Genomic DNA, 54838 nt, shown 5'->3' with positions numbered 1-54838 from the left:
CCGTGTGCGAGGCCCGCATGGGCGAGGTCCGCACACCTGCCCTGGTGCTCATGGGCACCAAGGACCCCGACTTCCCCGACCCCGCCGCCGAGGCCACCCTGGTCGCCTCCCGCATCGGCGCCACCGCCACGATGATCGACGGCGCCGGCCACTACCCGCACTCGGAGTTCCCCGCCGAGACCGCCTCGGCCGTCCTCGCGTTCCTCAACCAGCCCGCCACCCATGCCTAGGCCGCCCTTGAGCCAGACGCGGCTTATGCCTAGGTCGGGCCTGAGTCTGGGCCTGGACCTGCCCGGGGCCGGTCTGGGCTGGGACGTGCCTCGGGCTGATCTGGGCTGGGACGCCTCCAGGGCTGGTCTGAGCCGGGATGCGCTCCATGTCTGGGCGAGACTGAGGCGGCATGCGGTCGACGCCGGCCGGGACGCGGCCCCTAGGTCGGGCCTGAGCCGGGACGCCGCCGCGGCGCTGGCCCTTCTGGACGCGGCCCATGCCTAGGGCGGGCCTGAGCCGGGATGCAGTCGTCGACGCCGCGCTGGCCCTCGTGGACGCCGAAGGCCCGGCGGCGCTGACCCTCGCGGCGGTCGCGGCCCGGACGGGGGTGGCCACGCCGTCGCTGTACAAGCACGTCGGCAGCCTCACCGACCTGCGCAACCTCCTCGCGGTGCGCCTCCTCGACGAGTTCACCGCCATCGCCACCGCTGCCGTGCTCGGCCTCGGCGGCGACACCGCCCTCGAAGCCCTCATGCGCGCCTACCACCGCTACGCGATGACCCACCCGCACCGCTACGCGCTGCTCCCGCAGGCCCCGGACCCCGACCCGGCGGTCACGGCCGCCGCGGACAGGTTCGTCGAGGTGTGCTTCGCCGTGCTGCGCGGCTGCTGCCTCGCCGACGACGAACTCGTCCACGCCACCCGGATCGCCCGCGCCGCCATGCACGGCTTCGCGGTCCTGCACACCTCCGGCGGCTTCGGCCTACCCCAGTCCGTCGACGCCACCCTCGACCGCCTGATCACCACCGTCGTCCACGGCGTCACCGCCGCAGCCCCACGCTGAGCCTCACGTCACGCCCAGACAGCCAGCTCCGCGCCGCGGCCTGACGGTGGACCGGCGGCCTGACGGCGGACCGGCGGTGGACCCGCGTCACGTCCGATGCTGGGCACCGCGCTACGGCCCAGCGGTGGGCCCGGTGCCACGGCCGACGGTGGACCCGCGTCACGCCCGGCGGTGGACCCCGCGCCGCGCCCGACGCTTGGCTCCGCGCGCTACAGCCGGACGGTGAGCTTCGCGCCACGGCCGACGGCGGACCCCCGTGTCATGGCCCGACGGTGCCCCGCCTGTGGCCCGTCCTGCCCGCTGCGCCCGTGCCGACGGTCCCCGTCCGCTGTGCTCGCGTCAGCGGCCTGTCTTGCCCGCTGTGCCCCGCGCCCGCTGTGCCCCGCGCGCCCGCTGTGCCAGGCGCGTGGCCTTCGCGGGCGGGGGTCTGAGTGCGGGCGGGTGGCGGACCGGCCGTTCGTCGCCCTTGGGTGGCGAACGGGCAGGGCGACGACCCGCGACCCCATCACGCGACTTCGGCGGGTGCGGCGCCTGCTTACCTAAGCACCGTACCAACAGCAACCTAATTGATCTTCGATGGCGTCACCACCACCCTACGCTGTGTTTCAGTGCCGCTCAAACCGGCTGCTGGTGCTCACTCGTGGGGGAGTAGGAAGCGGTGGTTGACCTGGAAGCGGGTGCCGTCCGGGGTGGTGAGGACCGGCCAGCTGGACGGGTCGGGGTGGGGCAGGGCGCGCAGGAGGGCGCGGGCCTGGCGGCCGCGGAGGTCGAGCTGGGCGACGAACTCGTCCTTGCCCAGGCGGGGCAGCGGCACGTCCGCGGGCCACTGGGTCACGGGGGAGGGGCGGGTCGACGGCGGTGGGGTCGACGGCTGCTGGGCCGGGTCGAGCTTGACGGCGATGAGCCGCACCGCGTCAGGGTGGTAGGACGAACCCGTCCGCAGGGTGCGGTCGCGCAGCTGGGTCAGGTGGTCCAGCAGGGAGTACGACGCCTGCGGGTACGCCCTGTCCGACCGGGTCTCCTCGAGGCCCTCGTACTGGGCGCGGAAGCGCCGGCCGTTGCCGCGGACGGTGAAGACCGTCGACGGCACGTCGGCGATCATCGGGGCGCCCGGGCGGCGGCGGGAGTTCGCGGGGTCGCGCAGGACCAGCATGGCGTGGTTGCGCAGCGAGCGCAGCGTGCCCTGGTTGACCTTCAGCCGGCGGGTGGCGTCGGCGATGAGTGTGCCGTCCTCGTAGGCGGCGAGGCGCGCGGGGCGCAGTGCGGTCCAGCCGGCGGGGACGAACCCGCCGGTCAGCTCCCAGGTGAGCAGCGGCTGGGGCCGCCGGCCCGCCTCGGTGTCCTCCGGTGCGGCCACCGCGATCGCGGCGCCGCCGACGGCGGCCGTGAGGCCGACCGCGCCCGCGCCCAGCAGCAGACTCCTGCGGTTCATGCTTTCGTCGCTCCCGTCCGGCCGGGCGTCGTGCCCGGCCACTGGTGACCTTAACGACAAAACGGACTAAAAGACTCAAAGATGAGCGTAATGAACATATCGAAGGTGTTTGGTAGGGTTTGAGGGGGCGAAGGAGGGGCGGCATGGAGGATCGCTGGCACGCGCCGCTGCGGCACATCAAGGGCAGGGAGCTCAGCGGCGACACCCGGCAGACCACCGGCATGACCCGCCTGGAGGCGGTCTCCGGCAAGACGGTCGGCTCGGAGAAGGTCTGGATGGGCCAGACCCACGTCGCCCCCGCCACCAGCTCCGGCGACCACCACCACGGCGAGGCCGAGACCGCCATCTACGTCGTGTCCGGCCATCCGGTCTTCGTGTTCGCCGAGGGCGGCCGGGAGGTCAGGATCGAGACCGAGCCGGGCGACTACATCTTCGTGCCGCCGTTCGTGCCGCACCGCGAGGAGAACCCGGGCGCGGAAGAAGTGGTCGTCGTCATCGCCCGCAGCAGCCAGGAAGGCATCGTCGTCAACCTCCCCAGCCTGTTCGCCGACGAGCCGGGCTGACCGCCGACGATACGGCCTGACCAGCGGCGAAGCGGGCTGGCCGCCGGTCGCTGCCTCTGGCGGCGCGCGCCCTTCGCGTCCCTGGAGCCTCCGTGACGTCACGGTCCTCGATGGTCAAATCGCCTGCCGTCGCTGTCGTCGGTACCGCTCCGACGCGCCGGAATGCGGGGTGACATCGCGTGTGAGATCGATGATGAGCGGTCGATGATCTCGTTTCGACGCCATAGGTTCCGAACTACACCGCGGTTCATTCCGGGTGTTGACAACAGTTCGGTCTCGTCCAGGTTCCTGGAATGCCCTTGCCTCAGTCGCAGGGCGGGTCGCGCTGGCGCGGCCACAGGATGCACAGCTGAGTCCTGGACCTATCGTTGGAGCACGTTCTGTCCTCAGTTCTCCGCCTCGTCGCGGTTTCCATAGTCCTGTCCGCCGTCGTACTGCCCGCACCCACCTCGGCCGCCGCCAGTCGTCAACCGGCCGCCGCCGAGATCCCGCAACAGCTCGCCGCACGCGCACCGGTGCTGCGCGCGGACCGGTTCTTCGAGCGGCGCAACCCGCCGGTCCGGCCGGTCGTCAAGACCGCACAGACGGTCCAAGCCGTGGTGAAGGCCCCGAAGGTCAAGGCCACCAGCCAGGCGCAACCCAAGCCGAAGCCCAAGAAGCCCGCGGTGCCGCAGGTGCAGACGCCGGTCGTCGCCGGGTCTGTGAGCGCTGTTCTGGCGTACGCCCGAGCGCAGCTCGGCAAGCCGTACGTGTGGGCCGCGGCCGGGCCGAACTCGTTCGACTGCTCGGGGCTGGTCGTTGCCAGCTATGCCCGGGCCGGCATCAAACTTCCGCACCAGACCGGCGGCCTGATCGGCCGCGGACGGTCGGTGTCCCGGGCCCAACTGCAGCCCGGAGACCTGGTGTTCCCCAGCTCGGGCCACGTCGGCATCTATCTGGGTGACGGCATGATGATCCATGCACCGCACCCCGGCGACCACGTACGGATCGCCAAGGTCTACGCGTTCTACGCCGGGCGCCGCATCATCGGCTGAACCCTGCGAGGGCCGCCGTCACACGGCAGCGAAGCCTGCCGCGCCTGAGCGAGGATGCCGCGCCGCAGTGCAGCTGCCGCGCCGCACCGAACCACGAACGCCGGCGCGCCCGATGAAACTCCGCCCCGCCGCCCGCCGCATTGCCCAACACCCGGAACTGCCCGGCATCGGGTTCACCGGTTGTATCGGCGGGCGGCGGTGGTGGCGGACTTCGAGAGATCTCCCCCTGTCAGGGCCTCACGCCGAGTGCCCGGGTTGAAAGTCCACAGTGGAGCGACGAGGACGGCGAGGGTGAAGCCGTCGACCAGGCAGCCGAGCGCCTGACAGCGAGTTGCGTGGATGAGTTGCTTGCGATGGACACGTGACACGGATAGTCTTCTCACATGACTATACAACTGCGATCGCCGAGCTACTTCGTGCTCGCCGCGTTGTTGGACGGTTCGCTGCACGGATACGTCATCATCAAGCGGGTCGAGGCACTGTCGGACGGGTCGGTTCGGCTCGCTGCCGGGTCGCTGTATGCGGTGCTGGACCGGCTTGCCGAAGCGGGCCTGGTCGAGGTGGTCAGCGAGGAGATCGTCAACGGACGGGCCCGGCGCTACTACGCGCTCACCGCCGACGGCGGCGCCGCCCTGCGGGAGGAGGCGGCCCGGCTCGCGGCCGCCGCGAAGGTCGTCACCAACGCGACGGCCCGCCGCCGCGCCATCAACACGGCGGTGAGCCCCGCATGAGCACCCCGCACCACAACGACGAGCCCGGCGCAGGCGAGACCGGCACGAGCGCACGCCGCCACGGGGGCGGCGAGCCCGGCATGCCCACACCCGCCCACGACGAGGCGGACACGCCCACACCCGCCGGCGAGCCCGGCATGCCCACACCCGCCCACGACGAGGCGGACACGCCCACACCCGCCGGCGAGTCCGGCACGCCCACACCCGACGGCGAGGCCGACATGAGCGCACGCCGCCACGGAGGCGACGAGCCCGGCACGAGCGCGGACAGCCAGGCCGGCATGTGCGAAGGCACGAGCGAAGGCCCCGAGGCCGTCCTCGCCCGCCGCTACGAGGCGCTGCTGCGGGCGTACCCCAAGGCGTGGCGGACCGGGCGTGGCGAGGAGATGCTCGGCACCCTGCTCGACGCCGCCGAGCCCGGCCGCCGGACGCCGAGCCCGCGTGAGGCGGCGAGCATCCTGGTGCAGGGCACGAAGGAGCGGTTCGGCCTGCGGCGCCACCGCACCGCCGGCGCGGTCTGGTCCGAGGGGCTGCGCATCGGCGCCCTGGTCCTGCAGGCGCAGTCGCTCCTCGCGCTGCTCTACTTCCTGTACGACATCCGCCTCGACGTCTACCTGTCGACCATGGTCGTCTGGGGGGTCCTCACGGCAGCGCTGGGCGCCGGCGCCATCCTCGCGCTGCTCGCGGGCCGGACGGTCACCGCGACCGTGCTCACGGGCCTGTGGACCGCCGTGCCGTTCGCGTCCGACGGCGTCTCGCACCTGCTGCTCACCGCGTTCGTCGTCCTCGTCGGCCTCAGCATCGCCGACCGGAGCCCCGAGCGGCGCAGGATCTCCGCGGTCTGGCTGGTCGCCGCGCCGGTGGGCCTGCTGATGTGGCTGGGGTACACGCTGGTCACCGGCTTCTACTACTCCCCGGCGTACGGCCTCTTCTACCCACTCGCCCTGCTGGCCGCGATCACCGTCGGCGTCGTGGCGGACCCGCGCCTGCCGATCGCCGTCGCGGTCCTGACGGTCGTCGTGATCCTCGACAACTCGGTACACCTCCCGGCGCCGCTGGACACCTACTGGGCGGCGGACACGTTGACGTGGCGGCTCGGGCCCACGATCGGAGTCCTCGCGGCGATCACCGTGGCGCTGCTGGCGATCGGCCATGTGCGGGCCCGTCGGCTGGCCCGGATCTGACGAGCCGGATCTGATCCACCGGGTCCTATGCTTGCCGGATGAGCGCGGAGCACCGCCTGGCGAGGGCCCGGGAGCTGTACGAGCGGAGCGTCCTCGGCGACGACCACGACGCGCTGCCCGCCGCCGACCGCGAGCTCGACGCGGTCGAGGCGGACCTCGCCCTGGCCCGCGGAAGGGTCGTGCACGCCCGGTTCCTGCAGGACAGGGTCGAGGACCCGGCGGAGCTGCCGCTGTTCTCCCGCGCGGCGCAGCTCTACCAGCAGCTCGGCGACGCGCGCGGCGAGGGTGAGGCGCTGTTCTGGATCGGGTGTTTCCATCAGGTGGTCCGCCAGGACGACGACGCGGCGGTTCCCGCGCTGCAACGGGCGAGAGTCCTCGCGAAGGCCGAGGACGACACGCTCACCCTGTCGTCGGTACTGCATCACCTCGGCATCGCCGCGCACCTGGCGGGGCGGCTCGACGAGGCACGCGAGCACCTGCTCGACGCGGCGCGGCTGCGGGAGCGGGCCGGTCACCACGCGGGCGTCGCGGCGAGCCTGCTGACCCTGGCGCAGGTGGAGGCGGCGGCGCGGGGGCACGACGAGGTGCCGCCGCTGCTGGAGCGGGCGGAGCGGCTCGCCGCCGAGCACGGCGCCGCCGCCGTCGCACGCCAGGTCGGCGAGGCCCGCCGCGCGCTCGGCTACGATCGCGCCTCATGAGCATGATCACGCAGTACGCGCGGCTGCGCGACGGCGACCTGGCCGACCTGCGCGTCCTGCTGCGCACCGATCACTTCGCCGCGAACGACCAGATCACCGACCAGCCGCACGTCGACGTCGACAAGGCGTGGGGCGGGCTGGAGTTCCTGCTCGCCCAGGTCGACGCGCCCGTCGACGTGATCAGCGGCGGCGTGCCGATCACCGACGAGCAGTGGGGCTACGACTCGCCGCGGGTGCTCACCCCCGAGGAGGTCGCGACCGCCGCCGCGTTCCTCGACGTCACCCCGTTCGCCGACCTCGCCGCGCACTACGAGCCGGCGGCGCTGACCGCCGACGACGTGTACCCGATGATCTGGCACGAGCCGGGGTCCCTGGACTACCTGCGGTCGTCCTACGAGACCCTGGTCGCGTTCTTCCACGCCGCCGCGGCCGACGGCGACAGCGTCGTCATCTGGATGAGCTGACGCCCCGGAGCCCCGGACGAGACTCCGGATGAGCTGACGCCCGGAGTCAGGCGCGGGCGCCGCCGAACCACTTCAGCCGCAGCGCCCGCAGCAGCAGCCCCGGGCTGGCGAGCGCGTTCGGGTGGTCCAGCATCGTGGTCACCCGGTTGAGCTTCTGGCTCGTGACGGAGTCCGTCATGGACGCCTTGAGGATGACCTCGCTGGCCCACTTGATGACCTTGTAGCCGCGCGGCTGGCCGCTGGTGATGTGCGGCAGCCCGAGATCGGCGAACGTCGACACCTGCCAGGCCGCGTCGACCACCACTCGGACCCGCTCGAAGTAGCCGCGGGCCGGTTCGGTGGCGAGGTCGGGCCCGGTGCGCAGCCACTCCGAGAGGCACGACGCGTGCAGCGTCGCGGACGTCATACCCTGGCCGTACACGGGGTTGAACGACGCGACCGCGTCACCCGCCGCGACGATCCCCGTCGGCAGGCGGTCGACCTGGTCGAAGTCGCGCCGGCGGCTGTCGGCCTGGTGATACGTGATGACGTTGCCGATCATCCTCCCGTGCTCGGCGATGTCGCCGAACATCGTCGGGAAGTACTGCCGGCAGCGCTTCGCGAACTCCTCGACGTCGCGGCTGGGCCGGTCGGCGTCGTAGCCGGCGACCAGCATGATCCAGCGGTTGCCCTCGACGGAGTTGATGCCGCCGATGCGGGCGACCCGGTCCTTCGCCGGCGTGGTCTGCGAGATCGCGATCCACGTGTCGCTGACCGCTGGGTCGCGCTCGAACAGGGCCGACGCATAGTTGAGCTTGATCGGCATGCGTTGCATCGGCGCACGGGGCCAGCCGTGTGCCTCGAGCCAGTCGTTGAGCGAGCTCGCCCGCCCCATCGCGTCGACGACGAGGTCGGCGGCGAGCTCGACGGCCGCGTCCTGTCCTCCGTCAGCGTTTGCGGCGTCGGTACGGGCGGTGCCCCCGCTGCCGCCGTCGTCGGCTCCGGTGGCCGGGCTGCCCGTCGCCGCCGGGACGTAGCGGGCCCCGACCACGCCGCCACCCTCACCGGGGGCGAACAGCAGGCCGTCGGCCCGCCCGTACACCATCCGGACCTTCGGGTTCTCCAGGACCCGGCGGCGGACCTGGGCCTCCAGGAACGGGCGGGTGGTGATGAGGATCGGCTTCTCCGGCGGCGGCTCGGTGGTCACGCGCAGCTCGTCGTTGATGAAGATCTTCGCGTCGGTGCGGCCCTCGTCGGGGGCGCCGGCCGCGATCGCGCGCTCGGTGAAGTCCGGCCACCAGCGGTCGAGCTGCACCTGCCCGGCGGGCAGCAGCGCGTGGACCTGGCTGCCCTGCGGCACGCCCGGGCGCGGGCCGGCGTTGACGTCGGTTTCGTCGCGCTCGACGATGACGACCTCGTCGGCGTGGTCGGCGAGGACCCGGGCGGCCATCAGGCCGGCCATGCTGCCGCCGAGGACGACCGCCCGCCGCATGAGGATCTTCGTCTCGGCCGGCGGGTGCGGCGTGTTGATCTCCGCGAAGCGCTGCGCTGCTGTGGCTGCCACATCGAAGATCTTACCCAACAGGCGAAGAACCTTCTCAATGCGTCTCTGAGCTGCACATTTACGATCGTGTCAAGAGACCCCCTTGGATCACCTCATGATCGTCGAAATCTTGCGGGGATTGCATCGAAGTATTGCGTGACGCTGCGGGTTGCTGGCAGGATTCCAGCCCAGAAGCCGACATCGGCAGCACCGCCAACCGCGCCGTGACACCGCGTGGGCTGCTCAGTGCCGGTCCGCGGGTCCGCCTGCCCGCTGCACCGCCGATCCAAGCCCCCGCCCGCCCGCCCCGTCGCCAGTCAGCCGTCCCGCCGCACCGTCGTCAGCACCAGCCGCAACGCGAGCCCGGAGCACCAGTCGCAGCACCATTCGCGGCACGGGCCGCGGTGCCGTTCGCCGGCCCGACCGCCATCGGGCCGGTGCCGCCGACCGTGCCCACGCGGGACCCCGGACGCCCCGACGGGCACACCCGAGGAGTCCACATGGGAGTTTCCCGCCGCTCCGTCATCACCACCGCGCTCGCCGGGACGGCCGCCACCGCCCTGCCGATCGCGGCCGCCACCCAACCGGCCGAGGCCGCGAGCCCGCCCGGCGACGTCGTCGGCAAGGTCACCGTCGGCTACCAGGGCTGGTTCGCCGCCCCGGGCGACGGCGCCCCGATCAACGGCTGGTGGCACTACAGCCCCAACTGGTCGCAGCCGCCCGCCCCCGGCGCCTGCTCGATCACCTGCTGGCCCGACATGCGCGACTTCACCCGCGGGTACCGCACCAACTTCGCCAACCTGGGCAACGGCCAGCCGGCCAACCTCTTCTCCTCCTACGACCAGCAGACCGTGGACACCCACTTCCGCTGGATGCAGCAGAACGGCTGCGACGTCGCGGCGTTGCAGCGCTTCAACCCGTTCGGTGGCGAAGGACCGACCCGTGACGCGATGGCGGCCAAGGTCCGCTCCGCCGCGGAGGCGACCGGCCGCAAGTTCTACATCATGTACGACGTCACCTGGTGGCTGACCATGCAGTCGGAGATCAAGACCGACTGGACGACGAAGATGTCGGCGTACACCGCCTCCTCCGCCTACGCCCGCCAGAACGGCAAGCCCGTCGTGTGCATCTGGGGCTTCGGCTTCAACGACGACGGCCGCCCGTTCACGCCCGCGCAGTGCCTCGACGTCATCAACTGGTTCAAGGGCCAGGGCTGCTACGTGATCGGCGGCGTCCCGACCCACTGGCGCCTCGGCACCGACGACTCCCGCGCCGGGTTCATCGACGTGTACCACGCGTTCGACATGATCTCGCCGTGGATGGTCGGCCGGATCAGCGACAACAACGGCGCCGACTGGTTCTACACCAACCGCGTCCTGCCCGACCTCGCCGACCTCAACGCCCGCGGCATCGACTACCAGCCGTGCGTCATCCCCGGCGACCTCGCCGCCGGCCACCGCCGCCACGGCGAGCTGATGTGGCGCCAGTTCTACAACCACACCCGCGCCGGCGTACAGAGCGTCTACATCTCCATGTTCGACGAGTTCAACGAGGGCAACCAGATCGCGAAGACCGCCGAGAGCGCCGCGTGGCAGCCGACGAACTCCGGGATGCGCGCCCTCGACGAGGACGGCACCCCCTGCTCGTCGGACTACTACCTGCGCCTCACCAACGACGGCGGCCGGATGCTGAAGGGCCAGGTCGCCCTGACCGCGACCCGCTTCACGGTGCCGTTCCCGACCGGCCCGGACCAGACCGCGCCGAGCGTCCCCGGCAACCTGCGCGTCACCGGCAGCACCGACACCACCGTCGCGCTCGCCTGGAACGCCTCCACCGACAACGTCGGCGTCGCCGGCTACCGCGTGTCCCGCGTCAACGGCTCCGGCTCGACCGCGATCGGCACCACCGGCACGCTCGCCTTCACCGCCACCGGCCTGACCGCGTCGACCTCGTACACCTTCACCGTCGCCGCCTACGACGCGGCCGGCAACACGTCCGGCGCCTCCAACGCCGTCACCGTCACCACCGCACCGCCGCCGAACACGAACACCAACCTGGCCCAGGGCCGCCCCACGTCGGAGAGCAGCCACACCCAGGTGTACGGCAGCGGCAACGCCGTCGACGGCAACACCGGCACCTACTGGGAGAGCGCCAACAACGCCTGGCCGCAGTGGCTCCAGGTCGACCTCGGCGCCGCCACCGCCGCCCGCCGCGTCGTGCTCACGCTCCCGTCGCACTGGGGCACCCGCAACCAGACGCTGTCCGTCACCGACGGCGCCACCGGCACGACGATCGTCGGCTCCACCACCTACACGTTCAACCAGTCGACCGGCAACACCGTCACCATCACCCTGCCCAACACCACCAGCGTCCGCTACCTGCGCCTGAACTTCACCGCCAACACCGGCTGGCCCGCCGGCCAGATCTCGGAGTTCCGCGTCTACACAGGCTGACCCCGAAACCCCCCTGACCGACGCCGACGGTCAGGGCCCAGGGCGGGTGGCGACCAGGCGTCCGGCCGCCACCCGCCCCCTGTGCTGTGTCTCCGCCTTCCCCATGATCCGGAAGAGTTTGTGTCGCCATAGCAGCACAAAGTCTTCCGGATCATGAGAATCTCCGCGGCGCCCGTGCTGCCCACCGGTGGTCGTTTCATGATTCCGTGCGGTTCCGGTAGCCCTGGCTACCAAAACCACACGGGATCACTGGCAGTGTGCCCGGGCTGAGCTCATGCCTCGGCCGCTCGCAGGTTTGGACAACCCTTGTCCGCCTTGCCGACATGGTTCGTCGGCGCCGCTGGCCGTCGTGGGGCCGACTGCCGCCAGCCGTTGCTGAACGGCACCCGGGTCGCCGCGCTGCTGATGTGGATCGTCGACGCCGCCGGTCCTCGTGGCCCCGCCCGGGCGCGCCGTCAGCCGCTACCGGTGGCAGTGCCCGCCGGCCGCGCTGCCGATGTGGACCATCGCCGCCGCCGGTCCTACGAGGTCGCCCGCCGCCAGTGGTCAGCCGCCACACCAGCCGCTGCTCGAAGTATCGCCCGCTGGTCGCACTGCAGGACGGGGCCGTTTTCGCCGCCGGTCCCTCCTGAGGCGCCCGTCGTCAGCAGCCAGCCGCTACCGGTGACAGCACCGCCGGCGCCCCGCTGTTGTAAGCCGTTGTCGCCGCCGGTCGTCCTGAGGTTGCCGGCGCCAGCGGCTGCTTGAGGTAGTGCTCGCTGGTCGCGTTGCGGATGTGGGTCTGTTGGCGTCGGTCGGTCGTCGTGGGGTCGCTTGCCGCCGGCCGTTGCGGGAGGTGGCGGCCGCTGGTCGCGTTGCGGATGTGGGTCTGTTGGTGTCGGCTGGTCGTCGTGGGGTCGCTTGCCGGCTGCCGTTGCTGGAGGTAGCGGCCGCTGGTTGCGCTGCGAACGTGGGCCCGTTGGCGTCGGCTGGTCGTCCTGGGGGCGTGTGCCGCTGGTGGAGGTGGCGCCGGCTGGCAGCAGTGCCGACGCCATCCGTCGGGGCTGGGTGGCGCCGCCGGGCCGGGTGGCGCCGCTGGGGGGCATCCTGGCGTCGCTGGACTGTTGCAGCACGTGGTTGCGTATCGTCGCTGGGCGCTACGGGGCAGTGCCTGCAACGGCGTTGTCCGGCAGACGACGATGGGCGCACATAGGTGGACCACGGGGCGGGGCGTGGGTGGAGCGTGCTGGTTCGGCGGGTCTGGTAGCAGGGTGCGGAGGGTGTCACATGGGCGGCTCGGTGGTGCAGCGGTCCAGCCACTCGTCCATCAGGGCCTCGAACAGGGTGGGCTGGTCGATCTGGAGGTTGTGGCCGGCGACGTCGAGGACGGCGAACGTGGCGCGCGGGTAGTGGGGGAGCAGTGCGTACTGGTCGGCGTAGCCGACGGACGAGTCCTGGCGGCCGCACAGGAACAGCGTCGGGCGTTCGAATAATTCCGGGCCCTCCGGGCCTTCGGTCAGGTGCCAGCGCTGCTCGAAGCGGGCGATCGCCGCGTGGTCGGTGAGCTGGAGGGCGGGCGCGATCTCTTCGTGGAAGCGGTGCAGCGTCTGCGGGGTCTGGACGACGGCCCCGTCGGTGTAGGCGGCCCGGGTGGTGGGGTCGAGGTCGTCGAGGAGGCCTGGGGTGGAGCGCAGCACCTGGTGCGGCGGGCGGACCCGGAGGTCGCGGTCCAGGGTCTGGCCGACAGGGCAGATGAGGGCCAGGCCGAGGACCTGGTCGGGCAGGGCGCGGGCGACGGCGCGGGCCAGGTAGCCGCCGAAGGACTCGCCGACGAGGAGGAACGGCGTGCCGCCCAGGACGGTGCCGATGAGGGTCAGGACGGCGGCGAGGATGTCGTCGGTGGTGGTGGCGGTGCCGGCGGGGGTGCGGCCCATGCCGGGCAGGTCGGGGTAGAGGCGCCGGTAGCCGGGGCGGCGGGTGAAGAGGGGCTCCAGGCAGCCGGACATGATGCGGTGGTCGACGGTCCAGCCGTGCAGGGCGAGCACCGGGGTGCCGGCGCCGCGGGTGACGAGGTGCATACCCGGATCCTGCCCGAGGGGTACGACAAAAAGAGGTCAGGACTGGTGCAGCAGCGCGTCGCCGACGGCGCCGTACGGGCGGGTGGCGTTGCCGCAGGTGCCCTTCGTGCGCAGCGCGGACAGGGTCAGCGTGCGGGCGGCGGTGACGTCGACGTCGAGCGGCGCGGAGGTCGTCCGGCTCACGGACACCGTCGCCGCGTCCTTGCCGTCGACCTCGACGACCAGCTTGACGACGACGTCCTTCGGTGTGATGGCGTCGAGTCCGGCGGTACCGGTGAAGCGCTTGAACTTGCCGTCCAGCGCGAACGTCACCGCCGACGGCTTGCCCTCGCAGCCGACCCAGAAGCCGGTCGAGTCGGGGAAGTGGACGCCGTTGAGGGTGCTGTCGTAGGCGCGGCCCGAGGAGCCCTGGTCGGAGGCGGTCCGGCCGGCGTCGTGCAGCGGCATGTCGCCCTTCGCCGCCGTCGCCAGCTCGTCGCGGAACCCGTTCACCCACGGCGCGACCGTGCCGGCGCAGATGGCGAGCAGGCCGGCCACGAACGCCAGGGTGCTCAGCACCCGGATGGCCGGCGACGGCGTGCTCCGACCCGCCGGCAGCGGCATCCCGACCCGGTGCTGCTGCGCGACCCGCTGCCACGTCGCCGGGTCGGCGACACCGGCCCGGTTGGCGAAGTCCAGACGGTTGAGCTGGAACGGCGCGGAGAGGTCCAGGAAGCTGTTGTACGTGGCGCGCCGGTCCCACGTGCGGGTGGGGATCTCGATGTGGTCATGCCGGTGGCTCTTGTCCTGACTGGTGATCTTCAGGATGGTGTACGAGCGGCCGTCGCCCGCCAGCACGAGCGCGGGACGGCGCTTCTCGCCCTCGCCGTCGCGGTACGGGACGGTGGCCCACCAGATCTCGCCCGGCTGCGGGACGGCGCCCCGGGAACCGCCCCGGTTGAGGATCCCCGCGACGATCCAGCCGACGACACCCGCCACGACCAGGACCACACCGACCGTGAACACCGCATTCGCGAGCATCGTTGCGCAACCCCCCGAGGACCGAAGGTCCGATCTTGTCAGAGTCCTTGTGTGAAAGGAATCCAGGCGGGCAAAGGGGACGACATGGTGGATCTTCAGTGGCTCGGTGTCGTCCGGCACGGCCAGTCGACCGGCAACGTGCTTGCGGAGCAGGCCGAGGCCGGTGGACTCGAGGAGATCGCCATCCCGGAACGTGACGCCGACGTCCCACTGTCCGAGCTCGGCCGCGAGCAGGCGCAGGCCGTCGGGCGGTGGCTCGCCGGGCTGCCCGTGCACGAGCGTCCCAAGGTGGCGGTCGTCTCGCCGTACCTGCGGACGAGGCAGACCGCCGAGCTGGCGCTGGCCGGGATGGACGTCCCGGCCGTGCTCGACGAGCGGCTCCGCGACCGCGAGCTCGGCGTCCTCGACCTGCTCACCACCCGCGGCGTCGAGGCGCGGCAGCCGGTGGAGGCCGCCCGGCGCCGCCGGCTCGGCAAGTTCTACTACCGCCCGCCGGGCGGCGAGTCCTGGGCCGACGTGCTGCTGCGGCTGCGGTCCCTGCTCGGCGACGTGCGGACCGCGCACCCGGGCGGCCGGGTCGTCCTGTTCGGCCACGAGGCGATCGTCATGCTCGTGCGGTACCTCGTCGAAGGCCTCGACGAGCCGGCCCTGATGCGGCTCGCCAAGGACAGCGCGCTCGGCAACTGCTCGATCAGCAGTTGGCGCTCCGACGGCGAGCGGCTGCGGCCCGAACGGTTCAACGCCGTGGAGCACCTGCACCGCGACGAAAACCCGGCGACGCGGCGGGAGAACGCCGACCGCTGAGCCGCACCGTCTCATCCGGACGGCCGGGTGCGGGTGGTTGACGCGGGAAGTCGCGTGCGCTTGGCTGTGCGGCGTGGTGAGCCGATTCGTGGACGAGCGGGAGATCACCGACGCCGGTGAGCTGAGCCCGGTCGAGCGTGAGCAGCTGCGTGCGGCCGGCCGGCTGTACGACGGCGAGGACCTCGACGCGGAGGCCCGGCTGTCCGAAGACGACCAGGACGAGTCCGGCTTCCGCGGGTTCTGCTGGCTGTGGCGGGTGGTCGACGGCGACGAGCCCAGGTTCGACGCGTGGCTGTACCAGGTGGACAGCGGCACCATCTTCCGCGCCGGCACGACCGAGGTCGTCGCCGAGGTCATCCAGTTCGGCCTGGAGTGCGACGACCCGGACGTGCGCCGGGAACTCGGTCCCGCGATGGTCGCCGCCGGCATCCTCCCCAAGTCGGACTCGTCATACCCGGAGTTCACCGACCTGCTCCGCGCGCAGGAGCAGTAGCGGACCGCGCGCAGGAGCAGTAGCGGACCGCGCGCAGGAGCAGTAGCGGACCGGGCACGGGAGCAACAGCGGATCGCAGGCAGGAGCAGTAGCGGACCGCGCACAGGGCGCATTGGCGGATCCTGAGCAACCCTGGACGCCGCCGTCGGTGTCAGGTGGTTGTGGCAACGGATGTCGAGGGTTATCGCGCGTACGTGACGGGACGGCTGCCGGCGCTGCGCCGGGTCGCGTACCTGCTGTGCGGCGACTGGCACACCGCCGACGACGTGCTGTCCGCGGCGCTGGTCCGGCTGCTGCTGCACTGGCCGAAGGTGGCGGCGGCGGAGAACGTCGACGGGTACGTCCGGCGGGTGCTGGTGCGCACCATGCTGAACGAGCGCCGCCGCCCCTGGCGCCGCGAGCGGCCGCTGGACGTCATGCCCGAGCCGCCGCCGGCCGTGGGCGGCGGGACCGGCAGCGACGCCGTCGACGAGCGGGTGTCGCTGCTGGCGCTGTTCGACGAGCTGCCGCCCCGCCGCCGTGCCGTGGTCGTGCTGCGGTACTGCTGCGACCTCTCCGTCGAGGAGACCGCGCGGGAGCTCGGATGCAGCACCGGCACCGTGAAGAGCCAGGCGGCGCGGGCCCTCGACACGTTGCGGGAGCGCATGACCGTCCAGGAGGAGTCGCCATGGACCAGCTGACCGACGAACTGCGCCGCCTCGACCCGCCGCACCCGCCGTCGCGCGTCGACCTCGACGCCGTCGTGCGCCGGGCGCGCCGCCACCGGACCAGGACCCGGCTGCTCGTGGCCGTCGCGGCGGTGGTGGTCGTCGCGGTGGCGGTCGTGCCGCTGGTCGTGGACCGGGACCGTGACGGCGGCGCCGCCGCGCAGCCGCCGGCGACGTGCGAGCCCACCGGCGCGGCCACCCGGCCGCCGGCGAGCACCGAGGCGGAGGACGCGGCCCGGCGGCTCGAGGCCGTGACCGAGGGCATGCTGACGCCGGCGCTCGCCGAGCCGCTCCGCCAGGCGCTGCTGGGCGCGACGCTGCAGGACGCGATCAGCTGCGAGCGGGGGATGGCGTTCCACGCGGACGGCGGCCGGTTCGTGGCGGCGGTCGTCGTCGCCGACGCCGCCGGCGTGTCCCGCGTCGACGCCGAGGTGTCGAAGGAGGCCGAGCCCGCCGGGGCCGGGTGCGCCGCCGGCAGCACCTGCGAGCGGAGCGTGGAGGCGGACGGCACGGTCGTGCTCCGGGTCACGGCCGACCTCGGCGGCGGCGCCGTGCGGCGCACCGTCGACGCGTACCGGCGCGATGGCGTCCACGTCCGCGTCTCGGCCGCGAACTACGAGACGGGCGCGGACGGCGCCGTCACCACGACCCGGCCCGAGCCGCCGCTGGACATGACGCAGCTGGTCGGCCTCAGCCGTGCCGCGCACCTGACGCTGTGACCGCGACCCGCTCCAGGTGGTGCAGCAGCGCCGCCGTGTCGGCGGGGGAGATGTGCGCCGTGTCGGTGTGCGCGGTGCAGCGCAGGCCGCCCGGGGTGTCCTCGACGTCGAGGATCATCGGCTCGAAGCCCGGCGCGTCCCGGCGGACCGTCCAGTCGAACACCGTCCCCGGCAGCGCCGCCGCGATCTCCCCCGCCGTCGGGGCCGGGCGGCCCGCACCGGCCGAAGGGTCGCGGCGGTCGTTGAGGAAGCAGCCGATCTCCAGCCGCTCGCCCCGCTCGGCGCCGACCCGGTCGACGAGCGCGAACAGGTCCCGCTGGTCGAAGTACGCGTGCTTGTAGGCACTCATCGTCGCCCGCTTCGCATGCGCCAGCACCCCCTCGAAACCCCCGCCGCCGACAGCGGAGCCGGCAGCCGAAGCAGAGCCCGAAGCAGAGCCCGAAGCAGAGCCCGAAGCAGAGCCCGAAACAGAGCCCGAAGCAGAGCCCGAAGTAGAGCCCGAAGCAGAGCCGGCAGCCGAAGCAACGCCGGCGGCGACCGGCACCTGGCAGAGGCCGGCCTGCACGGCGGTGCAGACCACGTCGGCGAGGCCGGGGCGGAAACGGTTGCTGACCAGGGGACGGACGACGACCGGGTCGACGCCGCACGTCGCGTGCACGGCGAGGGCGAACACGGCCAGCAGCACCGCCGACGGGTCCGCGCCGGTCCGCGCGGTCAGCGCCCGCAACGCCAGCGGCAGCGCCGCCGAGTCGAGGACGCCGCGCCAGTACCGCGGCCGCCGCGCCGCAACAGGCTTGCGGAAGCGCGCCGGCGGCATCGTCCGCAGGATGGACTCGAAGTGCCGCTGGGCGGCCTCGTTCTGGCGGCGACCGGCCGGGGACAGCTGCCACAGCGCCTGGTCGAGGGGCTGCCGGCCCTCGACGGGGGCGGCGGGTCGCGCGGCGACGTCGCGGAGCATGGCCTGCGCGCCGGCGCCGTCGGCCGCGAAGTGCGAGATGAGCGCGACGACGTGACTCGGCACGCCGCCGTGCAGCACCGCCGCCATCCGGATCGGGTACTCGGCCGTGAAGTCGAGCGGCGTGTCCCGGAACCGTGCGGCCACCAGGTCGGCCAGGGCGGACGGGTCGGCGCCGCGCGTGTCGTACACCTGCAGCGTCGCCGAACCGGAGGCGTGGACCTCCTGCGTCGGGGTGCCGCCGCCGGGCGGGATCCGCAGCAGCGTCCGCAGCGACGGGTGCCGGCTCAGGTGGTGCCGCAGCTCGCCGGCGAGGTCCTCGACGGTCGTGCCGGGCCGCACCGGCAGCGCCCCGCCGATCGGCATCCAGTGGCCGAGGGTCGTGACCGCGTTCCAGCTCTCGATCTGCCCCCAGGACAGCGGCCCGCTCCCGGCCCCCGGCCCTTCGAAGACCACCGGGACGAGACCGGCGGCGGTGAGGACAGGGGCATCAACAGGCGCGTGGTTCATGGCGGCGGAGCCTAACGATGCAGGCGCGCACCTTTCAGTATCCTGTCGACGGCGTTGCGCGGCCCGTGGACGGCGATCCCGGCGAGCCGGAGATCTGCCTGGTGCACGGCCCGGACGGCGGCCCGGTTGTCCTCGTCGTTGCCGGTCTTGAACAGCTCCTCCGTGAACGTTGCACACGCGACCGACCGTTCCGCGTGCTCCAGCGCCCTGCGGTGGGCCACGGCGAGGGTGGTCGCGTCGCCCTCGAAGACCATGACGGGCTGGCCGAACATCGGCAGGTACCGGTTGCCGTCGGCGTCGGCGTAGTCCTCGCCGAGCAGCTGCGGCGCGGTGCCGGCGATGCCGCTGACGACGAACGCGGTCACGTTGAGGCGCTGCCAGACCGCCAGGTCGTCCCGCAGCAGCACGGCGATCTTCGTGGGAGACGTCATGAGGTCAGCGTGCCCGGGCCGGCCGGGGCGGTCTTGTACGTTGTGCACATGGAGCTCGTCACCGCGTGGCGGCCCAGCGTGCCCGGGATCGCCGAGGTGTTCCACGCGCACTTCGTGGACCACGCGTACCCGCCGCACGTGCACGACGCGTGGACGCTGCTCATCGTCGACGAGGGCGCGATCCGCTTCGACCTGGACCGCCACCACCGCGGCGCGGCCGGCGCGTCGGTGACGCTGCTGCCGCCGGACGTGCCGCACGACGGGCGGGCCGCGACCGGCGACGGGTTCCGCAAGCAGGTGCTGTACCTCGACACGACCGTCCTCGACGCGGGCCTCGCCGGCGCCGCCGTGGACCGTCCCGGCGTCGACGACCCGCTGCTGCGGCAGCGCATCCACCAGCTCCACCTGGCCCTGGACGCGCCGGGTGAGGAGCTGGAGGCGGAGAGCCGGCTGACCCTGGTCCGCGACCGCCTGCAAGGACATTTCGGCCGGCCCGCCAGGCCGGGCCCGCCCGCACGGGGAGTCGCGGGCGGGCTGCGGGAGCTGCTCGACGCGCGGACCCGGGAGGGGATCACCCTCGTCGAGGCGGCCGCGCTGCTGGGGTGCCACCCGGGGCACCTGGTCCGGTCGTTCACCGCGACCTTCGGCCTGCCGCCGCACCGGTACCTGGTGGGCCGCCGGGTCGAGCAGGCCCGCCGGCTGCTGCTCAGCGGCCGCCGCCCCGCGGACGTGGCCGCGGAGGTCGGGTTTCACGACCAGTCACACCTGCACCGGCACTTCGTCCGGCACGTCGGGATCACCCCGGCCCGCTACGCGGCCCACGGTGGGGTGCCGAACACGCTGCCGTCGACACGGTAGGCGGTGAACCCCGCGGCGACCGAGACGTACACCTCGGCGGGCTCGCTGCCCGGGTTGTGGGCGGCGATCGGCGAGCCGGCCGGCACGACGACCGAGTCGCCGGCGCCGAGCACCTCACCGCCGGGCGTGACCCGCAGCTGCCCCGACAGCACCATGAACACCTCGTCGCGGTCGATGCTGTGCGGCATCGACTCGTGGCCCGCGGCGACGGTCAGCCGCCACGCGCACACCTGGTGGGACCCGTTGCTGGGCCCCGAGAACACCGTGAACCTGGATCCGTCGAGCTCGAATCGCGGCGCGTCGGCCGCACGGACGATACTCATAGTTGTCCCCCTTGAAGGTCGCCTGCAAAGCCTCCTTGAAGGCCGCCCCCAAAAGCTAAACCAGGTTTCGTACTTTGTAAACGGGGTTTCGTATGTCTGATCTCACGTCCGAGGAACTGCGCGCGCTGCCGCTCGGCCGGCTGCTGCTGCACGCGCACCGGCGGGCCCAGGCGGCGTCCCTGGCCAAGCTGCAGGCGGGCGGGCACGGCGAGATCCGCCTCGGGCACGTGCCGGTGATCACGAACCTGGATCCGGCCGGCACCAGGATCACGGACCTGGCGGCGAAGGCGGGCATGACCCGGCAGATGGCGGGCCGCCTGGTGAAGGAGCTCGAGGCGAGCGGCTACGTGTCGAGCCGTTCGGACCCAAATGACCAGCGGGCGGTGATCGTGGCGCTGACCGACCGTGGCACGGCGTTCCTCGCCGACGCGCCGGCGGCGATGGCGGCGGTCGACGGTGACTTCGCGGCCCTGCTGGGCGCGGACGAGCTGGCCCGACTCCGCGAGTCGCTCCTGCGGATCAGTGCCACCTGAGCGGCCCGCCCTTGATCAGGTAGCGGATCCGGTCGTCATGGCGACCAGATCTGCGATTCGATCACCACAAAGCGGAGCGGGGGTGGAGGTCAGGCCGCGTCGGTGGCCAGGCGGAGCTGGCGGAGGCGCCGGTCGGCGGCGGCGGCGTTGCGGTGCAGCCGGTCGGTCTCGGCGCTGAGCAGGTCTCGGCCGGGGACGGTGAGCCGGTAGTAGCGGCGCAGCCGGGACGCGACGACCTCCTCCCGGTCGACCTCGATGAGGCCGTCCACCCGGAGCCGGTCGAGGATGCCGTAGAGCGTGCCGGCCTGGAGGCGGACGCGGTCGTCGGAGATGCGCCGCACGTCCTCCAGGACGCTGTAGCCGTGCTGCGGCTCCGCCGCGAGCGCGGTCAGCACGAGGAACGTCGGTTCACGTAATGGTACGCCAGTCATGCCCATCACTATATTCAGCTCATCGATATATGCCATCGACCGATCGGTCATCCGCTCGTGACGGAGATGTTCGTCAATCCTCCGGTGGCGTTGGTGACGCTGTTGGAGGAGTAGACCACGTTGAGGTTTCCGGCGCACTTCGAGGTCGACGTCACGTTGATCGCGTAACGGCCCGCGCCGCCGAGGTCGGACCTGTTGTCCCGCCACACGTTGCCACAGCCGGATCCGGCGACCGGGTTGTGGGTCTCGTACCCGTTGGCGAACGTGCCGGGCGCCGCGAACGTGCCGGTGTTGCCCTGGATCAGGTAGCCGGTGCCCTTCACGTCGACCCACGAGTCGGCGGAGTTCTGCCCCGCGATGCCCCGCCCGTCGAACGTGTTGCCCCGGATCACCCCGTCGACGGTGCCTTCCTTGACGTCGATGTGCTCCGCGGCCACGTACGGGCCGATGTGGTTGTCGAGCACCTGCACCCGGTCGGAGCGGTCCACGCCGCCGGTGTTGCCGTGGCAGGCCCAGTTCGAGTTCGCGGAGCCGAGGTAGACGCCCTCGCCGTACGCGGGCTGCGCCGTGCCGGTGTACTCGATCGTCGAGCCGCGGATCACTCCGTCCGAAGAGGACCGTCTGAAGTGGACGCCCTCGTCGCCGATGTGGTGCACGTACAGGCCGTCGAGCGTGACGTGCGGGGAGTCGTCGACGACGACGCCCTTCTTCGCGTTCGCGACGGTGAACCCGCTCAGCCGCCAGTACGGCGCGCCGGCGAGCCAGAAGCCGTAGCCGGGGTCCCAGCCGGGCGTCGGCACGGGGCACGACGGGCCGCTGCCGGCGCTCGCCGGGTTGGTCAGGACGGCGGTCCGCGGGCCGGTGACGGTGATCGGCGCGGCGGCGGTGCCGGGCGTCGTGCCGATGAACGACCCGTCGTACACCCCGGGCGCGAGCCGGATCGTCTGACCGGGCCGGGCACCCGCCAGGGCCGCCTCGAGCTGGGCGGCCGTGGAGACGTCCACAATGGACCCGGAAGGAGGCGGGGATGAAGGCGGGGAAGAGGGCGGAGAAGAAGGCGGAGTGGACGGAGGCGAGGAAGGCGCCGGACCGCCCGCACACGGCAGGCCGTTCACGGTGCAGTTGACCGGCACCCCGGTGCCGCTGACGTTGAACCCGAACCGGACCGTCCCGCCGGCGGCCACGGCACCGTTCCACGAGGCGTTCGCGAAGCGGTGGTGCTGCCCGGTGCTGGTGCGGGTCGAGTCCCACGAGCTGCTGACCGCCGACCCGGCCGGCAGGTCGAACTCGACCACCCAGCCGCTCGCCGCCGCGTCGCCGCGGTTGGTGACGGCGAACTCGGCGCCGTACCCGCTGCCCCACACCGACGTCTGCGCGAACGTCGCCGTCAGTGACGCCGCCGCGGCGGCCGCGGTCAGGGGCGCGAGCAGCAGGACCGCGGCGCCGGCAGCGGTGAGGGCCGGCAGCACCGTGCGAGAGATCCGCATTGACCAGCCTCGTTCCGCATAGCAGCGTCCGTCTGGCTGATTAGTTAACAGTCTTTACAACTCTTGGTCAATGCCTCGCCGGTACGGGAGCGCTATCAACACGAAATGTAGCGCCATGAGCGCGAACGGTCAGAACGCCAGGGCGAGGTTGACGAGGGTGGCCGAGCACGCGTGGACCTGCTCGATCGACACCTTCTCGTCGGGGCAGTGCCCGTAGCCGACGCCCGGCCCGTACTGCACCGCCGGGATGCCCCCGATGTTCGTCAGCAGCCGCAGGTCGGAGCCGTACGGCGCGCCCACGACCGCCGGCTCGGCGGCGAACGGGGAGCCGGCGTGGGTGGAGGTGTGCGCGTCGAGCACCCGCCGGACCAGGTCTGTGCCGGAGGGGCAGCGGCCGGACGCGAACTGCCCGCCCCACCACTCGACCGTCACCGGGTGCTCCTTCAGCCACGGGTCGGCGGCGCACGCCTCCGCGACGGTCCGCTCGAACGCGGCGCGCGCCTCGTCGACCGGCTCGTCGAGCGCGACCCCGAAGCGCCCCTCGGCGACCAGCAGGTCCGGCACCGTCGACGCCCAGTCGCCGGCCCGCACGGTGCCGATCTCCAGGGGGTACGCGATGTCCCACCGGCGCATCATCGGGTCGACCGACCGGTTCCGGGACGCCTCCAGGGCCCGCAGCACGGGGAAGACGAGCTGGAACTTCTCGACCGCGCTCACGCCGCTGGTGCGGGCGCAGGCGTGTGCGGCGAGGCCCGGCACCCGCAGCCGGAAGGTGAGCGCGCCGCCGTTGGCGGCCAGGACGTCCAGCGCGGTCGGCTCGGTGATGACGCACGCGTCGGCGCGCCAGCCGCGGTCGAGGGTCGCGTAGGTGCCCAGGCCCCCGTCCTCCTCGCCGACGACCGCCGCGAGCAGGACGTCGCCGGGCAGCCGGGTGCCGCTGCGGTGCAGGGCGAGCAGGGCGGCGAGGGCCGCGGCGAAGCCGCCTTTCATGTCGCAGGCGCCGCGGCCGTACACGTGACCGTCGGCGACCCGCCCGGAGAACGGGTCGTCGGACCAGGTCGACAGGTCACCGGGCGGGACCACGTCGAGGTGCCCGTTGAACATGAGCGTGCGGCCGCCGCCGGTGCCGGGCAGCCGGGCGACGAGCCCCCACGCCTCGGACCGCTCGACCTCCATGCCGGGGAAGTCGGGGCGGGCGGCGAGCTCGGCGACGGGGATCTGCCACAGGTCGGTCTCGACCCCCTCCGCCGCGAGCAGGCCGGCGACGTGGCGCACGATCTCCCCCTCCGCTTGGGTGCCCCCCACACTGGGTACGCGGACCAGGTCGACGAGCGTGCGGATGGTCTCGTCGCGGGAGCTGAGGAGAGCGTTGTGGACGTCCATCCGGGCAATGTATGTCGTTGACGCTGCTGTCGTACAACATCCTGACCGGCGCGAGCGGCGGTCGGCTGGACGCCGTGTGCGAGGTCATCGATGCCGCGGCGCCCGACGTCGCCGCGGTGCAGGAGCTGCGCGGCGACCCGCCCCTGGCGGCGCGCACCGGGATGCGCCTGCACGTGGCGCCGCCGCGGACCGGGCAGCCGGTCGGGCTGCTGGTCGCGCCGCGCCTGCGGGTCCTGCGCCACGGCGCGGTGCCGGGAAGCTTCCATCACGGGGCGGCCTGGGTGGAGCTCGACACGGCGGCGGGTCCGCTGACCGTGGTCAGCGCGCACCTGTTCCCCTATTGGGGCAGGATCCGCCTGTACGAGGCCCGGCTGCTCGCGGCCTTCGCCGGGCGGCGGGAGCGGGTCGTGCTGATGGGCGACTTCAACTCGCTGTCCCCGTCGTCCGGCCCGCCGGGCGACGTCCGGCCGCGGCACCGCACCTGGTTCGGGCGGGGCGGGGTGGACACGCGGGCGATGGCGCTGCTGGCCCGCCGCGGCCTGGTCGACGTGTTCCAGGCGGTCGGCGAGGGGCCGGGCTGGACGGTGCCGACGGCGCTCGGCGGCGAGGAGTTCACGCGGGCGCGGCTGGACTACATCCTGGCGTCGCCGGCGGCCGCCGGGGACTTCACGACGTGCCGTGTGGTGACCGGCGGCGGGACTGCGACCGCGTCGGACCATTTTCCGGTGCTGGCGACGTGCGCGACGGACCCCGCGGGTCGATCTGCTCCTTGACCGGCGCCGGTCTGCGGTGCCCGCCGAGCGGCGGGTTCGCGACCCAGCGGATCACGGGCCCCTGACCGGGCGCGGGCAGCCAGCCCAGGAAGCGCGTCCACAGCTGGTCGGCGCCCAGCTGGCGCAGGTCCTCGGCGGCGTCGGCGACCCGAAGCGCCATCATCGTGCGCAGCGCGGCGGGGCTGTCGCCGTGCTCCGCGACGAGCTGGTCGCGCTTTGCCTGGCACGGCCACGGCTCGCGACATCCCGTGCACAGCCAGGTCGGCCGGGCCGGGATGTGCGCGATTGTCACCCCAGACTCCCGGGCCGGGCGAGCTCGAGGCGTCGCAGGGCGTAGACGAGGACCGAGTTGCGGGCGGCGACGTACTGGTCGCACGGCCAGGGCTGGTGGCAGTCGCGGCACTGCTCCGCACGGTGGAGTTTGGCGGCCAGCCAGCTCTTCGGACGGGGCTGGTGGCGGCGGCGCTGGCGGACGAGCTCTTTGAGGTCCATCGCGGGGGGTCCTTGTCAGGTCGCCGATGTGGGGTGGGTGGGCAGCTCACAACGGAGCGAGGTGTGCAGGACGTGCTGGTGCGTCACCAGGGGGGTCCGGCGGCGCTGGGTGTGGCGTTTGGCGCGGTACATGGCGGCGTCGGCCCGGTGCACGGCATCGGCGAGGTGCGCGCTGGGCTCGACCGGGACCAGCCCGACCGACGTGCTGACCGACACGACCTGACCGCCGAGCCGCATCGGGGCGGCGAGTATGTCGGCGAGCCGGGCGGCCTGCTCGTCGGGCTCCCCGTCGCGTTCGGGGATGAGGCCGGCGAACTCGTCGCCGCCGAGCCGGGCCACGATGCCGCGCCGCGGGCCCTCGCCCGCGCACGAGGCGAAGCGGTGCCCGATGGTGACCAGGACCTCGTCGCCGGCTGAGTGCCCGTAGACGTCGTTGATCTGCTTGAACCCGTCGACGTCGAGCACGACCGCGACCAGGGGGTGCGCGTGCAGGTCGCCGACGAGCTCGGCGCCCCGCGAGTAGAAGGCCCGGCGGTTGGGCAGGCCGGTCAGCGGGTCATGGCAGGCGGCGTGGCGCTCCGCGGTCAGCTGCCGTCGCAGGCGGGTCACCCGGCGCTGGGACACCCACACCGCGCACGCTCCGGCCGCCACGGCCGCACCGGCCAGGAAGGCGAGAGGGTCCATGCGCGCGTCCTCCAAGATCGTAGCTGGGGAAGCCACCCGATCATTTGGGCGCGAACGTCCGGTTCTGGTCACAAATTGTGAGCGTCCCCGCACATTCGCACATGCGCTAGCATGCGCGTTATCGGCTGCATACGCAAGAGCCGATGCACGTGCAGACGCCGATTCTCGGCAAACTTTCAACTACATGTTGCAGAGAGATGTCCATGGAACAGACGTACAACGGGATGCCGGCCGGCGACCTGCCGGGCGTCACCTGGCAGAAGAGCCGCCGTAGCAACCCCAGTGGCAACTGCGTCGAGCTGGCCCCGCTGCCCGGCGGGACTGGCTTCGCGATGCGAAACTCGCGCGACCCGCACGGGCCCGCGCTCATCTACACCTACGACGAGATCGCCGCCTTCATCGCCGGCGCCCGCGACGGCGACTTCGACAACCTGCTGGACGGCTGAGGATGTGACGGCAGGGGCGGGCTCGCTGGAGATACCGCCGATCGATGCGAGCCCACTCCCGCTTACTGTCGGGTCATGGCATGCTTACTCCGGCTCGCCCACGGGACGGCTCCACCATGGGACGGTTCGCCAGGACGGACCGCTCAGGAACGGATCGCCGCGGGGACAGTGGGTGACAGGGCAGCGTCCAGGACTCGGAGGCAGTAGGTGACGACCGGAACACCGGAAGGCGGCGCGGCCGGAGGCCCCACGGTCCTCCGGATGCTGCTGGGCGCCCATCTGCGCCGGCTCCGTGAGGCGCAGGGCGTGACCCGCGAGGACGCCGGCTGGGAGATCCGCTCGTCGGAGTCGAAGATCAGCCGGATGGAGCTCGGCCGTGTCGGCTTCAAGGAGCGCGACGTCGCCGACCTGCTCACCCTGTACGGGCTCGACGACGACGAGGAGCGCACCCGGCTGCTCGCCCTCGCCCGCGACGCCAACAACCCCGGCTGGTGGCACCGCTTCGGCGACGTGCTGCCCAACTGGTTCCAGTCCTACCTCGGGCTCGAGGCCGCCGCGGCCCTCATCCGCACGTACGAGGTCCAGTTCGTGCCGGGCCTGCTGCAGACCAAGGAGTACGCGCGGGCCGTCGTCCTGCTCGGCCACGGCCGCGCCAAGGCCGACGAGATCGACCGCCGGGTCGAGCTGCGGATGGCCCGCCAGCAGGTCCTCACCCGTGCCGACGCGCCCAAGCTGTGGGTCGTCGTCGACGAGGCCGCGCTGCGCCGTCCGATCGGCGGCATCCACGTCATGCGCGGCCAGGTCGACGCGCTCCTGGAGGCCAACACGCTGCCCAACGTGCGGCTGCAGGTCATCCCGTTCAACGCGGGCGGCCACGCCGCGGCCGGCGGCGCGTTCACCATCCTGCGCTTCCCCGACCAGGACCTGCCCGACGTCGTCTACATCGAGCAGCTCACCAGCGCCCTCTACCTCGACAAGCGCGACGACGTCGACCTGTACGCCGAGGCGATGGAGCGGCTGTGCGTCGAGGCCCGCCCGCCGACGGAGACGCAGAAGGTCCTCGAGGAGATCCGGCGCGATCTGGAGGCGTAGCAGGGGGTAATTTCCCCTGTATGGGATCTTTGTCAGGAACTGTTGCGCTGGTCACCGGCGCCTCCAGCGGGATCGGTGAGGCGGCCGCCCTCTCGCTGGCCTCCCGCGGCGCGGCCGTCGCGCTCGCCGCCCGCCGGGCCGACCGGCTCGCCACCCTCGCGGAGCGCATCCGCGCCGACGGTGGCACCGCCCTGGTCGTCGAGGCGGACGTCACCGAGCAGTCGGCCGCCGTCGCCGCGGTACACCAGACGGTGAGCGAGCTCGGTCGCCTGGACACGCTCGTGAACAACGCCGGTGTGATGCTGCTCGGGCCCGTGGTCGACGCGCCCGTCGAGGAGTGGCAGCGCATGGTCTCCGTCAACGTCATGGGGCTCATGTACTGCGCCCACGCCGCGCTCCCGCACCTGCTCGCCGCGGCGGCCGACGGTCCGCGCCGGGTCGCCGACATGGTCAACGTCAGCTCGGTCGCGGGGCGGGTCGCCCGTAACGGCAGCGGCGTCTACAACGCCACCAAGCACGCCGTGGGCGCCTTCAGCGAGGCGCTCCGCCAGGAGGTCACCGGCCGCTACGTCCGCGTGTCGCTGGTCGAGCCGGGGGCCGTCGCCACCGAGCTCGCCGGCCACAACCGCCCCGAGATCCTGGAGGGCCTCAACCAGCGCTTCGCCGACATGCAGCGCCTCGAGGCCGAGGACATCGCCGACACGATCACCTACATCGTCACCCGGCCCCGGCACGTCGCGGTCAACGAGCTGCTGGTGCGACCCACGCAACAACAGGCCTGAATCCCGTTTGCGCTCCTCAGGGGCGGGCACGAGATGGGCGAACGCGACAATCACGAGTTCTTCGGAGGAACGAATGAGTGGCGTGACCGAAACCATCGACGTCCACGTGCCGGTGCGCACCGCGTACAACCAGTGGACGCAGTTCGAGTCCTTCCCGCAGTTCATGAGCGGCGTCGAGTCGATCAGGCAGGTCGACGACCGCCGTACCCACTGGGTGACGAAGGTCGGCGGCGTCCGGCGCGAGTTCGACGCCGAGATCACCGAGCAGCACCCCGACGAGCGGATCGCCTGGAGGAGCGTCGGCGGCGACACCGAGCACGCCGGTGTCGTCACCTTCCACCGCCTCGGCGACCGGGACACCCGCGTGACCGTCCAGCTCGACTGGCAGCCCGAGGGTGTCGTGGAGAAGGCCGGCGCCGCGGTCGGCGTCGACGACCTGCAGGTGAAGGCCGACGCGAAGCGCTTCAAGAAGTACGTCGAGGAGCACGGTGCCGAGACCGGCCAGTGGCGGGGCGACCTCCCGCGCCCGGGCCTGTAAGCCCGTCTCGTCACAGGTCTCCGGGGGCGCCGCTTCTCGCGGCGCCCCCTTCCCGTGCCCGCTCAGCGCAGCGCGCGCTCGATCCGGTCCAGGGCGTCGTTGCGGGGGCTCGCGCGGTCCAGGAGGTTGGCCTGGCCGGAGGCGAGGATGCCGGCGACGACCGGGGTCTCGGCCTTCTCGATCTCGCGGTCGGCGGCCTCGGCGGCGGCGCGGGCGATCTGCGCCGCCTCGCGCCCGGGGAGCGCCTGCCACGTCGGCAGGAGGGTGTGGTTGAGCGCGTCGTCGTACCACGGCGGCACGCTCGGCGGCGGGAGCTCGCCGGAGCGCCAGCGCCGCACCAGGGTCTGCGCCCAGCGGTCCCAGAACGCGAGCTGGGCGAGCACGGTGGCGACGCTCCAGCTGGGGGTCACCGGCCGGGCGAGGTCGTCGTCGCCGAGGGAGTCGATGAGGGCGGTCAGGCGTTGCCGCGTGGCGGCGTTCTCGTCGAGGGGTACGCGTTCCACTCCTGCAACGGTAAGGGCGCCGGTGCGGGTCCGCACGGCGAGCGCGACGGCCGATTCCCGCCAGCCCCGGACCCCTTGTGTGGGACAGGATCGGGGCATGTTCACAGTGCACGCGATCGACCCCGCGATCCTGGAATCGGTGCGGGGCAAGGGAATCGACGTCTCCGGCAATCCCGTCGTGGAGCAGGACGCGAGCGGGGGCGAGCCGCTGCGGTGCTGCCTGCGCGACGCGGTGGCGGGGGAGCGGCTGATGCTGTTCGGGTTCGAACCGGTGCTGCCGGCGAGCCCGTACCGCGAGATCGGCGCCGTCTTCGCCCACGCGCGGCGGTGCGACGGGCCCGCCGGGACCGGCTACCCGGAGGGCTGGCGCGACCGGTCGCAGGTGCTGCGGGCCTATGACGCGCGCGGATGGATCCATCCCGCGACCCGGGTCCACGACGGCAAGGACCCGGAGGGCGTCATCGCCGACGTGTTGTCGGATGCGGCGGTGGTACGGGTGGACTCCCGCAACGTCGCCTACGGCTGCTTCATGTTCACGGTCACGCGGTCAACCTGACTTACCCGACTGGTTTTATCGGGAAATCGCGCGGAAACATTGACGAGCATGCGCACGTCGTGATCTGATCCCGACCCAGAGGATTTCTCACATTCGATGGGATCGAGGAAACCGCCGTGTCCGTGTTCCGTCGTACCGCGCTCGTCGTGGCGGGCGTGCTGGTCTCCGCCGGCGCGGCGGTCGTGCCGGCGCTGCCCGCCGCGGCCGCCCTGCCGACCGCCGCCGTCGCCCTCGGCGACAGCTTCATCAGCGGGGAGGGCGCCGGCAGCTACCAGCCGGTCGTCGACGTCAACGGCGTCGCGCAGCCGTTCCCCGGCTGGTCGGCGCCCAACACCAACGCCTTCTTCTGCCACCGCTCCGCCAACGCGTCGCTCAACCAGGCGGCGCTGCCCGGCATCCAGGCCCGCTTCAACCTGGCGTGCTCCGGCGGCCGCCCGCACGACATCGCCAACCCGTCCGGCGCCCGCGACAAGGGCCGCTCCGTCGCCGCGCAGCTCGACCAGCTCCGGGCCGTCGCGCAGACCCACGACATCGACCTGGTGCTGATCGGGCTCGGCTCCAACAACAGCTCGTTCACGTTCGGCGACGTGGCCGAGAAGTGCGCGAACCGGTTCATCGCCGACGCGTGGACCGGCTGGTGGGAGTTCTGGGCCTACCTGAACGGCCCGGTCGAGCAGGAGCCGTGCACGGCCGCCGACCTGGCGACCGCGGCGCAGGTCCAGGCGGCGACCGCCGAGACGATCGCCGCCGCCCGGCAGATCATCGCCACCCTCGACCAGATCGACGCGGACGGGCAGCACCGGGTGGTGTTCCAGGACTACACGAACCCGCTGCCGCTGGACCTCGACCAGACCTACTGGGAGGAGGACGGCCGGCAGGACGACCGGGACAAGTTCCGCGACCTCGGCGCCGAGCGGTACGCCGCCGGCTGCCCGATCCACCGGGCCAGCCTCGCGCCCGGGCACGGCTTCTCGCAGGGCCTCGGCACGATCGTGCGCACGACCCGGGACACCCTCGCCGCCGAGTTCCCCGGCGACGACCTGGTCTACCTCGACGTGCAGCACGCCTTCGACGGCGCGCGGCTCTGCGAGCGCTCCGGCAGCCCCGGCAACGCCCTGGCCACCCCGATCCGCCTGCAGGACGGCGCCTCGGGCGTGTTCGTGACCAGCCTCGCCGGCAAGGACAAGATCGCCATCCAGCGGATCGCGAACACCTGCGTCACGTACTTCCAGACCTGCCAGGAGTCGTGGCACCCCAGCGCCGCCGGCCACGCCGTCCTCGGCAAGTGCCTCACCGGCGCCGCCACGGCCACCGCCCGCACCGTCACCTGCACCCGCAAACCCGACGGCACGATCGTCACGGCCTGACCCACCGGGCGCCCCTTGCCACCCCGAACGGCAAGGGGCGCCCGGGCCTTGTCTGGTGCTTCCGGCCTCCGGCTTCGGGCTCGGGGCTTCGGCCTGGTGTTGGTGGTCCGGGCTCAGGGCTCGCGGACCAGGAGCGCGCGGGCGGCGCGGCCCCACGCCGCCTCGACCGGCTCCTCGATCCACAGCCTGAGCCGCGCCGGCACGCCGGTCACGACGAGCCCGGTCTCGGCGCCGCCGGAGAACTCACCGCCGCCGATCGCGAGGACGCCCGGGACCGCCTCGCCGGACGCCGGCGCCGGCAGGATCGCCAGGGCGCCGCTGGGGCAGTCCACCACGCCCGCGTCGACGGCGGCGGGGTCCGGCGGGCCGGCCACGAACCCTCCGAACGCCGGGTCGTCGGCGGGCGCGTCGTCGCTGTCGCCGGTCGCGTACGCCACCTCGGTCAGCGCGAGGGTGCCGTCGCCCAGCCGGTGCACCCACACCCAGCCGCCCATGTCGATGCCGAACACCGTGAGCCGGCCCCGGCGCAGGTGACCTCCGCGGCCGGCGTGCCGTCGCCGCGGTGCAGGGCGTCGAAGCACCGCTGCCAGTCGTCGCCGTCCGCGCCCCGCCAGCCGGCGGCGACCGTGGCGTCGCCGGCGACGACCATGATCGAGGCGTTGATGCTGACGACGGCGCCGATGCGGTGTGCCGTGGCGGGGACGCTACCGGCGCAGGGCGCGTTCGTAGCAGACGGACAGGGTGGAGCCTGCGTAGACGCCGAAGAGCGGGATCTCGTGGTAGCCCTCGCGCCGGTAGAAGCGCTGGGCGTCGGGCTGCTCGGTGCCGGTCTCCAGGCGCAGCGTCGTCCAGCCGCGGGCCACGGCGGCGTCCTCCAGGCCGCGCAGGATCGCGGTCGCGACGCCGGTGCCGCGGGCGTCGGGGACCACGTACATCCGCTTGACCTCGGCGGAGGTCGCGTCGAGGTGCCGCAGCGCCCCGCAGCCGACCGGGCCGCCGCCGGCCGTCGCCACCAGGAACAGGTCGATGTCGTCGCCGGACGGCGGGCCGCCCGGCTCGTGGTCGTCGCTGCCGTAGCGGGCGTCGAGCTCGGCCCGCTGCGCGGCACGCAGGGCGGCCCCGTCCGGGTCGTCCCAGGCCCGCTCCTCGATGATCCAGTCGGTCATGGCTGGTACCGTAACAGTTGTTACGAGACGGATGGAGTGCGACGCGTGCCACACGAGGAGCGGCTGTCGAAGGCGGTCTGGGACGTCCTCGCGGAGCAGGGCCTGGAGCGGCTGACGATCCGGGCCGTGGCCGCCGCCGCGGGCTGCACGACCGGCCTCGTCATGCACCGGTTCCCCAACCGGCGGGCGCTGCTGCGGCACGCCCGGCAGCTGCTGCACGAGACGACCAAGGCCCGCGTCGAGACTCTGGAGGCCGCCGCGGCCTCGCCGCGGGCCGCGCTGCGCGCGATCCTGCACCAGGGGCTCGCCCTCGACCCGCAGACGGTCGCGGAGAGCACCGTCTGGCTCGGGTTCCTCGCCGCGGCCGTCGCCGACGAGGAGCTGACCGACCTGCACCGGGTCAACAGCCGGGCGTGGCGGACGAGGGTCGGCCGGCTCGTCGAGGCGTGCGGCCCGCCGCAGGACCCGGCGACCGTCACCGTCGCGCTCATCGCCATGGTGGAGGGCGCGGCGGCGTTCGCGGCGGCCGACCCGTCGGCCTATCCGCCGGCGGTACAGGAGGCGATGCTGGACTCCGCGCTCGAAGCCTTCGGCCTGGCGGAAGGGTCCGGCGGGCGGGGCTAGCGCGGGCTCTTCCGGCGGATCGTGTACTCCAGGCGCAGGAACGGCAGCCCGAACACCGCGAACGCGTGCACGGCCCGCAGCTCACCGTTCTCGACGTACACGTCGAGCTCCTCGGCGAAGCCGTTCACCGCCAGGGTCGTCAGCTCGCGCGTCTGCGCGTCGACGTGGCTCAGGTAGTGCCCGGTCTGCCCGTCGTGCGCGGAGCTGGTGAGGATCAGCCCGTGCTCGCGCTGCCGCGGCGCGAGCGTCGCGGTGAAGTTCGCCTGCGGCAACGGGAAGCCGACGCTGACATAGCCGCGGCCCTCGTGCCGGTACGTCGTGTAGATGCCGACGTAGATCGGCTCGTCGGTGTCGGCGTAGCTGCGGATCCAGCCGCGGGTCTGCAGGCCGTCGCCGGCGGTGACGGTGTCGATGCGGCTGCGGACCCCGCGCAGCGCCTCCCGCTGGTTCATCGGCACGTTCGCCTGCCCGAGCGGCCGGGCGACGAGGTTGCGGTACAGCAGATACCCGGGCCGCACCCACGCCCGCCAGCGGGGCACGATGTCGAGCGTGAACCGGGTCGTGTGCTCGTAGAACTCCCGCACGAGCGGCGGCACCGCCCCCGGGTCGAAGCCGGGCCCCGCGAGGACGTCGAGGTCGGCGACGATGCCGACGTCCGGCGCCGCTTCCTGGTACGTGCCGCCGGTCGCCTCGGCGAGCGCCCGCACGTAACCGGTGCCCACATACCTGGTCCGCGCCTCGAGGGGCACGACGAACGGCAGCCGCTCCGCCGGCACCCGCTCCGCGAGGAGGCTGACCTGCGGATCCCGGAACACCAGCTGCGACACCGTCCGGAACGCCACGACGCTCGCCGCGGCGACCTGCGCCGGCGGCCGGTCGTGCAGCGCCGCGCCGACGGCGAGCCCGACCACCGGCCCGAGCGCCACCTTGTGCGGCCTGATCCCCATCGCCCCGGCGACCGCGCCGCTCGCCACGCCCACCGCGAGCGGGCTCGCGCCGGCCTTGCCTGCGGCCCACCCGACCGGCGCCGCGATCGCGCCGCTGGCCGCGACCCGCGACCACACCGCGGGAATCTCGCCCGGCCGCTGCCGGGCCCGCGCGAGCGCGTCGACGCCCGCCAGGGCGCCGGCGCCCAGCACCGCCCCCGCGACCGCGCCGCGCGGCCCGCGGTGCGCCCCGAGGGCCGCGCCGGCCAGCGCACCCATCGCCGCGGCGAACCCGATCCCCTGCGCCCGCTTCGCGTCCATGGCGTCTGTTGTACACGTGGGCCGTCCGGCGGCGCCGGCCGGTCAATGGCCACCGGGTGGGGTGCAGATTCGTCTGATTTTTGAGAAATACCCACTTTGTCGGTCAAGTGCCATAGCGTCCCGCTGGAGTGGATCAATCACGCGCACCAGGGACCAGGGGCATGATGTCGCCAAGGAACTTCCGATCGCATCGATTGGCGGCGGCATGCGCCGTCGCGTCATTGCTGGCACTGATCGGGCTGTCCGCGCCCGCCGCGGCGGACCCCGGCACCGGGCGCGGCCCGTCGCCGCGGGCCACCACCGAGGCCCGGGACGCCAGGCCCGCCACCGGCGAGCCCACCGGCAAGCCGGCCGCCGGCCGGTCCGGCAGCGCCAAGGCGAGCGCCAAGGCGAGCGACAAGGCCAGCACCAAGGCCGGCGACAAGACGAACGGCAAGACCGACGGCAAGGCCGGCAAGACCGACGACAAGGCTGGCAAGGGGCACCCCAGCACGTCGGCCGGTGCCGGCAGCCCGGCCGCGACGGTGCGGTCAGGCTCGGCCGCGGCCAGCTCCTCCGCCTACGGCAAGACCGTCCGCGGGTTCGCGCGGACGCTCTCGACGCACGCCCGGCCGGCTTCCCCGGCGCTGAAGCCGCCACCGCCGCCGCCCGCACCCTGGCACGGCAAGGGCAGCCTGACACCCCCGGGGACGGCGACCGTCGAGGCGACGCCGAGCCCCGGCGGGGTCGGCGCGCCGTTGTCACCGACCATCACCTCGATCGTCGAGACCACGACGACGTTCACGGTGGCCTGGACCTCGGTCCCGGGCGCCACGGAGTACCTGGTGAGCGTCAACGGCAACGGCATCCTCAGCTGCACGACCAGCCCGTGCACGTTCTCCAACCTGATCTTCCCCGGGGTCAACCAGGTGCTCGTGTACGCGTACGTGGGCGGCTCGTACCGGGCCAGCGCCATCTGGCTGGCGAAGCTGCTGACCGCGGCCGGCGTGCCGCAGGTGTCGTCCTCCCGGACCGGCACGACCATCACGATCAGCTACCAGCCCGCCAGCGGCGAGACCGGCATCGACGACTACGAGACGGTCGCCACGGTCTCCGGCAGCAACCCGGTGGTGACGGTGCCGTGCACCGTGGCCACCGCCAACTCCTGCACCATCGCCGGGGAGGCCGGCACGTCCTATCAGGTCAAGGTCCGGGCCCACAACAGCGTCGGCTGGTCGACCTACCAGACCACCACGGTCACCGTCCCGCCGGTGCCCGCCGCGCCGACCGCGCAGGCCACGGTCAGCGGCACCACCGTCACGGTCACCTGGGCCGAGCAGCTCGGCGTCACCGGGATCATCGGGCACACCGTCCTGGTCAACCGGACCGACGGCGGGAGCCCGGTCCCCGTGGCGTGCAACGCCCCGCCAGCGGTCGAGCTCGCCAACCCACCCGGTTGGGTGAGCGGATCGTCGTGCACGTTCACCGGCGTCGTGGGCGCCACGTACTCGGTCGAGGTCCGCAGCTACAACTCCACCGGCCCGTCCACGGCGGGCACCACCACGGCGGTCCTCGCCAGCGCGCCCGCGGCGCCGGCCGTGACGACGTCGGTCACCGGCAGCGCGATCACCGTCAACTGGACGCCGGGCAGCAACGGCGGCGCGGCGATCACCAGCTACGTGGTGACGCTGGTGCCGCAGAGCGCCCCGCTGACGCCGACGCTGCCTTGCGCCCCGCCGCTCGGCGCGCCGACGCCGCCGGTCAGCTGCACCGCGACCGGCGTGCCCGGCCAGACGTACGACGTCGCGGTCTCGGCGGTCAACGTCGCCGGCACCTCCACCGCCGGCACCGCCACCGCCGCGGTCGACGCGGTCGCCCCGGCCGCGCCGACGGTCACCACCGGCGCGTCCGGCACCACGATCACGGTCAACTGGACCCCGAACGCCACCGGCGGCGCGGCGATCACCGCGTACCAGGCGACGGTCACCCGGCAGGGCATGCCGGCGACGGTGCTGACCTGCACCCCGGCCACGCCGACGAGCACGACCTGCAGCACCACCGGCGCGCCCGGCTCGGTGTACGACGTCGTCGTCACCGCGACGAACAGCGCCGGCACCTCCCTGGGCGGCACCGCCACGGCGACGGTGGCGGCGGTGGCCCCGTCGGCGCCGACCGTGTCGCCCACCGTCTCCGGCAGCGTCATCACCGTCGCGTGGACGCCGAACTTCAACGGCGGCGCGGCGATCACCAGCTACGTGGTGACGCTGGTGCCGCAGAGCAACCCGACGGCACCGTCGCTGACCTGCACCCCGCCGGCCGGCGCGCCGACGCCGCCGGTCAGCTGCACCGCGACCGGCGCGCCCGGCGAGACCTACGACGTCGAGGTCGTCGCGGTGAACAGCGCCGGCAGCTCCACCGCCGGCACCGGCACCATCACGGCCGCCGCGGTCGCCCCGGCCGCGCCGACGGTGACCGCCGCGTCGTCGGGCACCACGATCACGGTCAACTGGAGCCCGAACGCCACCGGCGGGGCGCCGATCAGCGCGTACCAGGTCACCGTGACCCGGCAGGGCACCCCGGCCACCGTGCTGGCCTGCGCGCCCGCGACCCCGACCGGCACCACCTGCAGCACCACGGGCGTGCCCGGCGCGACCTACGACGTCGCCGTCACGGCGCAGAACAACGCCGGCGTCTCGGTCGGCGGCACCGCGTCGGTGACCCTCGAGGCCGCGGTGCCGGCCGCTCCGGCAGTCAGCGCCTCGGTCGCCGGCGACCTGGTCAGGGTCTCCTGGACCCCGGGGGAGACCGGCGGCTCGGCGATCCTGTCGTACACGGTGACGGTGACCCGCTCCAGCGGTGCCGGCCCGGCCGCGCCGGACTGCGCGCCCGCGACGCCGCTCGCCACCACCTGCCGGTTCGCCGGCATCCCCGGCGCCGGCTACACCGTCTCGGTGGCCGCGGTCAACGTCAAGGGCGCCTCACCGACCGGCACGGCGTCCGTCACGATGCCGGCGGTCACCGCACCGGCCGTGACCGTCGTGCCCGGCGATGCCACGATCGACGTGACATGGACGGTGCCCCAGCCGGCCGGCGCGGTCACCGGGTACACCGTGACGGCGACCCCCACGACGGGCCCGCCGGTCACCGCGACGGTCACCGGCGGCTCGACGACCAGCCACACCCTGACCGGCGTGACCAACAAGGTCACCTACCAGGTGACGGTGGCCGCGACCGTGGCCGAGGGCGACGTGACGGCCAGCGCACCGGTCGCGGTCACGCCGGCGGCACCCGTGACGGTCCCGGCGACCGTGCCGCCGACGGCCACCGAGGGCGACCTCAAGTCGAGCGCCGGCACGGCGCTGCCGAGCGCGGGCCAGCCGACGACCCTGGTCGGCACCGGGTTCGCGCCGCGGACGTGGGTGCAGCTGCTGGTGTACTCCAGCCCGACCGCGCTGGGCACCGCCCTCACCGACGAGAACGGGTCGTTCAGCAAGCAGGTGACCGTGCCGGCCGGCCTGGCCGGCCAGCACACGTTCGTCTCGATGGGCACCGACCCGTCCGGCACCCTGCGGGTGCTGAAGCTGGCGGTCACGGTCGGCGCCGCCCCGGCGGACGTTTCCGCGCCGAGCAGCGGCGGTGGCGGCCTGCCCGTCACCGGCCCGTCGGTCACGCTCCTGACCCTCGCCGCGCTCGCGCTGATCGCCGGCGGTGCCGCGAGCCGGGCCGCGGGCAGCCAGATGCTCGCCGAGCGGCTGCGCGCGCTGCCGTTCCGCCGGCGTCGCTGACCCGGGAAGCTGCCGGCCGGTCACCGTTCGCGGGGGCCGGCCGGCAGTCGTCAGTAGCGGGCGGCGTACGTCGTCGGGGGCTCGCCGAACATTGCGGCGAAGTCCCTGCTGAGGTGGGCCTGGTCGACGTACCCGAGGTCGGCGGCGAGGCCTGCCCAGTCGACCGGGGCGCCGGGCGCGGCGGCCAGGACGTCAGTCACCTCCTGCAGACGGAAGCGGCGCAGCAGCCACTTCGGGCTGACCCCGACGTGCTCGGCGAAGAGGCGTTGCAGGTGTCGTACGCCCAGCCCGCACGCGGCGGCCAGATCGTCGACGCGGCGGAGGCCGGGAGTGGCGGCGGCGTGGCGTACACATGCGGCGGCCGCGTCACCGGCGGGGTCGGGCGGCGGGAGCGCCCCGGCGAGGAACGCGTCGACGGTCGCGCTGTCGCCGGGCGGCACGGCGGGGATGCCCGGGAAGACCTCCGCGGCGGGGACGGTGCGGCCCGTCAGGGAGCTCACGGGCGCGCCGAGGAACCGGCGGAACGCGCCCGGGACGAACGCGACACCCTGGACGCCGCCCGCGCCGTCCAGCGTCCGGGTGAAGTAGCGCCGGTGGACGCCGCGGAGCAGGGGCTCGCCGCCGGTGGGGAACGTCAGCTGCACGCTCGGCGTCGGCGGGAGCAGCTGGCGGTAGCCGGGCTGGCCGGTCAGGTCCCAGGTCGCCCACCAGTACCGGGCGACGACCCCCTCCAGGACCGGCGACGGCGGCGCGGCGCCGTGCCGCTGGAACGCCGACCACGCACCGCCCAGCTCCCTCGGGTCGCGCACCCCGCAAGGGTAGCCGTCGCGTTTGTCCAAGACCCGCGCGTGCCGCGGCGCCTACCGTTGCGCGGATGGAAGGACACCTGCTCATCGGCCTCGCCACGCCGGCGACCCTGAAGATCGTGGACGGCATCGACTCCCTGGACGCGGCGACGCCGTGTGCCGGGTGGGACGCCCGGGCGCTCGTCAACCACCTGCTGCACTGGGCGCCGGCCCTGACCGGCGCCGCCCGCAAGGAGACCGTCGACCCGGGCCCCGAACAGGACCGCACCACCGCCGACTGGCGCCCCCTGCTGCACTCCCACCTCAAGTCGCTCGCCGCGGCCTGGACCGACCCCGCGGCGTGGTCGGGCACCACCCGGATGGGCGGCCCCATGGACCTGCCCGCGGACATGGTCGGCGGCATGGTCCTCAGCGAACTGGTCCTGCACGGCTGGGACCTCGCCCGCACCACCGGCGTAGACCCGCACTGGGACGATGCCGTTGTGCAGCGGGTGTACGAGGAGGTCGCCCGCACCGCCGACATGGGCCGCCAGATGAACGTGTACGGCGCCGAGGTCCCCGTCCCTCTGACCGCCCCGCCCCTGTCCCGCGCCCTAGGCCTCAGCGGCCGCAACCCGTCCTGGACCCCCTGACCGCCCTGCGACGCCGCCCGGCGGATCGCGCAACGTCTATCAGAACCTGACCGCCTGACAGCTGCGGCGTGACCCGGCAGCAACTTCCCCAGCGGCGCGTGAGTTGCCTCCGGACCACGGACCGGCGGGCCACAGAGCGGCGGATGGAAGGCGCCGGGTCATGGAGCGCCGGATCGCGAAGCGGTGTGGAAGGTGCGGCCGGTCTTGGGACGGTGGGTCGTGGAGCGGTGTGAAGGGCACCTGGTCCACGGAGCGAGAGCCGCGGGGCGGTGGGTGGAAGGCGCGCCTGGTTAAGGGCGGCAGGTCGCGGCGCGGTGCGTGAAGGGCGCTTTGGTTCGCGTAGTGACGGGCCGTGGAGCGGCGGGTGGAGGGTGCCGGGGTCACGGAGTGGTGTGGAGTGCGCCTGCTCCATAGGGCGGCGGGTCGCGGAGCAGTGTGGGGAGGCGCTGGCTGCGGGTGCGGCGGGCGAAGGGTTCGGCGAGGTGGTGTGGAGGGCACCCGGTCCGCGAGAGGAGCGGCGGATGGAAGGCGCGCCTCGTCTTGGGCGGTGGGTCGCGGAGCTGTGTGTGAGGGGCGCCTGGTTCGCGCAGCGACGGGTCGTGGGCGGCGGGCCTCGTCTTGGGGCGGTGGGTCGCGGAGCTGTGTGTGAAAGGGCGCCTGGTCCGCGCAGCGACGGGTCGTGGGGCGGCGGGTGGAGGACGCCCAGTCCACACAGTCGGGTCGCAGAGCAGCAGTGTGGGGCGCCGGCTTACGGAGTGGCGGGCGAAGGGCTCGGCGAGGTGGTGTCGAAGGCACCTGTCCGCGCAGCCGCGGCTCGCGCAGCAGCGGGTCGCGGAGCAGCGGGTCGCGGAGCAGCGGGTCGCGGAGCAGCGGGTCGCGGAGCAGCGGGTCGCGGAGCGGTGTGTGTGGGCGCCGGGTCACGGTGTGGCGGGCGTCCGGGCCGCGCGGCCGGGTTGCGGGGCGGCGGTGTGGGGCGCCCGGGTTACGGGGTGGTGGGGGAAGGGGTTGGTGAGGTGGTGTCGGACGCAGTGGGGGACGGGGACGTGGAGGTCGACGGTGAGGTTGACGGCGACGGGGAGTCCGAGGCAGACGGGGAGGCGGAGGGCGACGCCGACGGGGAGGCGGACGCGGACGGGCTGGCCGGGGGAGACGTCGAGGGCTTCGTCGACGGCGGCCTGGTCGTCGGGGGGCGGGTCGTCGGCTGGGTCTGCGGAAGGGTCGTCGCCGGGGGCGGTGGGGCGGGGGCCTGGGTCGTGGTGGTGGGGGCGGGGCTCGCGCCGGCGGTGGCGGTCTGCAGCTGGCCGGTCGAAGGAGGCGTGCCCTCCGCCTGGGGCTGCCCGATGGCGGCGACCGCGGCGAGCGACACGACCGCGGCGACCGCCGAGCCGACGAGGGCCCGGATCGCCCAGCGGCGGCCGCCGCTGGGGGCGGGCTTGGTGGCGGGTGGCGGGGGTGTGGTGCGGGCCGAGCGCAGGTCGACGAGGGTCACGTCGTTGAGGTGGGCGGTGGAGCGGGACTGTCCGCCGAACGGCAGCCGCGACAGCACGATCCGGGTGTGCGCCGCCGAGCGGGCGCCGAGGTGGGTGGCGGGGCGCACCCAGGGCCGGTGCGCGGCCGGGGGCGTGGCGGACCGGACGGTGGAGGCGTCGCGGCGCAGGCGGACCGGGGGGAACGCGCGGGGCAGCGCCGACAGGCCGCGGACCGAGAACGGCAGGACGGAGAAGGGCAGGCCCGACGACCGGTGGGCCGGGGACAGCGGCGGACCGGCGGCGGTCTCGTCGGCAGTGGAGGCGGCGGACGTGGTGGAGGCGGTGGACATGGTGTACCAGGCGGGCAGGTCGACCCTGGTGCGGGCGATCCGGGCGAAGCCGAGCGCCGCCTCGTCGCTGCCGGGGCGCAGCGCGGGGTCGGGGGCCGTGCACCGCTCGATGAGCGTCGCCAGCGCGGCGGCGTCAGAGCCGGAGGCCGGGGAGCCGGGCGCGGTGGGGTCGAGGGCGGACGCGAGGAGGGCGCCCAGCGCGTACATGTCGAGGCTCACGTCGTGCGGGTCGTCGCCGCGGCGGTCGGTGAAGCCGAAGACCTTCGCGCCGACGTCGGTGAGGGCGACCTTCGCGGCGGTGAGCGCGCCGTGCGTGACCCACTGGCCGTGGGCGTGGGCGAGGGCGGCGCCGACCTCGGCGCCGGTCTGGGCCGCCTCGAGGGTGGTGAGCGGGCCGCGGCGGAGCCGGTCGGCGATCGTGACGCCGTCGATGAACTCCATGACCACGTACGGCACGTCGCCCCGCGACGGCAGCTCGACGGTCCCGACGTCGTAGACGGCGGCGACGTTGGCGTGGGTGAGGCGCGCGGCGGCGCGGCCCTCGGCGAGGAACACCGCGGCGAGCTCGGCGCGGTCGGCGCGCAGCAGACGGACCGCGACCTGACGGCGCAGGAGCTCGTCGTGCCCCTCCCAGACCTCGCTGGTGGAGCCCGCGCCGATCAGCCGCTCGAGCCGATACCGGCGTTGCAGCATCATCGCGACCGGGGGTTCCTCACTGCTCGCCGGATGGTCAGCTCCAATTATGCCGACCTCACCACGTCAAACGCCCTGATGAGACCGGAACGTTGTCAGATCTGACCCTTCCGGCGCCGGCGTGAGGCGCCGGACGACGCGCCGGGTGAGGCGCCGGCCGAAGCAGCGGGTGACGAGCCGGCGGAAGCGGTGGATGACGAGCCGGCGGAAGCAGTGGACGACGCGACGGCCGAAGCGATAGGCGACGCGGCGAACTGGTCCACCACCGTGCACGCGTCGGCGAGCGGGTCGTGCTCGTCCACCCGGGTCGCGGCCCTGCGCAGCAGCGCCCGGAACAGCTCCCGCTCCGCCTCGTCGAGCGCGCTGAGCACCCGCGACTCGACGTGCGCGAGCTTGCCCTGCAGCTCGCACATCGTGGCCCGGCCCGCGTCGGTGGCCACGATCCGCCGGGCGCGCCGGTCGGCGGGGTCGGGCCGCCGCTCGATGAGGCCGGCCTGCTCCAGGTCGTCCAGCAGGTAGGTCATCACGGTCCGGTCGATGCCGAGCTTGTTGGCCAGGGCGAGCTGCGTGCCCTCGGCGCCGGACACGGCGGCCGCGAGGACCTGGTAGCCGCGGGGGCCTCCCGGGACGCCGGCGATCACGTGCCCGGCGCCCTTCGCGTAGGCGCGCAGCATGACGCCCAGCGCCCAGCCGAGGTCCGACTGGAGCTCGTCGCGAACCTCCGGCGCCTGCGTCATGCAGCAATGATAAGCAGCTCACTCACTCTTGCGGGAAGATGTTCTGCTGTGCAGACTATCTGTACAGAAGCACAAGCATTGATGGGGAGCTCGAACATGCACCTGTTCCGTCTCGACGCCAGCATCCGCACCACCGGATCGGTCAGCCGCGCCCTCGCGGACACCGCCGAGCAGGCCTGGCTGGCCGAGCATCCCGGCGCCACCGTGACCCGGCGCGACCTCGGCGCCCACCCGCTGCCGTCCGACGCGTGGAGCTCCCTGGCCCGCGCCGCCGTCGACCCGGCCGCTCCGGCCCCCGCCGACGAGGCCCGCGACCTGGTGGACCGGCTCGCCACGGAGCTGCTCGACGCCGACGCGTTCGTCTTCGCGGTCCCGCTGTACAACTGGAACCTCCCGGCACAGGTCAAGGCCTGGATCGACCTGGTCGTGCTGCACCCGCGGCTCGGCGTGCACGGCGACCAGCCGCTGCTGGGCAAGCCCGCGGTCCTCGCGCTGAGCCGCGGCGGCGGCTACGGGCCGGGCGCGCCCAAGGAGGGCTGGGACCACGTCACGCCTTACCTGCGCCGCCTGCTCGGCGAGGTCTTCGGCCTCGACCTGCACCTCGCCGAGGCCGAGCTGACCCTCGCCGACGTGACCCCCGCGATGGCGCCGCTGCGTGGCCTGGCCGCCGAGTCGCTGAAGAAGGGGCACGAGCAGGCGGCGGCGCACGGTGTACGGGTGGCCGAGCTGATCAGAGCCTGACGGGCGGCTACATCGGGGGCAGGTTGCCCGTGACCTCGATGGCGGTGGTGATCAGCGACTGCAGCCGGGCGGTGAGGGCGAGCAGCAGCTGGTGGGCGGCCGGGCCGGAGTGCGCGGCCGCCTCCCGGAGCGTGTCGAGGTCGACCTGCAGCTGCGACAGCTGGCCGGGCAGGTCGCCCTTCCCCGGCACGAGGGCGCCCGCCATGTCGGCGAGGCTGACCCCGTTGGCCTCCAGTGCCCTGATCGCGGCGATCCGGTCGACGCAGTCCGGGTCGTAGAGCCGGAAGTTGCCCGCGGTCCGCTCGGCCGGCTCGATCAGCCCGAGCCCGGTGTAGAAGTCCACCGTGCGGGTGGACACGCCGGCTTGGTGTGCGAGCTCCCCGATCCGCAGCAGTCTGGACATCAGCCAACCCTACAGTGTTGCGTGTTAGTCTCCGCGAATGGTCTTCAAGAGCCTGAAGCGCGCGCTCGGTGTCGGTGGCCCGACGGTCGACACCGTCCTGGACAGTCCGGACGTGCAGCCCGGCGGGTACGTGCAGGGTCAGGTCCGGTTCGCCGGCGGCGACCACGAGGTCGAGGTCGAGCGGATCGTCGTCGCGCTGCAGACGCGCGTCGAGGTCGAGGGCGCCGACAGCGAGTACGACGCGACGGTCGAGTTCCAGCGCCAGCAGCTCACCGGCGGCTTCCGGCTCGGCCCGGGGCAGCAGCACGCGGTGCCGTTCCAGCTGCCGATCCCCTGGGAGACGCCGATCACGCACATGTACGGGCAGCGCCTGCACGGCATGACCATGGGCGTGCGCACCGAGCTCGAGGTCGCCAGGGCCATCGACAAGGGTGACCTCGACGCGATCAACGTGCACCCGCTGCCGGTGCAGGGTGCCATCCTGGACGCGTTCGGGCAGCTCGGTTTCCGGTTCAAGGCCGCCGACCTGGAGCGCGGGCACATCCACGGGGTGCACCAGACGCTGCCGTTCTACCAGGAGATCGAGTTCTACGCCGCGCACCAGTACGCGAGCCGCATCAACGAGGTCGAGCTCACGTTCGTGACCGACCCGCACGGCACGCAGGTCATCATCGAGTTCGACAAGCGCGGCGGGATCTTCACGGAGGGCACCGACTCGATCAGCCGGTTCCAGGTCGGGCACGCGCAGGCCGGGGCGGTCAACTGGCCCGCCGAGGTCAACAACTGGATCCAGCAGGCGACGCAGCGACGGGGCTGGCATTTCTGAAAGCAAGCCACCGACCGGTACCGTTAGCGGCACGTCAAAACTGACCGTCGGACACGGGAGGCCCGGGGATGCGTGAGCTCGTCGTCGTTGGTGTGCGGGCGCAGACCTGGCAGAGCCGTCCGATGGTGCTGCTCAAGGACGAGCAGACCGGCCGCCACCTGCAGTTCGCGGTCGAGGGCGGCCCGCGGGACATGGTCGAGCCGGTCAGCGCCGAGCTGTTCCAGCGGGCGCTGACCGCGCTGCGCGCCCCGCTGCGCGCGATCGAGGTCGTCGCGGCCACGGGCCCGTTCCAGCTGGTGCTCGGCGACGGCATCCGCGTGCCGGCCGCGCCCCTGGAGGCGATCGGCCTGGCCCGCCACTGGCGGGTGCCGATCGTGGCCAGCGAGGAGCTGCTCGCCCAGGCGTCCGTCGACGCCCCCGAGGGCGCCACGCAGCCGCTCGACCTGACCGCCCACATGGAGAAGCTGCCGTCGGGCCGCGCGACGCTGCTGATCCGCAAGGGCGCCGAGGCGGGCGCCGAGTTCGCCCTCGACGGCGAGATCGTCCGCTGCGGCCGCGACGCCGCCAACCAGATCGTCCTGGACGACAACACGGTCTCCCGCAAGCACGTCGAGTTTCACCGCAACCCGAGCGGCTTCGGCTATTCGACGCTCGACCTGGGCAGCCTCAACGGCACGTATGTCAACGGCGAGCGCGTCAAGAGCGCCACGCTGAAGGACGGCGACGAGGTCCAGGTCGGCAAGTTCACGCTGTCCTACCAGCTGCGCTGACCCGGACCCTGACCCTGCCGCGACCCGCCCGCCTCACCAGGCGGACGGGTTGTAGTCCTTCAGGAAGCAGCCGTAGAGGTCCTCGCCCTGCTCGCCGCGCACGATCGGGTCGTACACGCGAGCGGCGCCGTCGGTGAGGTCGAGCGGGGCGTGGAAGCCCTCCTCGTGCAGGCGCATCTTCGTCGGGTGCGGCCGCTCGTCGGTGATCCAGCCCGTGTCCACCGCGGTCATCAGGATGCCCTCCGTCAGCATCTCCTCCGCGCTGGTGCGGGTCAGCATGTTGAGCGCGGCCTTCGCCATGTTGGTGTGCGGGTGGCCGGGCCCCTTGTAGCGGCGGCTGAACTGGCCCTCCATGGCGGACACGTTCACCACGTACTTGCGGCGGGCCGGCGCCGCGGCCATGACCGGGCGCAGCCGGCTGACGAGGATGAACGGCGCCGTCACGTTGCACAACTGCACCTCGAGCAGCTCGAGGGGGTCGACCTCGTGCACCCGCTGGGTCCAGCTGTTGATCGAGGCGAGGTCCGGCACGAGCCCGCCGGCGTCGATCGCGGTCAGCGCGGCGACCTTCTCCGCGGTGGTGTTGCGGCTCGTCAGGGCCAGGGCCGTGAGCGCGTCCGGCGGGATGAGCGGCGACGAGCCGGCCTCCAGGGTCAGCTCCGCGTGCGGGTCGGCCTTGTGGAACGTCAGCAGCTCCGGCATCGGGCCGTCCAGCTCGACCGGCGTGGACTCGGCCGCGACGAGGTGGGAGTAGGAGCCGGGCGCCCGCTTCACGGTCTGCGCGGCGTTGTTGATGAGGATGTCCAGCGGGCCCTGCGCGGCGACGTCGTCGGCGAGCGCGACGACCTGGGCCGGGTCGCGCAGGTCGATGCCGATGATCCGCAGCCGGTGCAGCCAGTCGGCGCTGTCGGGCATCGCCGCGAAGCGGCGCACCGCGTCGTTCGGGAACCGGGTCGTGATCGTCGTGTGGGCGCCGTCGCGCAGCAGGCGCAGCGCGATGTACATGCCGATCTTCGCCCGGCCGCCGGTCAGCAGCGCCCGCCGGCCGGTGAGGTCGGTGCGGGCGTCGCGGCGCTGCCGGTTGAGCCGTGCGCAGTCCGGGCAGAGCTGGTGGTAGAACGCGTCGACGTCGACATACCGGTTCTTGCAGGTGTAGCAGGACCTCGGCCGCAGCAGCCGGCCCGCGGACGCGCCGATGGTCGGTGAGACCAGGGCGATGCCCTGCGTCTCGTCGTCGATGCGGCCGGGCGCCCCGGTCGCGGTGGCGGCCGTCACGACGCGGTCGTTCTCGGTGATGGCCGCGCGGCGGTCGCTGCGCCGCTGGCGCTTGACGCTCTTGTACAGGTGTGACGTCGCCCTGCGCACCCGCACCACGTCCGGGTGGTCCGGTGGGAGGTCGTCGAGCTCCTCGAAGACGGCGAGGCAGATCGCGAGCCGGTCGGGGTCGATCCCGGGCCCGAACGGCACGCCCTCGCTGTCGACCGGGACGCCCGCCGGGGCGTCGGTCGTGCGGCCGGGCACGGTGTCCTCCGGAGCGTCGGCGGGGGAGTGGCCGGCCCTCGGAGCAGGGGCGGAGACGAGAGTGGGGTCGTGCAGGGTCACCCCGGAACTGTACGCGAAACGTCGAACGGGTCCGGGTGGCGCCATTGCCGCCCCGGACCCGCCGCTGCCGCGACGTCCCCCGTCCCCCGTTGATTTCAACCGGTGGCCGTCGCGCTGCTTTCGACACTAGTCAGTAAACCCGATTTTCCGGTTATTTCGGACAAATCAGGGTGCCTCCGCCCGAACGTGTTCAGCGGGCGCCGGGTCGCCGCCCGTGCGGAGGTTTCTGGCCAGGGGCACCAGCAGCGGCGCGGCGAGCGCGATGACCAGCGGCGACAGGAGGAACCCGATCCGCGGCCCGGTCGTCGCGTCCAGGATCGCGCCGTCCACGGCGGCGCCCGCGGCGGCGCCGACCGAGAACGCCGTCGCCACCCACGCGAACGCCTCCGCCGCCGTGCCCGCCGGCGCGATCCGGTCGACGGTGACGAACGTCGCGGCCAGGAACGGCGGCAGGAACAGCCCCGAGAGGACGGCGAGGAGCAGCAGCAGGACCGGCTGGGACGGGGTGAGCAGCAGCGGCGCGTACCCGAGGCCGAGGCACAGCGCGAGCAGCGGCAGCCGCCGCCCGTCGACCTTCACCCGGGTGTTGACGAGCCCGCCGATGAGCGCACCGGTCGCCTGCGCCGCCAGGATCCAGCTCGACCAGCCACGGCCGCCGACGGACTCGGCGTAGTCGATCACCGCGACGGGGAGGCTGCCGACACCCGTACCGACGAGGACCACCGCGACGAGCAGCAGCCTCAGCCGGCCCGAGCGCAACGCCCCGGCCCAGTGCCGCTCCGCGTGCTCACCGCGCCACCCGCGCACCACGGGCGTCGTGACGAACCACACGGTCCCGGCCAGCTGCAGGCCCGCGGTCACGTACAGGCCCGCGACGGGACCGCCGGCCGCGACGGACGCGCCGGCGACCAGCGGACCGAAGATGAAGATGAGCTCCTGCACCGCGATGTCCAGGGTGTACGCGGTGGGCACCTGCTCCTCCGGCAGCAGCGACCGCCACAGCACCCGCAGGCCCGCCTCGAACGGAGGCGCGCCCAGCCCCGCCAGGAGCACCGCGAGCAGCGCCGCCCACAGCGGCACGCCCGACGCGAGGAGCACGAACCCGGCGGTGGACACGGCCGCACCGGCCAGCATCACCGGCGGCTGCCTGAACCGGTCGGCGACGCGGGCGAGGACCGGCCCGCCGACCGCGACCCCCGCCGTGTAGACGCCGACGAGCGCGCCGGCCGCGCCGATCGACAGCGTCTCGCGGGCGAACAGCAGCAGCGCGACGGGTGCGGCGCCGAGCGGCAGCCGGCCCAGCAAGCTCGCGGCGAGAACCCTGGCGACCTGAGCGGTCCGCAGCACGACAGTGAGCATGCCAGCGATCATGCGCGCTCGGCGTGACCCGGGTCGAGCCGGGTATCGCGGTGTGACGCTCACGACGGAGGCTTGTATGGCACCCCACATCGCGGTGGTCGGCGGCGGGTTCGCGGGGTTCCACGCCGCCCGGCGGCTGGCCCGGCTGACCCGCGGCCGGGCGCGGATCACGCTGCTCAACCCGACGGACTACTTCCTGTACCTGCCGCTGCTGCCGGAGGTGGCGGCCGGCGTCCTGGAGCCCCGCCGGGTGGCGGTGTCGCTGCCCGCCGCCCTGCCGGGGGTGCGGTTCGTGCTCGGCACCGCCACCCACGTCGACCCGCACCGGCGCACGGTCCGCTTCGAGGACGGCGCCGCGCGGACCCGGCAGCTCACGTACGACCGGCTGGTCATCACGGTCGGCAGCGTCAACAAGCTCCTGCCGATCCCCGGCGTCGCCGAGCACGCGCACGGCTTCCGCGGCATCCCGGAGGCGCTGTACCTGCGCGACCACCTGATCCGGCAGGTCGAGCTCGCCGCCTCCGCCGACGACCCGGAAGAGTGCACGGCCAGGCTGACGTTCGTCGTGGTCGGCGCCGGCTACACCGGCACCGAGGTCGCCGCGCACTGCCGGCTCGCCGTCGCCGACATCGTCAGCCACCAGCCGTCCCTCGCCGGCGTCCCGGTGCGCTGGCTGCTGCTGGACACCGCGCCACGGGTGCTGCCGGAGCTGTCGCCGCGCCTCTCCCGCACCGCGGACCGGGTGCTGCGCGCCCGCGGCGTCGAGGTGCTGACCGGCGCGTCCGTCGCCGCCGCCGAGTCGGACCGGGTCCGGCTCACCGACGGGCGGGTCGTGCCGACCCGCACCCTCATCTGGTGCGTGGGGGTGCGGCCCGACCCGCTCGTCGAGGACCTCGGGCTGCGCACCGAGCAGGGGCGGCTCGTCGTCGACGAGTACCTGACGGTGCCCGGGTTCCCGGACGTGTTCGCCTGCGGGGACGCCGCGGCCGTGCCCGACCTGACCCGCCCCGGCCGGCTGACCCCGATGACCGCGCAGCACGCCGTCCGGCAGGGCGCGCTCGCCGCGCGCAACGTGGTCGCGTCCTTCGGGATCGGGAAGCGGCGCCGGTACAAGCACCACGACCTCGGCTTCCTGGTCGACCTCGGCGGCCCGGACGCCGCGGCGAACCCGCTGCGGATCCCGCTGTCCGGCCTGCCCGCCAAGGCCGTCACCCGCGCCTACCACCTGCTGTCCCTGCCGGCGAACCGCGCGCGGGTCGCCGCCGACTGGATCGTCGCCTCGCACCCGCCCGCCGTCGGCCTCGGCCTCGCCGCTCCCGTCTCGCTTAACGACGCCATAAATACGCGTTAGGCGAGATTTGCAAATCGCAGAAGGGCTCGTTAAGCGCACCTCCGATACGTTTTTCCGCACCTGCTCGACAAAGGTGTGGAAGGAAATTGGCGATGCGTAGATCCGTGCTGTATCCGCTGGTCGCACTGGGTGCGACGGCCGGCACCCTGTGGTTCGGCTCGCCCGCTTCGGCGCACGGATACGTATCCTCGCCGCCGAGCCGGCAGGCGCTGTGCGCGCAGAAGAAGGTCGCCGACTGCGGTCCCATTCAGTACGAGCCGCAGAGCGTCGAAGGCCCGAAGGGGCAGAAGAACTGCAACGCCGGCAAGCCCGAGTTCGCGGTGCTCAACGACAACAGCCGCAACTGGCCCGCCACGCAGGTCGGCACCTCGGTCACCTTCAACTGGGTCCTGACCGCCCGGCACTCCACCAGCACGTGGGACTACTTCATCGGCAACACCCGCATCGCGCAGTTCGACGACGGCGGCAAGCAGCCGAACGCGACCGTGTCGCACCAGGTGAGCCTTGCGGGGTATTCGGGCCGGCAGACGGTCCTCGCGGTGTGGAACATCGCCGACACGGTGAACGCGTTCTACAACTGCGTCGACCTGCAGATCGGTTCCGGCGGCGGGACCACCCCCACGGCGACACCCAAACCCACCGCCACTGTGACATCTTCCCCGAAACCCACCGCTTCCGCCTCCCCGAAACCGACCGCTTCGAAGCCGCCCACCACCACGCCCGCTCCTGGCGGGGCCGCCTGGGCCGCCGGCGTCACCTACCATGTCGGTGACGTCGTCACGTACGACGGCCGCAAGTACCAGTGCCGCCAGGCCCACACCGCGATCTACAGCTGGGAGCCGATCTACACGCTCGCGCTCTGGCTGCCGGTGTGACCGCCGTGACGCGTGTCCGCACCGCCGTCGCGCTGCTGGTCGGCGCCGCGCTCCTGCTCACCGGCTGCAAGGACGTCGACCAGCCCGCGGGCGGTCCCCAGCGGGGTGCCGCGGCCGCGCCGCAGGGCGTCGCCGTCGTCGCCGAAGGTCCGCACAACGCCTACGACGTGCTGTTCCTGCAGATGATGATCGGCCACCAGCGGCAGGGCCTGGAGATGCTGAAGCTCGGCAAGGCCAAGGGCGTCCGCGAGGACGTCGTCAACCTCGCCGGCGCCATCGACGTCGTCGAGGCCGAGGAGGTCGACCGCATGAAGGGCTGGCTCACCGGCTGGAACGAGCAGGCCACCGGCAGCGACGACCACAGCAGCCACGCCGCGCACGGCGGCCAGCCCGCCACCGGCGAGGCGGAGATCAAGGCCCTGCGGGACGCGTCCGGCGCCGACTTCGAGACCAAGTTCCTCAACCTGCTGATCGCCCACCAGCACAACGCGGTCGAGATGGCGCAGCAGCTGAAGGCGAACGGCCAGAACAGCACCGTCAAGCAGTTCGCGGAGCGCATCGAGCTGTCCCGCACGCAGCAGATCAGCCAGATGCTGGCGCTCGTCAGCGGCTGACATGTTCCAAGAGGCCGGACGGGGGGAATCACTCCCTCGTCCGGCCTTTCCTGTCTGCGTGAGGTGAACGAGATGTCTTCCGAGGCCATGAGCCGCTGCCCCGTCTGCGGCGCGCGCGTCCACGTCAACGCCGGCTCCCCGACCCCGGCCCACCAGCCCGACGGCGTCACCGGCGCCGCGAGCCAGTGCGACGGGACCGGCCAGCCCTCCCGCTGACCTGCCCGGGTGACCCGCCCTCCGCAGGCTTTTCACCCGTTTTGTGGCGCTGTCGTCGCCGGTACCGGCGGCACGATCATCGACATGTTGCACCTCGACCCTGACAGCGTCCTTGTCACCACTGCTGCCGAGCTCCAGACGCGCCACCTCGAACGCGACCCGGACGACCCGGCCCGCTGCGGCGCCTGCGGCGCCCTCCTGCCCTGCCCCGTCGAGGCGGCCGCGGCGCTCGTCTGCCGCGCCGGCGGCCTCTGGCTCGAGGGCGACACCCTCGTCGACGCCCTGGAACCGCCCACCCAGCTCCTCGCGATCCTCCCCGCCCCCGTCTGACACCCGATGCGCCGCGGCGCGGGTGGTTGTCGAGGGGGCGTAGGGTGGCTGACGATGTTCGCGCTGCGCACCAGGCTCGCCGGTGTCGTCGCGCTGGTGGCGCTCGGCGCCGCCGGCTGCGGCGGCGACCCCGCCCCCTCGACCGCCCCGCCGACCCCGGCCACGTCGCAGTCACCCGGCCGCCAGGTGGGACCCGGTCCGACGTCCTCGCAGGCAGCCGTGCCGAGCACCGGCGCCACCGCGGGCGCCGCCGCCGGACAGCCGGTCAAGCACGCGTTCCCGGTGCAGGGCAAGGCCTCGTACGCGCGAACCCACCACGACTACCCGGCCAGCGACATCATGGCCGCCTGCGGCCTCACCGCCGTCTCCCCGGTCGACGGCACCGTCCTGGAGGTCACCCGCACCGACACCTACCAGGCAAAGGTCAACGACGGCGCCACCCGCGGCGGCCTCTCCGTCAACATCCTCGGCGGCGACGGCATCCGCTACTACATGTCCCACTTCTCCACGATCGACCAGGGCATCGAGGCCGGCACCCCGGTCAAGGCCGGCCAGCCGGTGGCCAAGGTCGGCCGCACCGGCGACGCCAGCGCCTGCCACATCCACTTCGGCATCTCCCCGGCCTGCCAGAAAACCACCGACTGGTGGACCCGCCGCGGCGCGATCTGGCCCTGGTCCTACCTGGACGCCTGGAAATCCGGCACCGAGAAGTCCCCGGCACCCGACGTCGAGAAGTGGCAACAACAACACGGCTGCCCCACCAAACCCCTGGTCAACCCGTAGCCCCAGCCCGCCACCACCCCCTGCCTACGCCGATTACCTGACAGCGCCACCGTCCAGCGGGAGACGGTCGGCAGCAGCAGGAGCGGCGGAGTTCCCTTGCGCGGTCAGGCGGTGCGGGGGAGCGCTGTGCGGGCGTGCGGCGCGCCCCGAGCGGCCAGGCGATGCGGGGAGCGCGCGAGAACGGCCCGACCGGCCAGGCGGCACAGACAGGCGGCACGGCGACGGGCCGGACGTGCGACGCGGGCAGGCGGCATGCGACGGGGCCGGACGTGCGACGCGGGCAGGCGGCATGCGACGGGGCCGGACGTGCGACGCGGGCAGGCGGCATGCGACGGGGCCGGACGTGCGATGCGGACAGGCGGCATGGCGACAGGCGGCGCGGACGAACGCGCGGTGTGGACGATGTGGTCCGGCTGGCGTCGGCGAGCATGCGGCGTGAATGCGCTGGCGGGCGGCTGCGGGTGGCGATGTGGGCAGGCGTGGCCGGCGAGTGCGGCGTGTTGCGTTGGCGGGCGGCGTGGCGACGAGGCCGGGCAGCCAGCGCGGGCGACGCGGGTGGGATGGCGGGTCGGGCGCGTGGCGTAGGCGTGCGGGCAGGTAGGACCGGCGGGCGGCGCTGCGGGCGAACGCGGCGCCGAGCCTGACTGCCGGAGCGGCCCTGGGGCGACATCGGCAGGTCGCCGTTGGGGCAGGTTCAGGTCGCGGCAGTGGTGGTCCGGACGGACTTGCCAGAAGCAGGCGTCGGCATGCGCGGCGCCCCAGGACACCGACCAGGCCGGGCGCGCCCGAGGTGGCGGCGGCGGGCCGATCGGGCGGCGGGGCAATCGGGCGGCGGGGCGAGCGGGCTGACCACGAACGACACGGCGCCGGTGCCCGGCGAGCGGCGCGGACGAACGTGCGGCGTGACGGTGTGGTCCGTCTGGCGTGGGCGACCGTACGGCGTGAATGCGCTGGCGGGCGGCGTGGCAGCGAGGCCGGGCAGCGAGCGTGGGCGACGCGGGTCGGGTGGCGCGGTCGGGCGTGCGGTGTGGGCGGTGTGGTTCGGGGTGGCGTGGGCGAGTGGCATGGGCGAGCGTGCGCCGTGAATGCGCTGGTGGGCGGCAGTGGGTGGCGATGTGGGCGGGCGGGGCGGCGAGTGCGGCGTGGGTTGCGTGGGCGGGCGGCGCGGCGACGAGGCCGGGCAGCCAGTGCGGGCGGCGCGGGTCGGATGGCGCGGTCGAGCGTGTGGCGTAGGCGCGCGGGCAGGTAGGACCGGCGGGCGGCGCTGCGGGCGAACGCGGCGCCGAGCCTGACTGCCGGAGCGGCCCTGGGGCGACTTCGGCAGGTCGCCGTCGGGGCAGGTTCAGGTCGCGGCAGCGGCGGTCCGGACGAGCTTGCAGGAAGCAGGCGTCGACATGCGCGGCGCCCCAGGACACCGACCAGGCCGGGCGCGCCCGAGGTGGCGGCGGGGCGAGCGGGCGGCGGGGCGGGCAGGCTGACGACGTGGGTGCGTAGGCGGCGCGGGTGGCCAGCGCGAGATCTGCCCGGGACGGTGCTCCGGCGTGTGGCGGCCCGGCGAGGATCACGGTTGTGCAGGTGGGCGGCTTGGGAGACGGATACGGGAGTGACGTTGAGGATGCCTTCGGGATGACCCCGGCCGGGGTAGGTGCAGGTCGGGGAGGCTGTCACGAGAGGGCTGCCGGGGGAAGGCGTTTCGGATGCAGTGGGGACGGGAGGGGCGCCGACCATGCAGGTCGGGCGCTGGCGGGCGGCGCGGGTGAGTGGGCGACAGGAGAGTCGGCTGCGGGAGTGGGCGAGCGAGTGGGCGGTGTAGGAGTCGGCTGCGGGAGTGGGAGTAGCCCCGAGGGTGCCATCGAAATGAGCCTGACCGGGCGGTGCGGGTCATGAAGGCTGCCATGGGGGAGCGGAGGTTGCTGGACGTGGGCGGCGTCCATGACATCGACCAGGCAGGCCGAGCGCCAGCGGGTGGCACAAGCCCAGCGGGTGGCACTGGTCGGCGGGCGGAACGGCACGAGTGGCGCAGGGCACTACAGGTGAGTTCGCACAGGGGGGACTGCGCAGGCTTGGACGTCGCGGCGCCCTGGACGGAGGTCGGGCAGGGCGCGCTCGTGTGTCCCGTCGCTCAGGACCACGCCCCGGGCGGAGTCGCGGTGGGGCGCTGCGGCACCGCAGAGGGTGGGTGGGCTCGCCGAGGTGGAGGGTCAGTCGTAGCAGAGGCAGAACGGGTGGCCTGACGGGTCGCTGTACACGCGGAAGCCGGCTTCCTTCGTCGAGAGCAGGGTGGCGCCCATGCGGAGGGCCGTGGACTCGGCGGCGTCGATGTCGTCGACCTGGATGTCGAGGTGGATCTGCTGGGGGTAGTTGGGGTCGGGCCACAGTGGCGGGCGGAATTCCGGGGCGT

General features: G+C 73.3%; 57 protein-coding genes (2 of these 57 running past the window's edge). 34 read left to right on the top strand and 23 right to left on the bottom strand.

Annotation, left to right across the window (positions count from 1 at the left end; translation table 11 throughout):
* Nucleotides 1–230: the 3' portion of an alpha/beta hydrolase gene (locus AB0J72_RS14890; RefSeq protein WP_363398840.1), read on the top strand. It extends 574 nt beyond the left edge of the window; 230 of the gene's 804 nt are visible here — the last part of the coding sequence; the start codon falls outside the window, past its left edge; its stop codon occupies nt 228–230.
* Between the two features lie 257 nt (nt 231–487).
* A complete protein-coding gene (locus AB0J72_RS14885; protein WP_363398838.1) occupies nt 488–1054 on the top strand; it encodes a TetR-like C-terminal domain-containing protein in 567 nt (188 codons plus the stop codon).
* 634 nt (nt 1055–1688) lie between these two features.
* On the opposite strand, the gene AB0J72_RS14880 is transcribed toward AB0J72_RS14885, so the two are convergent.
* Nucleotides 1689–2486, bottom strand: coding sequence for a hypothetical protein (locus AB0J72_RS14880; protein ID WP_363398836.1), 798 nt, complete (start codon nt 2484–2486; stop codon nt 1689–1691).
* Nucleotides 2487–2629: 143 nt separating this feature from the next.
* Here AB0J72_RS14880 and AB0J72_RS14875 point away from each other — a divergent pair, with 143 nt between their 5' ends.
* From AB0J72_RS14875 to AB0J72_RS14850, 6 genes are all read left to right on the top strand, one after another.
* Nucleotides 2630–3049, top strand: coding sequence for a cupin domain-containing protein (locus AB0J72_RS14875; RefSeq protein ID WP_363398834.1), 420 nt, complete (start codon nt 2630–2632; stop codon nt 3047–3049).
* Between the two features lie 368 nt (nt 3050–3417).
* Nucleotides 3418–4083: a C40 family peptidase gene (locus AB0J72_RS14870; protein ID WP_363398832.1), complete on the top strand. Its 666-nt coding sequence runs from the start codon at nt 3418–3420 to the stop codon at nt 4081–4083.
* A 383-nt stretch (nt 4084–4466) separates the two neighbouring features.
* On the top strand, nt 4467–4814 hold the full coding sequence (locus tag AB0J72_RS14865; protein WP_363398830.1) for a PadR family transcriptional regulator: 348 nt from the start codon (nt 4467–4469) through the stop codon (nt 4812–4814).
* Entirely contained in the window at nt 4811–5998 is a 1188-nt protein-coding gene (locus AB0J72_RS14860) for a hypothetical protein (RefSeq protein WP_363398828.1), read from the top strand. Before AB0J72_RS14865 ends, AB0J72_RS14860 begins: the two co-directional genes overlap by 4 nt.
* 38 nt (nt 5999–6036) lie before the next feature.
* A complete protein-coding gene (locus tag AB0J72_RS14855) occupies nt 6037–6696 on the top strand; it encodes a tetratricopeptide repeat protein (RefSeq protein WP_363398826.1) in 660 nt (219 codons plus the stop codon).
* Nucleotides 6693–7160, top strand: coding sequence for a YfbM family protein (locus tag AB0J72_RS14850; RefSeq protein ID WP_363398824.1), 468 nt, complete (start codon nt 6693–6695; stop codon nt 7158–7160). The genes AB0J72_RS14855 and AB0J72_RS14850 overlap by 4 nt, the downstream gene beginning before the upstream one ends.
* Nucleotides 7161–7206: 46 nt before the next feature.
* Here AB0J72_RS14850 and AB0J72_RS14845 read toward each other — a convergent pair whose 3' ends face one another.
* A complete protein-coding gene (locus AB0J72_RS14845; protein WP_363398822.1) occupies nt 7207–8703 on the bottom strand; it encodes an FAD-dependent oxidoreductase in 1497 nt (498 codons plus the stop codon).
* A gap of 479 nt (nt 8704–9182) precedes the next feature.
* Between AB0J72_RS14845 and AB0J72_RS14840 the strand changes: the two genes are divergently transcribed.
* Complete coding sequence (locus AB0J72_RS14840; RefSeq protein WP_363398820.1) at nt 9183–11135, top strand: discoidin domain-containing protein; 1953 nt, start codon at nt 9183–9185, stop codon at nt 11133–11135.
* Between the two features lie 1262 nt (nt 11136–12397).
* Here the strand turns inward: AB0J72_RS14840 and AB0J72_RS14835 are convergent.
* On the bottom strand, nt 12398–13192 hold the full coding sequence (locus AB0J72_RS14835; RefSeq protein WP_363398818.1) for an alpha/beta hydrolase: 795 nt from the start codon (nt 13190–13192) through the stop codon (nt 12398–12400).
* A gap of 36 nt (nt 13193–13228) precedes the next feature.
* Nucleotides 13229–14212 carry an NPCBM/NEW2 domain-containing protein gene (locus tag AB0J72_RS14830; RefSeq protein WP_363398816.1) on the bottom strand — a complete coding sequence of 328 codons (984 nt, stop codon included), beginning with the start codon at nt 14210–14212 and terminating at the stop codon, nt 13229–13231.
* A gap of 84 nt (nt 14213–14296) precedes the next feature.
* Here AB0J72_RS14830 and AB0J72_RS14825 point away from each other — a divergent pair, with 84 nt between their 5' ends.
* From AB0J72_RS14825 to AB0J72_RS14810, 4 genes are all read left to right on the top strand, one after another.
* Nucleotides 14297–15016 (top strand): histidine phosphatase family protein, encoded by a 720-nt coding sequence (locus AB0J72_RS14825; RefSeq protein ID WP_363398814.1) that lies wholly within the window; start codon nt 14297–14299, stop codon nt 15014–15016.
* A gap of 73 nt (nt 15017–15089) precedes the next feature.
* The gene (locus AB0J72_RS14820; RefSeq protein ID WP_363398812.1) at nt 15090–15509 is read left to right on the top strand and encodes a hypothetical protein; all 420 of its coding nucleotides are present in this window, start codon (nt 15090–15092) and stop codon (nt 15507–15509) included.
* Nucleotides 15510–15664: 155 nt separating this feature from the next.
* Nucleotides 15665–16189: a SigE family RNA polymerase sigma factor gene (locus tag AB0J72_RS14815; protein ID WP_363398810.1), complete on the top strand. Its 525-nt coding sequence runs from the start codon at nt 15665–15667 to the stop codon at nt 16187–16189.
* Complete coding sequence (locus AB0J72_RS14810; protein WP_363398808.1) at nt 16177–16935, top strand: hypothetical protein; 759 nt, start codon at nt 16177–16179, stop codon at nt 16933–16935. Before AB0J72_RS14815 ends, AB0J72_RS14810 begins: the two co-directional genes overlap by 13 nt.
* Here AB0J72_RS14810 and AB0J72_RS14805 read toward each other — a convergent pair.
* Together AB0J72_RS14805 and AB0J72_RS14800 are read right to left on the bottom strand one after the other, a co-directional pair.
* Entirely contained in the window at nt 16907–18400 is a 1494-nt protein-coding gene (locus tag AB0J72_RS14805; RefSeq protein ID WP_363398807.1) for a condensation domain-containing protein, read from the bottom strand. The genes AB0J72_RS14810 and AB0J72_RS14805 overlap by 29 nt on opposite strands.
* 11 nt (nt 18401–18411) lie before the next feature.
* Entirely contained in the window at nt 18412–18831 is a 420-nt protein-coding gene (locus AB0J72_RS14800; protein WP_363398805.1) for a DUF2000 domain-containing protein, read from the bottom strand.
* 48 nt (nt 18832–18879) lie between these two features.
* On the opposite strand from AB0J72_RS14800, the gene AB0J72_RS14795 reads away from it, so the two are divergent.
* Complete coding sequence (locus tag AB0J72_RS14795; protein ID WP_363398803.1) at nt 18880–19689, top strand: AraC family transcriptional regulator; 810 nt, start codon at nt 18880–18882, stop codon at nt 19687–19689.
* On the opposite strand, the gene AB0J72_RS14790 is transcribed toward AB0J72_RS14795, so the two are convergent.
* Complete coding sequence (locus AB0J72_RS14790) at nt 19641–20012, bottom strand: cupin domain-containing protein (RefSeq protein ID WP_363398802.1); 372 nt, start codon at nt 20010–20012, stop codon at nt 19641–19643. The genes AB0J72_RS14795 and AB0J72_RS14790 overlap by 49 nt on opposite strands.
* Before the next feature lie 92 nt (nt 20013–20104).
* On the opposite strand from AB0J72_RS14790, the gene AB0J72_RS14785 reads away from it, so the two are divergent.
* Nucleotides 20105–20545 carry a MarR family transcriptional regulator gene (locus AB0J72_RS14785; protein WP_363398800.1) on the top strand — a complete coding sequence of 147 codons (441 nt, stop codon included), beginning with the start codon at nt 20105–20107 and terminating at the stop codon, nt 20543–20545.
* Between the two features lie 89 nt (nt 20546–20634).
* Here AB0J72_RS14785 and AB0J72_RS14780 read toward each other — a convergent pair whose 3' ends face one another.
* The 3 genes from AB0J72_RS14780 to AB0J72_RS14770 form a co-directional block, all read right to left on the bottom strand.
* Nucleotides 20635–20976: a PadR family transcriptional regulator gene (locus AB0J72_RS14780; RefSeq protein WP_344502630.1), complete on the bottom strand. Its 342-nt coding sequence runs from the start codon at nt 20974–20976 to the stop codon at nt 20635–20637.
* 47 nt (nt 20977–21023) lie between these two features.
* Nucleotides 21024–22463 (bottom strand): cellulose binding domain-containing protein, encoded by a 1440-nt coding sequence (locus AB0J72_RS14775; protein ID WP_363398797.1) that lies wholly within the window; start codon nt 22461–22463, stop codon nt 21024–21026.
* A gap of 129 nt (nt 22464–22592) precedes the next feature.
* A complete protein-coding gene (locus AB0J72_RS14770; RefSeq protein WP_363398795.1) occupies nt 22593–23846 on the bottom strand; it encodes an ArgE/DapE family deacylase in 1254 nt (417 codons plus the stop codon).
* 17 nt (nt 23847–23863) lie between these two features.
* Between AB0J72_RS14770 and AB0J72_RS14765 the strand changes: the two genes are divergently transcribed.
* Nucleotides 23864–24619, top strand: a complete 756-nt coding sequence (locus AB0J72_RS14765; protein WP_363398793.1) for an endonuclease/exonuclease/phosphatase family protein — start codon at nt 23864–23866, stop codon at nt 24617–24619.
* Nucleotides 24620–24907: 288 nt separating this feature from the next.
* Here the strand turns inward: AB0J72_RS14765 and AB0J72_RS14760 are convergent, their stop codons facing one another.
* Both AB0J72_RS14760 and AB0J72_RS14755 read right to left on the bottom strand, forming a co-directional pair.
* Nucleotides 24908–25111 carry a hypothetical protein gene (locus tag AB0J72_RS14760; RefSeq protein WP_344502625.1) on the bottom strand — a complete coding sequence of 68 codons (204 nt, stop codon included), beginning with the start codon at nt 25109–25111 and terminating at the stop codon, nt 24908–24910.
* A 15-nt stretch (nt 25112–25126) separates the two neighbouring features.
* Entirely contained in the window at nt 25127–25795 is a 669-nt protein-coding gene (locus tag AB0J72_RS14755) for a GGDEF domain-containing protein (protein WP_363398791.1), read from the bottom strand.
* A gap of 203 nt (nt 25796–25998) precedes the next feature.
* Here AB0J72_RS14755 and AB0J72_RS14750 point away from each other — a divergent pair, with 203 nt between their 5' ends.
* The 4 genes from AB0J72_RS14750 (at nt 25999) to AB0J72_RS14735 (ending at nt 28653) form a co-directional block, all read left to right on the top strand.
* On the top strand, nt 25999–26241 hold the full coding sequence (locus AB0J72_RS14750) for a DUF397 domain-containing protein (protein WP_363398789.1): 243 nt from the start codon (nt 25999–26001) through the stop codon (nt 26239–26241).
* 261 nt (nt 26242–26502) lie between these two features.
* A complete protein-coding gene (locus AB0J72_RS14745) occupies nt 26503–27333 on the top strand; it encodes a helix-turn-helix transcriptional regulator (RefSeq protein WP_363398970.1) in 831 nt (276 codons plus the stop codon).
* Between the two features lie 20 nt (nt 27334–27353).
* Nucleotides 27354–28115, top strand: coding sequence for an SDR family NAD(P)-dependent oxidoreductase (locus AB0J72_RS14740; RefSeq protein ID WP_363398787.1), 762 nt, complete (start codon nt 27354–27356; stop codon nt 28113–28115).
* 73 nt (nt 28116–28188) lie between these two features.
* The gene (locus tag AB0J72_RS14735; RefSeq protein ID WP_363398785.1) at nt 28189–28653 is read left to right on the top strand and encodes an SRPBCC family protein; all 465 of its coding nucleotides are present in this window, start codon (nt 28189–28191) and stop codon (nt 28651–28653) included.
* Nucleotides 28654–28715: 62 nt separating this feature from the next.
* Here AB0J72_RS14735 and AB0J72_RS14730 read toward each other — a convergent pair whose 3' ends face one another.
* A complete protein-coding gene (locus tag AB0J72_RS14730; RefSeq protein ID WP_363398783.1) occupies nt 28716–29156 on the bottom strand; it encodes a maleylpyruvate isomerase N-terminal domain-containing protein in 441 nt (146 codons plus the stop codon).
* Nucleotides 29157–29253: 97 nt separating this feature from the next.
* Between AB0J72_RS14730 and AB0J72_RS14725 the strand changes: the two genes are divergently transcribed.
* Together AB0J72_RS14725 and AB0J72_RS14720 are read left to right on the top strand one after the other, a co-directional pair.
* A complete protein-coding gene (locus AB0J72_RS14725) occupies nt 29254–29712 on the top strand; it encodes a DUF1203 domain-containing protein (RefSeq protein ID WP_363398781.1) in 459 nt (152 codons plus the stop codon).
* A 116-nt stretch (nt 29713–29828) separates the two neighbouring features.
* Nucleotides 29829–31079 (top strand): hypothetical protein, encoded by a 1251-nt coding sequence (locus tag AB0J72_RS14720; protein WP_344502618.1) that lies wholly within the window; start codon nt 29829–29831, stop codon nt 31077–31079.
* 113 nt (nt 31080–31192) lie between these two features.
* Here AB0J72_RS14720 and AB0J72_RS14715 read toward each other — a convergent pair whose 3' ends face one another.
* Together AB0J72_RS14715 and AB0J72_RS14710 are read right to left on the bottom strand one after the other, a co-directional pair.
* On the bottom strand, nt 31193–31588 hold the full coding sequence (locus tag AB0J72_RS14715; protein WP_363398779.1) for a hypothetical protein: 396 nt from the start codon (nt 31586–31588) through the stop codon (nt 31193–31195).
* 195 nt (nt 31589–31783) lie between these two features.
* Nucleotides 31784–32245 carry a GNAT family N-acetyltransferase gene (locus AB0J72_RS14710; protein ID WP_363398777.1) on the bottom strand — a complete coding sequence of 154 codons (462 nt, stop codon included), beginning with the start codon at nt 32243–32245 and terminating at the stop codon, nt 31784–31786.
* A 45-nt stretch (nt 32246–32290) separates the two neighbouring features.
* On the opposite strand from AB0J72_RS14710, the gene AB0J72_RS14705 reads away from it, so the two are divergent.
* Entirely contained in the window at nt 32291–32869 is a 579-nt protein-coding gene (locus AB0J72_RS14705) for a TetR/AcrR family transcriptional regulator (RefSeq protein ID WP_363398775.1), read from the top strand.
* On the opposite strand, the gene AB0J72_RS14700 is transcribed toward AB0J72_RS14705, so the two are convergent.
* Nucleotides 32866–34116, bottom strand: coding sequence for a hypothetical protein (locus AB0J72_RS14700; RefSeq protein ID WP_363398773.1), 1251 nt, complete (start codon nt 34114–34116; stop codon nt 32866–32868). The genes AB0J72_RS14705 and AB0J72_RS14700 overlap by 4 nt on opposite strands.
* A 221-nt stretch (nt 34117–34337) precedes the next feature.
* On the opposite strand from AB0J72_RS14700, the gene AB0J72_RS14695 reads away from it, so the two are divergent.
* Nucleotides 34338–37880 carry a fibronectin type III domain-containing protein gene (locus AB0J72_RS14695; protein ID WP_363398771.1) on the top strand — a complete coding sequence of 1181 codons (3543 nt, stop codon included), beginning with the start codon at nt 34338–34340 and terminating at the stop codon, nt 37878–37880.
* Nucleotides 37881–37930: 50 nt separating this feature from the next.
* On the opposite strand, the gene AB0J72_RS14690 is transcribed toward AB0J72_RS14695, so the two are convergent.
* Nucleotides 37931–38689 carry a helix-turn-helix domain-containing protein gene (locus tag AB0J72_RS14690; protein ID WP_363398769.1) on the bottom strand — a complete coding sequence of 253 codons (759 nt, stop codon included), beginning with the start codon at nt 38687–38689 and terminating at the stop codon, nt 37931–37933.
* Nucleotides 38690–38754: 65 nt separating this feature from the next.
* Here AB0J72_RS14690 and AB0J72_RS14685 point away from each other — a divergent pair, with 65 nt between their 5' ends.
* Nucleotides 38755–39318 carry a TIGR03086 family metal-binding protein gene (locus AB0J72_RS14685; protein ID WP_363398767.1) on the top strand — a complete coding sequence of 188 codons (564 nt, stop codon included), beginning with the start codon at nt 38755–38757 and terminating at the stop codon, nt 39316–39318.
* Between the two features lie 982 nt (nt 39319–40300).
* Here the strand turns inward: AB0J72_RS14685 and AB0J72_RS14680 are convergent.
* On the bottom strand, nt 40301–41833 hold the full coding sequence (locus tag AB0J72_RS14680) for a hypothetical protein (RefSeq protein ID WP_363398765.1): 1533 nt from the start codon (nt 41831–41833) through the stop codon (nt 40301–40303).
* Between the two features lie 92 nt (nt 41834–41925).
* Nucleotides 41926–42567, bottom strand: a complete 642-nt coding sequence (locus AB0J72_RS14675; RefSeq protein WP_363398762.1) for a MarR family winged helix-turn-helix transcriptional regulator — start codon at nt 42565–42567, stop codon at nt 41926–41928.
* A gap of 96 nt (nt 42568–42663) precedes the next feature.
* On the opposite strand from AB0J72_RS14675, the gene AB0J72_RS14670 reads away from it, so the two are divergent.
* Entirely contained in the window at nt 42664–43308 is a 645-nt protein-coding gene (locus AB0J72_RS14670; RefSeq protein ID WP_363398760.1) for an NAD(P)H-dependent oxidoreductase, read from the top strand.
* 7 nt (nt 43309–43315) lie between these two features.
* Here AB0J72_RS14670 and AB0J72_RS14665 read toward each other — a convergent pair whose 3' ends face one another.
* Nucleotides 43316–43711 carry a MerR family transcriptional regulator gene (locus AB0J72_RS14665; RefSeq protein WP_363398758.1) on the bottom strand — a complete coding sequence of 132 codons (396 nt, stop codon included), beginning with the start codon at nt 43709–43711 and terminating at the stop codon, nt 43316–43318.
* 37 nt (nt 43712–43748) lie between these two features.
* Between AB0J72_RS14665 and AB0J72_RS14660 the strand changes: the two genes are divergently transcribed.
* Nucleotides 43749–44537 carry a sporulation protein gene (locus AB0J72_RS14660; protein WP_363398756.1) on the top strand — a complete coding sequence of 263 codons (789 nt, stop codon included), beginning with the start codon at nt 43749–43751 and terminating at the stop codon, nt 44535–44537.
* A gap of 68 nt (nt 44538–44605) precedes the next feature.
* A complete protein-coding gene (locus AB0J72_RS14655) occupies nt 44606–45307 on the top strand; it encodes an FHA domain-containing protein (protein WP_360561678.1) in 702 nt (233 codons plus the stop codon).
* Nucleotides 45308–45340: 33 nt separating this feature from the next.
* Here AB0J72_RS14655 and AB0J72_RS14650 read toward each other — a convergent pair whose 3' ends face one another.
* Both AB0J72_RS14650 and AB0J72_RS14645 read right to left on the bottom strand, forming a co-directional pair.
* Nucleotides 45341–46774: an SDR family NAD(P)-dependent oxidoreductase gene (locus tag AB0J72_RS14650; protein WP_363398968.1), complete on the bottom strand. Its 1434-nt coding sequence runs from the start codon at nt 46772–46774 to the stop codon at nt 45341–45343.
* A gap of 300 nt (nt 46775–47074) precedes the next feature.
* Complete coding sequence (locus AB0J72_RS14645; protein WP_363398753.1) at nt 47075–48268, bottom strand: MFS transporter; 1194 nt, start codon at nt 48266–48268, stop codon at nt 47075–47077.
* 76 nt (nt 48269–48344) lie between these two features.
* Between AB0J72_RS14645 and AB0J72_RS14640 the strand changes: the two genes are divergently transcribed.
* The 6 genes from AB0J72_RS14640 (at nt 48345) to AB0J72_RS14615 (ending at nt 52437) form a co-directional block, all read left to right on the top strand.
* The gene (locus AB0J72_RS14640; RefSeq protein ID WP_363398751.1) at nt 48345–49619 is read left to right on the top strand and encodes an NAD(P)/FAD-dependent oxidoreductase; all 1275 of its coding nucleotides are present in this window, start codon (nt 48345–48347) and stop codon (nt 49617–49619) included.
* A gap of 86 nt (nt 49620–49705) precedes the next feature.
* Nucleotides 49706–50494: a lytic polysaccharide monooxygenase gene (locus AB0J72_RS14635; RefSeq protein WP_363398749.1), complete on the top strand. Its 789-nt coding sequence runs from the start codon at nt 49706–49708 to the stop codon at nt 50492–50494.
* Nucleotides 50495–50499: 5 nt separating this feature from the next.
* Nucleotides 50500–51108: a DUF305 domain-containing protein gene (locus AB0J72_RS14630; protein ID WP_363398747.1), complete on the top strand. Its 609-nt coding sequence runs from the start codon at nt 50500–50502 to the stop codon at nt 51106–51108.
* Nucleotides 51109–51180: 72 nt separating this feature from the next.
* Nucleotides 51181–51324 carry a hypothetical protein gene (locus AB0J72_RS14625; protein ID WP_344502597.1) on the top strand — a complete coding sequence of 48 codons (144 nt, stop codon included), beginning with the start codon at nt 51181–51183 and terminating at the stop codon, nt 51322–51324.
* A gap of 84 nt (nt 51325–51408) precedes the next feature.
* Nucleotides 51409–51654, top strand: coding sequence for a hypothetical protein (locus tag AB0J72_RS14620; protein ID WP_344502596.1), 246 nt, complete (start codon nt 51409–51411; stop codon nt 51652–51654).
* Between the two features lie 54 nt (nt 51655–51708).
* A complete protein-coding gene (locus tag AB0J72_RS14615) occupies nt 51709–52437 on the top strand; it encodes a M23 family metallopeptidase (RefSeq protein ID WP_363398745.1) in 729 nt (242 codons plus the stop codon).
* Nucleotides 52438–54638: 2201 nt separating this feature from the next.
* Here AB0J72_RS14615 and AB0J72_RS14610 read toward each other — a convergent pair.
* Nucleotides 54639–54838 carry the 3' portion of a VOC family protein gene (locus tag AB0J72_RS14610; protein ID WP_363398743.1) on the bottom strand. Its footprint extends 151 nt past the window's final position, so 200 of the gene's 351 nt are visible here — the last part of the coding sequence; its start codon lies beyond the right edge, outside the window — the gene reads right to left on this strand; its stop codon occupies nt 54639–54641.

This window comes from Dactylosporangium sp. NPDC049742, from assembly GCF_040674675.1.
Lineage (GTDB): Bacteria > Actinomycetota > Actinomycetes > Mycobacteriales > Micromonosporaceae > Dactylosporangium > Dactylosporangium maewongense.
This window is presented reverse-complemented; position numbering and strand designations above follow the sequence as displayed.

Coding starts and splice junctions, on each gene's coding strand:
- AB0J72_RS14885 (WP_363398838.1), top strand. CDS start 488: ATGCCTAGGGCGGGCCTGAGCCGGGATGCAGTCGTCGACGCCGCGCTG.
- AB0J72_RS14880 (WP_363398836.1), bottom strand. CDS start 2,486: ATGAACCGCAGGAGTCTGCTGCTGGGCGCGGGCGCGGTCGGCCTCACG.
- AB0J72_RS14875 (WP_363398834.1), top strand. CDS start 2,630: ATGGAGGATCGCTGGCACGCGCCGCTGCGGCACATCAAGGGCAGGGAG.
- AB0J72_RS14865 (WP_363398830.1), top strand. CDS start 4,467: ATGACTATACAACTGCGATCGCCGAGCTACTTCGTGCTCGCCGCGTTG.
- AB0J72_RS14860 (WP_363398828.1), top strand. CDS start 4,811: ATGAGCACCCCGCACCACAACGACGAGCCCGGCGCAGGCGAGACCGGC.
- AB0J72_RS14855 (WP_363398826.1), top strand. CDS start 6,037: ATGAGCGCGGAGCACCGCCTGGCGAGGGCCCGGGAGCTGTACGAGCGG.
- AB0J72_RS14850 (WP_363398824.1), top strand. CDS start 6,693: ATGAGCATGATCACGCAGTACGCGCGGCTGCGCGACGGCGACCTGGCC.
- AB0J72_RS14840 (WP_363398820.1), top strand. CDS start 9,183: ATGGGAGTTTCCCGCCGCTCCGTCATCACCACCGCGCTCGCCGGGACG.
- AB0J72_RS14835 (WP_363398818.1), bottom strand. CDS start 13,192: ATGCACCTCGTCACCCGCGGCGCCGGCACCCCGGTGCTCGCCCTGCAC.
- AB0J72_RS14830 (WP_363398816.1), bottom strand. CDS start 14,212: ATGCTCGCGAATGCGGTGTTCACGGTCGGTGTGGTCCTGGTCGTGGCG.
- AB0J72_RS14825 (WP_363398814.1), top strand. CDS start 14,297: ATGGTGGATCTTCAGTGGCTCGGTGTCGTCCGGCACGGCCAGTCGACC.
- AB0J72_RS14810 (WP_363398808.1), top strand. CDS start 16,177: ATGGACCAGCTGACCGACGAACTGCGCCGCCTCGACCCGCCGCACCCG.
- AB0J72_RS14805 (WP_363398807.1), bottom strand. CDS start 18,400: ATGAACCACGCGCCTGTTGATGCCCCTGTCCTCACCGCCGCCGGTCTC.
- AB0J72_RS14800 (WP_363398805.1), bottom strand. CDS start 18,831: ATGACGTCTCCCACGAAGATCGCCGTGCTGCTGCGGGACGACCTGGCG.
- AB0J72_RS14795 (WP_363398803.1), top strand. CDS start 18,880: ATGGAGCTCGTCACCGCGTGGCGGCCCAGCGTGCCCGGGATCGCCGAG.
- AB0J72_RS14790 (WP_363398802.1), bottom strand. CDS start 20,012: ATGAGTATCGTCCGTGCGGCCGACGCGCCGCGATTCGAGCTCGACGGA.
- AB0J72_RS14785 (WP_363398800.1), top strand. CDS start 20,105: ATGTCTGATCTCACGTCCGAGGAACTGCGCGCGCTGCCGCTCGGCCGG.
- AB0J72_RS14780 (WP_344502630.1), bottom strand. CDS start 20,976: ATGACTGGCGTACCATTACGTGAACCGACGTTCCTCGTGCTGACCGCG.
- AB0J72_RS14775 (WP_363398797.1), bottom strand. CDS start 22,463: ATGCGGATCTCTCGCACGGTGCTGCCGGCCCTCACCGCTGCCGGCGCC.
- AB0J72_RS14770 (WP_363398795.1), bottom strand. CDS start 23,846: ATGGACGTCCACAACGCTCTCCTCAGCTCCCGCGACGAGACCATCCGC.
- AB0J72_RS14760 (WP_344502625.1), bottom strand. CDS start 25,111: ATGGACCTCAAAGAGCTCGTCCGCCAGCGCCGCCGCCACCAGCCCCGT.
- AB0J72_RS14755 (WP_363398791.1), bottom strand. CDS start 25,795: ATGGACCCTCTCGCCTTCCTGGCCGGTGCGGCCGTGGCGGCCGGAGCG.
- AB0J72_RS14750 (WP_363398789.1), top strand. CDS start 25,999: ATGGAACAGACGTACAACGGGATGCCGGCCGGCGACCTGCCGGGCGTC.
- AB0J72_RS14745 (WP_363398970.1), top strand. CDS start 26,503: ATGCTGCTGGGCGCCCATCTGCGCCGGCTCCGTGAGGCGCAGGGCGTG.
- AB0J72_RS14740 (WP_363398787.1), top strand. CDS start 27,354: ATGGGATCTTTGTCAGGAACTGTTGCGCTGGTCACCGGCGCCTCCAGC.
- AB0J72_RS14735 (WP_363398785.1), top strand. CDS start 28,189: ATGAGTGGCGTGACCGAAACCATCGACGTCCACGTGCCGGTGCGCACC.
- AB0J72_RS14725 (WP_363398781.1), top strand. CDS start 29,254: ATGTTCACAGTGCACGCGATCGACCCCGCGATCCTGGAATCGGTGCGG.
- AB0J72_RS14710 (WP_363398777.1), bottom strand. CDS start 32,245: ATGACCGACTGGATCATCGAGGAGCGGGCCTGGGACGACCCGGACGGG.
- AB0J72_RS14700 (WP_363398773.1), bottom strand. CDS start 34,116: ATGGACGCGAAGCGGGCGCAGGGGATCGGGTTCGCCGCGGCGATGGGT.
- AB0J72_RS14685 (WP_363398767.1), top strand. CDS start 38,755: ATGGAAGGACACCTGCTCATCGGCCTCGCCACGCCGGCGACCCTGAAG.
- AB0J72_RS14680 (WP_363398765.1), bottom strand. CDS start 41,833: ATGATGCTGCAACGCCGGTATCGGCTCGAGCGGCTGATCGGCGCGGGC.
- AB0J72_RS14675 (WP_363398762.1), bottom strand. CDS start 42,567: ATGACGCAGGCGCCGGAGGTTCGCGACGAGCTCCAGTCGGACCTCGGC.
- AB0J72_RS14670 (WP_363398760.1), top strand. CDS start 42,664: ATGCACCTGTTCCGTCTCGACGCCAGCATCCGCACCACCGGATCGGTC.
- AB0J72_RS14665 (WP_363398758.1), bottom strand. CDS start 43,711: ATGTCCAGACTGCTGCGGATCGGGGAGCTCGCACACCAAGCCGGCGTG.
- AB0J72_RS14660 (WP_363398756.1), top strand. CDS start 43,749: ATGGTCTTCAAGAGCCTGAAGCGCGCGCTCGGTGTCGGTGGCCCGACG.
- AB0J72_RS14655 (WP_360561678.1), top strand. CDS start 44,606: ATGCGTGAGCTCGTCGTCGTTGGTGTGCGGGCGCAGACCTGGCAGAGC.
- AB0J72_RS14645 (WP_363398753.1), bottom strand. CDS start 48,268: ATGCTCACTGTCGTGCTGCGGACCGCTCAGGTCGCCAGGGTTCTCGCC.
- AB0J72_RS14640 (WP_363398751.1), top strand. CDS start 48,345: ATGGCACCCCACATCGCGGTGGTCGGCGGCGGGTTCGCGGGGTTCCAC.
- AB0J72_RS14625 (WP_344502597.1), top strand. CDS start 51,181: ATGTCTTCCGAGGCCATGAGCCGCTGCCCCGTCTGCGGCGCGCGCGTC.
- AB0J72_RS14620 (WP_344502596.1), top strand. CDS start 51,409: ATGTTGCACCTCGACCCTGACAGCGTCCTTGTCACCACTGCTGCCGAG.
- AB0J72_RS14615 (WP_363398745.1), top strand. CDS start 51,709: ATGTTCGCGCTGCGCACCAGGCTCGCCGGTGTCGTCGCGCTGGTGGCG.